The 56,597-nt window shown below is 68.3% G+C and carries 55 protein-coding genes and 2 pseudogenes (1 of these 57 running past the window's edge); 32 read left to right on the forward strand and 25 right to left on the reverse strand.

From position 1 onward, the window contains the following. A pseudogene (locus ACWCO2_RS12135) lies at positions 1-364 on the reverse strand (IS3 family transposase); the annotation flags it as partial. Positions 365-523: 159 nt separating this feature from the next. Here ACWCO2_RS12135 and ACWCO2_RS12140 point away from each other — a divergent pair. The 3 genes from ACWCO2_RS12140 (at position 524) to ACWCO2_RS12150 (ending at position 1,508) form a co-directional block, all read left to right on the forward strand. Continuing rightward, positions 524-667: a hypothetical protein gene (locus ACWCO2_RS12140; RefSeq protein WP_450127771.1), complete on the forward strand. Its 144-nt coding sequence runs from the start codon at positions 524-526 to the stop codon at positions 665-667. Positions 668-786: 119 nt separating this feature from the next. After that, positions 787-1,143, forward strand: a complete 357-nt coding sequence (locus tag ACWCO2_RS12145; protein ID WP_450127882.1) for a class I SAM-dependent methyltransferase — start codon at positions 787-789, stop codon at positions 1,141-1,143. Continuing rightward, positions 1,071-1,508, forward strand: a complete 438-nt coding sequence (locus tag ACWCO2_RS12150; RefSeq protein WP_450127772.1) for a methyltransferase domain-containing protein — start codon at positions 1,071-1,073, stop codon at positions 1,506-1,508. The genes ACWCO2_RS12145 and ACWCO2_RS12150 overlap by 73 nt, the downstream gene beginning before the upstream one ends. A 38-nt stretch (positions 1,509-1,546) precedes the next feature. On the opposite strand, the gene ACWCO2_RS12155 is transcribed toward ACWCO2_RS12150, so the two are convergent. Both ACWCO2_RS12155 and ACWCO2_RS12160 read right to left on the reverse strand, forming a co-directional pair. Continuing rightward, complete coding sequence (locus ACWCO2_RS12155) at positions 1,547-1,906, reverse strand: DoxX family protein (protein WP_450127773.1); 360 nt, start codon at positions 1,904-1,906, stop codon at positions 1,547-1,549. After that, on the reverse strand, positions 1,903-2,463 hold the full coding sequence (locus ACWCO2_RS12160; protein ID WP_450127774.1) for a TetR/AcrR family transcriptional regulator: 561 nt from the start codon (positions 2,461-2,463) through the stop codon (positions 1,903-1,905). Before ACWCO2_RS12160 ends, ACWCO2_RS12155 begins: the two co-directional genes overlap by 4 nt. A gap of 905 nt (positions 2,464-3,368) precedes the next feature. Here ACWCO2_RS12160 and ACWCO2_RS12165 point away from each other — a divergent pair. Further along, positions 3,369-4,601, forward strand: a complete 1,233-nt coding sequence (locus tag ACWCO2_RS12165) for an MFS transporter (protein WP_450127775.1) — start codon at positions 3,369-3,371, stop codon at positions 4,599-4,601. Between the two features lie 73 nt (positions 4,602-4,674). Here ACWCO2_RS12165 and ACWCO2_RS12170 read toward each other — a convergent pair whose 3' ends face one another. Then, positions 4,675-5,973, reverse strand: a complete 1,299-nt coding sequence (locus tag ACWCO2_RS12170) for an MFS transporter (RefSeq protein ID WP_450127776.1) — start codon at positions 5,971-5,973, stop codon at positions 4,675-4,677. After that, the gene (locus ACWCO2_RS12175; RefSeq protein WP_450127777.1) at positions 5,970-7,232 is read right to left on the reverse strand and encodes a M24 family metallopeptidase; all 1,263 of its coding nucleotides are present in this window, start codon (positions 7,230-7,232) and stop codon (positions 5,970-5,972) included. Before ACWCO2_RS12175 ends, ACWCO2_RS12170 begins: the two co-directional genes overlap by 4 nt. A gap of 94 nt (positions 7,233-7,326) precedes the next feature. Between ACWCO2_RS12175 and ACWCO2_RS12180 the strand changes: the two genes are divergently transcribed. After that, entirely contained in the window at positions 7,327-8,622 is a 1,296-nt protein-coding gene (locus tag ACWCO2_RS12180) for a LysR substrate-binding domain-containing protein (protein WP_450127778.1), read from the forward strand. Between the two features lie 28 nt (positions 8,623-8,650). Here the strand turns inward: ACWCO2_RS12180 and ACWCO2_RS12185 are convergent, their stop codons facing one another. Further along, the gene (locus ACWCO2_RS12185; RefSeq protein ID WP_450127779.1) at positions 8,651-9,742 is read right to left on the reverse strand and encodes a glycosyltransferase; all 1,092 of its coding nucleotides are present in this window, start codon (positions 9,740-9,742) and stop codon (positions 8,651-8,653) included. 220 nt (positions 9,743-9,962) lie between these two features. Between ACWCO2_RS12185 and ACWCO2_RS12190 the strand changes: the two genes are divergently transcribed. Beyond that, on the forward strand, positions 9,963-10,457 hold the full coding sequence (locus ACWCO2_RS12190; protein ID WP_450127780.1) for a hypothetical protein: 495 nt from the start codon (positions 9,963-9,965) through the stop codon (positions 10,455-10,457). 100 nt (positions 10,458-10,557) lie between these two features. On the opposite strand, the gene ACWCO2_RS12195 is transcribed toward ACWCO2_RS12190, so the two are convergent. Beyond that, positions 10,558-11,265 (reverse strand): FAD-dependent oxidoreductase, encoded by a 708-nt coding sequence (locus tag ACWCO2_RS12195; protein ID WP_450127781.1) that lies wholly within the window; start codon positions 11,263-11,265, stop codon positions 10,558-10,560. Between the two features lie 110 nt (positions 11,266-11,375). Between ACWCO2_RS12195 and ACWCO2_RS12200 the strand changes: the two genes are divergently transcribed. The 3 genes from ACWCO2_RS12200 (at position 11,376) to ACWCO2_RS12210 (ending at position 15,425) form a co-directional block, all read left to right on the forward strand. Then, positions 11,376-11,717, forward strand: a complete 342-nt coding sequence (locus tag ACWCO2_RS12200) for a hypothetical protein (protein WP_450127782.1) — start codon at positions 11,376-11,378, stop codon at positions 11,715-11,717. Positions 11,718-11,878: 161 nt separating this feature from the next. Then, complete coding sequence (locus tag ACWCO2_RS12205) at positions 11,879-13,867, forward strand: hypothetical protein (RefSeq protein WP_450127783.1); 1,989 nt, start codon at positions 11,879-11,881, stop codon at positions 13,865-13,867. 58 nt (positions 13,868-13,925) lie between these two features. Then, positions 13,926-15,425: an ABC transporter substrate-binding protein gene (locus ACWCO2_RS12210; RefSeq protein ID WP_450127784.1), complete on the forward strand. Its 1,500-nt coding sequence runs from the start codon at positions 13,926-13,928 to the stop codon at positions 15,423-15,425. A 184-nt stretch (positions 15,426-15,609) separates the two neighbouring features. On the opposite strand, the gene ACWCO2_RS12215 is transcribed toward ACWCO2_RS12210, so the two are convergent. From ACWCO2_RS12215 to ACWCO2_RS12225, 3 genes are all read right to left on the reverse strand, one after another. Continuing rightward, positions 15,610-19,449, reverse strand: coding sequence for an amino acid adenylation domain-containing protein (locus ACWCO2_RS12215; protein WP_450127785.1), 3,840 nt, complete (start codon positions 19,447-19,449; stop codon positions 15,610-15,612). Positions 19,450-19,930: 481 nt separating this feature from the next. Continuing rightward, positions 19,931-20,500, reverse strand: a complete 570-nt coding sequence (locus ACWCO2_RS12220) for a class F sortase (protein WP_450127786.1) — start codon at positions 20,498-20,500, stop codon at positions 19,931-19,933. 47 nt (positions 20,501-20,547) lie between these two features. Further along, positions 20,548-21,201, reverse strand: a complete 654-nt coding sequence (locus ACWCO2_RS12225) for a DUF4142 domain-containing protein (RefSeq protein ID WP_450127787.1) — start codon at positions 21,199-21,201, stop codon at positions 20,548-20,550. Positions 21,202-21,400: 199 nt separating this feature from the next. On the opposite strand from ACWCO2_RS12225, the gene ACWCO2_RS12230 reads away from it, so the two are divergent. Further along, positions 21,401-22,144: an STAS/SEC14 domain-containing protein gene (locus ACWCO2_RS12230; RefSeq protein ID WP_450127788.1), complete on the forward strand. Its 744-nt coding sequence runs from the start codon at positions 21,401-21,403 to the stop codon at positions 22,142-22,144. Positions 22,145-22,193: 49 nt separating this feature from the next. Here the strand turns inward: ACWCO2_RS12230 and ACWCO2_RS12235 are convergent, their stop codons facing one another. Further along, entirely contained in the window at positions 22,194-22,388 is a 195-nt protein-coding gene (locus tag ACWCO2_RS12235; RefSeq protein WP_450127789.1) for an alpha/beta fold hydrolase, read from the reverse strand. Between the two features lie 121 nt (positions 22,389-22,509). On the opposite strand from ACWCO2_RS12235, the pseudogene ACWCO2_RS12240 reads away from it, so the two are divergent. The 9 genes and pseudogenes from ACWCO2_RS12240 to ACWCO2_RS12280 all read left to right on the forward strand — a co-directional run. Further along, positions 22,510-22,674: pseudogene (locus ACWCO2_RS12240) on the forward strand (response regulator); the annotation flags it as partial. Positions 22,675-22,720: 46 nt separating this feature from the next. Further along, a complete protein-coding gene (locus ACWCO2_RS12245; protein ID WP_450127790.1) occupies positions 22,721-23,647 on the forward strand; it encodes a ketopantoate reductase C-terminal domain-containing protein in 927 nt (308 codons plus the stop codon). A 118-nt stretch (positions 23,648-23,765) separates the two neighbouring features. Beyond that, positions 23,766-24,635, forward strand: coding sequence for a universal stress protein (locus ACWCO2_RS12250; RefSeq protein ID WP_450127791.1), 870 nt, complete (start codon positions 23,766-23,768; stop codon positions 24,633-24,635). Between the two features lie 178 nt (positions 24,636-24,813). Next, positions 24,814-25,551, forward strand: a complete 738-nt coding sequence (locus tag ACWCO2_RS12255) for an acetate uptake transporter family protein (RefSeq protein ID WP_450127792.1) — start codon at positions 24,814-24,816, stop codon at positions 25,549-25,551. Between the two features lie 109 nt (positions 25,552-25,660). Continuing rightward, entirely contained in the window at positions 25,661-26,899 is a 1,239-nt protein-coding gene (locus tag ACWCO2_RS12260; RefSeq protein ID WP_450127793.1) for a site-2 protease family protein, read from the forward strand. Positions 26,900-26,905: 6 nt separating this feature from the next. Next, positions 26,906-27,340 (forward strand): DoxX family protein, encoded by a 435-nt coding sequence (locus ACWCO2_RS12265; protein ID WP_450127794.1) that lies wholly within the window; start codon positions 26,906-26,908, stop codon positions 27,338-27,340. A gap of 70 nt (positions 27,341-27,410) precedes the next feature. Then, complete coding sequence (locus ACWCO2_RS12270) at positions 27,411-27,626, forward strand: universal stress protein (protein WP_450127795.1); 216 nt, start codon at positions 27,411-27,413, stop codon at positions 27,624-27,626. Positions 27,627-27,756: 130 nt separating this feature from the next. Beyond that, positions 27,757-28,161 carry a universal stress protein gene (locus tag ACWCO2_RS12275; RefSeq protein ID WP_450127796.1) on the forward strand — a complete coding sequence of 135 codons (405 nt, stop codon included), beginning with the start codon at positions 27,757-27,759 and terminating at the stop codon, positions 28,159-28,161. Positions 28,162-28,213: 52 nt separating this feature from the next. Continuing rightward, positions 28,214-28,579, forward strand: a complete 366-nt coding sequence (locus ACWCO2_RS12280) for an RNA-binding S4 domain-containing protein (protein WP_450127797.1) — start codon at positions 28,214-28,216, stop codon at positions 28,577-28,579. Between the two features lie 87 nt (positions 28,580-28,666). On the opposite strand, the gene ACWCO2_RS12285 is transcribed toward ACWCO2_RS12280, so the two are convergent. After that, complete coding sequence (locus tag ACWCO2_RS12285) at positions 28,667-29,797, reverse strand: damage-control phosphatase ARMT1 family protein (RefSeq protein WP_450127798.1); 1,131 nt, start codon at positions 29,795-29,797, stop codon at positions 28,667-28,669. A 207-nt stretch (positions 29,798-30,004) separates the two neighbouring features. On the opposite strand from ACWCO2_RS12285, the gene ACWCO2_RS12290 reads away from it, so the two are divergent. Both ACWCO2_RS12290 and ACWCO2_RS12295 read left to right on the forward strand, forming a co-directional pair. Beyond that, positions 30,005-30,256: a hypothetical protein gene (locus ACWCO2_RS12290; RefSeq protein WP_450127799.1), complete on the forward strand. Its 252-nt coding sequence runs from the start codon at positions 30,005-30,007 to the stop codon at positions 30,254-30,256. A 71-nt stretch (positions 30,257-30,327) separates the two neighbouring features. Further along, entirely contained in the window at positions 30,328-31,077 is a 750-nt protein-coding gene (locus ACWCO2_RS12295; protein WP_450127800.1) for an enoyl-CoA hydratase-related protein, read from the forward strand. A gap of 3 nt (positions 31,078-31,080) precedes the next feature. Here ACWCO2_RS12295 and ACWCO2_RS12300 read toward each other — a convergent pair whose 3' ends face one another. Next, a complete protein-coding gene (locus ACWCO2_RS12300) occupies positions 31,081-31,551 on the reverse strand; it encodes a GbsR/MarR family transcriptional regulator (RefSeq protein ID WP_450127801.1) in 471 nt (156 codons plus the stop codon). Between the two features lie 122 nt (positions 31,552-31,673). Between ACWCO2_RS12300 and ACWCO2_RS12305 the strand changes: the two genes are divergently transcribed. Both ACWCO2_RS12305 and ACWCO2_RS12310 read left to right on the forward strand, forming a co-directional pair. Next, a complete protein-coding gene (locus ACWCO2_RS12305) occupies positions 31,674-32,159 on the forward strand; it encodes a DUF6653 family protein (protein WP_450127802.1) in 486 nt (161 codons plus the stop codon). A gap of 279 nt (positions 32,160-32,438) precedes the next feature. Further along, positions 32,439-33,032, forward strand: a complete 594-nt coding sequence (locus ACWCO2_RS12310; RefSeq protein ID WP_450127803.1) for a GrpB family protein — start codon at positions 32,439-32,441, stop codon at positions 33,030-33,032. A gap of 151 nt (positions 33,033-33,183) precedes the next feature. Here ACWCO2_RS12310 and ACWCO2_RS12315 read toward each other — a convergent pair whose 3' ends face one another. Further along, positions 33,184-33,480, reverse strand: a complete 297-nt coding sequence (locus tag ACWCO2_RS12315) for a LysR family transcriptional regulator (protein WP_450127804.1) — start codon at positions 33,478-33,480, stop codon at positions 33,184-33,186. A 129-nt stretch (positions 33,481-33,609) separates the two neighbouring features. On the opposite strand from ACWCO2_RS12315, the gene ACWCO2_RS12320 reads away from it, so the two are divergent. The 9 genes from ACWCO2_RS12320 (at position 33,610) to ACWCO2_RS12360 (ending at position 45,766) form a co-directional block, all read left to right on the forward strand. Next, entirely contained in the window at positions 33,610-35,007 is a 1,398-nt protein-coding gene (locus tag ACWCO2_RS12320) for an FAD-dependent oxidoreductase (RefSeq protein WP_450127805.1), read from the forward strand. A 23-nt stretch (positions 35,008-35,030) separates the two neighbouring features. Further along, positions 35,031-36,119, forward strand: coding sequence for an NAD-dependent epimerase/dehydratase family protein (locus ACWCO2_RS12325; RefSeq protein WP_450127806.1), 1,089 nt, complete (start codon positions 35,031-35,033; stop codon positions 36,117-36,119). Positions 36,120-36,191: 72 nt separating this feature from the next. Continuing rightward, a complete protein-coding gene (locus ACWCO2_RS12330; protein ID WP_450127807.1) occupies positions 36,192-36,506 on the forward strand; it encodes a hypothetical protein in 315 nt (104 codons plus the stop codon). A gap of 138 nt (positions 36,507-36,644) precedes the next feature. Then, positions 36,645-38,132: an FAD-dependent monooxygenase gene (locus ACWCO2_RS12335; protein WP_450127808.1), complete on the forward strand. Its 1,488-nt coding sequence runs from the start codon at positions 36,645-36,647 to the stop codon at positions 38,130-38,132. Positions 38,133-38,331: 199 nt separating this feature from the next. Next, positions 38,332-40,059: an NAD-dependent malic enzyme gene (locus ACWCO2_RS12340; RefSeq protein ID WP_450127809.1), complete on the forward strand. Its 1,728-nt coding sequence runs from the start codon at positions 38,332-38,334 to the stop codon at positions 40,057-40,059. 2 nt (positions 40,060-40,061) lie between these two features. Beyond that, positions 40,062-41,531, forward strand: a complete 1,470-nt coding sequence (gene fumC, locus ACWCO2_RS12345) for a class II fumarate hydratase (RefSeq protein ID WP_450127810.1) — start codon at positions 40,062-40,064, stop codon at positions 41,529-41,531. Between the two features lie 163 nt (positions 41,532-41,694). Continuing rightward, a complete protein-coding gene (locus tag ACWCO2_RS12350; RefSeq protein ID WP_450127811.1) occupies positions 41,695-42,447 on the forward strand; it encodes an HAD family hydrolase in 753 nt (250 codons plus the stop codon). Positions 42,448-42,455: 8 nt separating this feature from the next. Further along, positions 42,456-44,840, forward strand: coding sequence for a glycoside hydrolase family 65 protein (locus ACWCO2_RS12355; protein WP_450127812.1), 2,385 nt, complete (start codon positions 42,456-42,458; stop codon positions 44,838-44,840). An 8-nt stretch (positions 44,841-44,848) separates the two neighbouring features. Continuing rightward, positions 44,849-45,766 carry an NAD(P)H-binding protein gene (locus ACWCO2_RS12360; protein ID WP_450127813.1) on the forward strand — a complete coding sequence of 306 codons (918 nt, stop codon included), beginning with the start codon at positions 44,849-44,851 and terminating at the stop codon, positions 45,764-45,766. 137 nt (positions 45,767-45,903) lie between these two features. Here the strand turns inward: ACWCO2_RS12360 and ACWCO2_RS12365 are convergent, their stop codons facing one another. The 11 genes from ACWCO2_RS12365 to ACWCO2_RS12415 all read right to left on the reverse strand — a co-directional run. Next, positions 45,904-46,821, reverse strand: coding sequence for a Vgb family protein (locus tag ACWCO2_RS12365; protein WP_450127814.1), 918 nt, complete (start codon positions 46,819-46,821; stop codon positions 45,904-45,906). Between the two features lie 172 nt (positions 46,822-46,993). Further along, positions 46,994-47,893 (reverse strand): alpha/beta fold hydrolase, encoded by a 900-nt coding sequence (locus ACWCO2_RS12370; protein WP_450127815.1) that lies wholly within the window; start codon positions 47,891-47,893, stop codon positions 46,994-46,996. Positions 47,894-47,936: 43 nt separating this feature from the next. Next, on the reverse strand, positions 47,937-48,641 hold the full coding sequence (locus ACWCO2_RS12375) for an isochorismatase family protein (protein ID WP_450127816.1): 705 nt from the start codon (positions 48,639-48,641) through the stop codon (positions 47,937-47,939). Beyond that, entirely contained in the window at positions 48,631-49,314 is a 684-nt protein-coding gene (locus tag ACWCO2_RS12380; protein ID WP_450127817.1) for an SRPBCC family protein, read from the reverse strand. Before ACWCO2_RS12380 ends, ACWCO2_RS12375 begins: the two co-directional genes overlap by 11 nt. Next, positions 49,311-49,838 carry a (2Fe-2S)-binding protein gene (locus ACWCO2_RS12385; RefSeq protein WP_450127818.1) on the reverse strand — a complete coding sequence of 176 codons (528 nt, stop codon included), beginning with the start codon at positions 49,836-49,838 and terminating at the stop codon, positions 49,311-49,313. Before ACWCO2_RS12385 ends, ACWCO2_RS12380 begins: the two co-directional genes overlap by 4 nt. Beyond that, positions 49,835-52,282, reverse strand: coding sequence for a xanthine dehydrogenase family protein molybdopterin-binding subunit (locus ACWCO2_RS12390; protein ID WP_450127819.1), 2,448 nt, complete (start codon positions 52,280-52,282; stop codon positions 49,835-49,837). The genes ACWCO2_RS12385 and ACWCO2_RS12390 overlap by 4 nt, the downstream gene beginning before the upstream one ends. A 14-nt stretch (positions 52,283-52,296) precedes the next feature. Further along, positions 52,297-53,697, reverse strand: coding sequence for a zinc ribbon domain-containing protein (locus ACWCO2_RS12395; RefSeq protein WP_450127820.1), 1,401 nt, complete (start codon positions 53,695-53,697; stop codon positions 52,297-52,299). Continuing rightward, positions 53,694-53,969: a MerR family transcriptional regulator gene (locus tag ACWCO2_RS12400; protein WP_450127821.1), complete on the reverse strand. Its 276-nt coding sequence runs from the start codon at positions 53,967-53,969 to the stop codon at positions 53,694-53,696. Before ACWCO2_RS12400 ends, ACWCO2_RS12395 begins: the two co-directional genes overlap by 4 nt. Before the next feature lie 20 nt (positions 53,970-53,989). Then, positions 53,990-54,898: an FAD binding domain-containing protein gene (locus ACWCO2_RS12405; RefSeq protein ID WP_450127822.1), complete on the reverse strand. Its 909-nt coding sequence runs from the start codon at positions 54,896-54,898 to the stop codon at positions 53,990-53,992. A gap of 46 nt (positions 54,899-54,944) precedes the next feature. Continuing rightward, on the reverse strand, positions 54,945-56,354 hold the full coding sequence (locus tag ACWCO2_RS12410) for an MFS transporter (RefSeq protein WP_450127823.1): 1,410 nt from the start codon (positions 56,352-56,354) through the stop codon (positions 54,945-54,947). A 37-nt stretch (positions 56,355-56,391) separates the two neighbouring features. Continuing rightward, positions 56,392-56,597, reverse strand: the 3' end of a protein-coding gene (locus tag ACWCO2_RS12415; RefSeq protein ID WP_450127883.1) for an FAD-dependent monooxygenase. The gene runs 1,066 nt beyond the window's last position; the window shows 206 of its 1,272 coding nt (coding positions 1,067-1,272); its start codon lies off the right edge, out of view; its stop codon occupies positions 56,392-56,394.

Genomic DNA, 56,597 nt, shown 5'->3' on the forward strand with positions numbered 1-56,597 from the left:
GGAGATCCCCAGCACCCTGCACGTCACCGCGACCGGCACCCTGATCGAGGCGCCGGCCGCGGCCAGGTCACGGACGAGCGGGAACACTATTTTCCCGGCAGATTGCCCTGCGCCAGATACGCCGCCGCTTTACGCAGGACCTCGTTCTCCTGCTCCAACAACCGGTTGCGCTTGCGTAACTCCCGCAGCTCTGCAGACTCCTCACGAGTGGTCCCGGCGCGCTTACCGTCCTCGACGTCGGCGGCACGCAACCAGTTGGCCAGGCACGACTCGGAGATCCCGAAATCGGCGGCGACCTGCTTCAACGGAGCCTGGCCACGGCGACCATGTCATCACGGAACTCCTGGGGATAGGGCTTGGGCACGGTGGCATCCTTCCAGGCGAGGCCGACGCCTCACACATCAGGTGACAACCAAACCCTGGGCAGCCCCCATGCCCACAACCTGAACGTCGTCATGTCGGTGTCACCTGATGCGAAATGACACATGAATCAAAAAGCCGATCGACACAACGGTAAGTATCGATGGTGATCAAGATTGCGGCTGCCCAGTCGGTCAACGCCGAGCAGCTGAACGCCGCCGATTTACCAGATCGGCTGTCACGGCAGTTTGTGCATGATCGCGATGACCATCGCCATGGTGACAGGCGTTCGCCTAAACGCCCTTGATGCTCAGACCGCATGGAGTTTCGGCGGTCTCAGTTCCGATGCAGTAGGCGCCAGTTGGACCAGTTCGCCGTTGCTGCGTTGCGCTGCCGACTAAGGTTGGGGCAATGACTTCTGGATGGATGAACGAAGCCGCTATTCGGCGGTGGAGCGCTTCTGCTGGGCGTCAGGCGTTGGAGGCGACCGCTGCGGACAGGGACTTCGCCAAGCGGCATCTGATCAATCCCGTTCTGCTGCGGCTGCTGGGTGATGTTTCCGGGCAACGGGTTTTGGACGCGGGGTGCGGCAACGGGTACTTCAGCCGGATGCTCTCCGAGCGGGGAGCGCACGTCGTCGGGGTCGAACCGGCGGAGGGCTTTCCTTCGCCCGGGACAAGGAAGCCGAACTGGGCCAAGGCGTCACCTACGTGCAGGCGGACCTGGCTCGGCTTCCCCATCTCGGTGGGCCCTTCGACGCCGTGGTGTGCAGCATGGTCCTGATGGCGATTCCGGACTGGAAACCTGCACTGCGCGGCTGCGTGGAACACCTCCGTCCGGGCGGGCTGCTCGTGTTCACCGTGGTCCACCCGGCGTTCGAACAACTCTGGACCGCCTGGCGGGACCACGGTGAGTACCGCACGCGGCAGTACCTGGAGGAATACGAGATCCCCGGGCCGGACGCTCCCGACTCCCACCGGCCGATGTCGGCGTACCCCAACGAACTGGCCGAGCTCGACTGCCGCCTGCGCGCGGTCGTCGAACCCGGCCTGGACCCAGCGGTGGCCGCTCAGAGCGGTGTGCCCGGGATCGAGAGTTACGTCCACCTGCCGAACTTCCTGATCGTGTCGGCCGAAGCACCCAGCTGAGCGGGGATCGCTGCGGCCGACCAAACAGACGAGTTCGGCTACACCGCGTAGGAGAACACGAGGACTGCTGTCGAGAAAGCCAGCATTCCCAGGCAGTTGAGCCAGAATTCCTGCTTGAGGAACTGCGCGCGGACGTGGGCGTAGGCCGCGCAGAGGAAGTAGGCGATGACCGCTGCGTTCGTAGCGAAGGCGATGCCCGGGTACTTGAGGCCGACCAGCAGGCCGGCCGTTGCCAGGAGCTTGACCGCGATGAGGATCCACCACCAGTCTCGGGGGAGGTTGACTCCTTCGAGGCAGCGTTGGATGAAGACCGGTGGCTTCAGCGACATCAGCGCGTCGCCGAACAACACGAGCGCCAGGAGCGCGGTGGGCCACCAGATGTGGGGTAAACCGGTCATTTCTGCTCTCTTCCTCCGGTGATCACGAATCCGATCACCTCGCGCAGCTGGTCGATCGCGTCCGATTCCTGAAGGGTTCCGTGCGCGACGGTCATGAGAATGCCCAGGTACGCGAAGTAGACGACTCGCGCGCCGCGGCTGGATGCGCCTTCGTTCAGGCCCACGCCTGCAAGCGCCGTGGCGATCTCGTCGACCAGGGACTGCGCGAGGTTCCGGAAGATCTCCGACTCGTGCACTCCGCGCACGACGATCGCCGCGTACTCGCGCGAGAGTTCCTCGTCGAGCATGAAGTACCTGATGAAGGGCTCGATCAGGGACACGACCGCGTCCACCTGGGACATCGGCTCGACCGTGCCCGGCTCGTCCGTTCTCGCCTGGTGCACGGCGTCGATCCAGATGTCGAAGATCGCGACGAGGATCGCGTCCTTGTCGCCGACCGACATCACCGTCCCGGCGCTGACCCCGGCCTCGGCCGCGATCTGCCGGACCGTCGTGGCGCCGAACCCCTGGTCGCGGAACAAGCGCTCGGCGGCGGACAGCACCTTCTGCCGCGTCACCTCGCGCTTCTCCGCACGTGACTGAACATGTTCACTGAACACGTTCAGGACAGTAGCCCGCGATCTGCCCCACCCGCAACCAACCCCGCGAACACCCGGCCCCAGCGCCTGTGTTCAAGTGGCGTGCCGATACTGCTGGGCGTGACAGGCTCGCGCACGATCGTCACCGTGCGCGAACGGTTCGCCCACTGTCCGCATTCTGCGGCTCTCATTCCTCTGCGTCCTGCTGGCGACGCTGGGCGCCGTCTTCGCAGCGCACACCTTGGTCGGCGCGGCCGTCTGCGCAGCCGAACACCCCGCAGCCCGCGAGCGCGCTCAGCGAACCCTGCGAGCACAACGGCGACGGGGACCACCACGGCTACCCGGCCCACGGGCCGAGCGACACCCACTGCATGGCCTCAACTCGCGACGTCGTGTCCACGGTGGACATCGATTCGTCCACACCGGACATCGCCTCGGGCGGACACGTCTTCCCGCCAGCGTTCCACCAATCCGTTCCGCTCGTCGTCCAGTTGAGACCGGCTTCACCACTTCACGGACGTGACGTCCTGAACTCCACGTGCGTACTTCGGACCTGATCAGCCCTCGCACCCCTGACTGATCACGATCGGCGCACTGCTCTCACCTGCGATCGGCCTCCTTCTCGACGATCCGCGGTTCAGCGCGACCGATTCCGCTTGCCTTCAAAACCACGAGGAACGTGATGCACGGACTTCTCCCCCGCACCGGATTCAGCCCTCAACTCGGTGCGTCACCAGCAGTTCCACTCCCGCACACCAACGCCATCGACACCACCGTCGGCAGCACCCCGGTCCTGTGGATCGACCAGCCGTTCAACAGTCCCGGCACCGGGTTCTGGGCGAAGCTGGAAGGCCAGAACCCGGGCGGAAACCGTCCAGCTGCTCATGATCAACCAGTTCACGATCAACCTGGGCTTCTCCATGCTCATCCCCTACCTGGCCGCGCATCTGTCGGGCGGCCTCGGGCTGGCGACGTGGGTCGTGGGCCTCGTCCTGGGGGTCCGGAACTTCACGCAGCAAGGCATGTTCCTCATCGGCGGAACGCTCGCGGACCGGCTCGGGTACAAGCCGCTCATCATCGCGGGCTGCCTGTTGCGAACCGCGGGGTTCGCGCTGCTGGGAGTCGTGGATACCGTGCCAGCGCTCCTGCTCGCCTCCGCTGCCACGGGGTTTGCCGACGCCTTGTTCAACCCTGCTGTTCGCGCTTACCTGTCGCACGAAGCCGGAGAACGGCGGGTGGAAGCGTTCGCGCTGTTCAACATCTTCTACCAGTCGGGCATCCTGCTCGGGCCGCTGGTCGGCATGGCGCTGACCGGTATCGCGTTCCAAGCGACCTGCTTCACCGCCTCCGCGGTCTTCGCCGTGCTGACAGTGCTGCAGGTCCGAGCCCTTCCGCAGCGCAAGGCCGCTCGCGAAGCGACCGAGGATTCGGTGGTCGCGGACTGGAAAGCCGTGCTCGCCAACCGGTCGTTCGTCCTGTTCTCGATCGCGATGATCGGCACTCACGTACTGTCGTTCCAGGTCTACCTGGCACTCCCGCTGGAGGCGCGGCGGCTCGCGGGGGGCGGTCTAGCAGGGACAGCAACGGTTGCGTCGCTCTTCGCAGTGTCCGGGCTACTGGCCATCGCCGGGCAGATGCGCGTCACCTCCTGGTGCAAGCGGCGCTGGGGCCCGGAGCGTGTCTCGTCATCAGTCTGCTGGTCATGGGCGGCGTTCGTTCCACCACTGCTGACCGCTGCACTTCCAGACGCGACCGGTTCCACTTCAGTGGCCGAGATCGTGGTGCGCGCTGTGCCGCTCATCGTCTCTGCCGGGTTGATCGGGTTGACGCAGGTAATCGTCTTCCTGTTCGAGATGGACACCATCGTCACGTTGTCCGGCAACAAGATCGTGGCGACGCACTACGGCCTGTACAACACCGTGTGCGGCGTCGGAATCATGGTCGGCAACCTCGCGACCGGAAGCGTGCTCGACCTCGCCCGGTCAGCGGGACTGCCCGCGCTGCCCTGGGTCGTCATGTCCGGCATCGGCCTGTTATGCGCGGCCGGAATCGCCTCGCTCCACCGCGCTCGGCGCTTGACCCCGCCCAGCCTGGAACCGACGTCCGCAGCACGCTGACCAGTACGGACGTCACCACCGCGATCGCGCGGTGGTGACGTCCGCGCGCTCTGATCCACCGTGCCGCCGGCCGTCAGGTCAGCGGTTTGCGCGCCGTTTCCGAGCTCATCAGGATCGGCACGAGCGCCACCAGCGCGATCAGACCGAGGTAGAACGCCGGCATGTAGAGGTTTCCGGTCAGGTTCACCAAGAACGCCATCAGCAGCGGCGCCGTCCCCCCGAACACCGCGAACGACAGGTTGTAGCCGAGCGCAACACCGGTTCCGTGCACGCGCGCCGGGAACAGTGCGGGCAGCGTCGCGGTGGTGGTGCCGAGCACCGGAATGTGGCACACGGTCAGGATCAGCAGTCCGGCGAGTGCGCTCTGCCAGGTCGCCTGCCCGATCAACCAGAACGCCGGGATGCCGAGCACCACGTATCCGACGGCGGCCGAGGCGAGCATGGTCCGGCGGCCGAAGCGGTCGGAAAGCGCGTCGGCGAACGGGATTCCCAGCGTCAGCACCGCCCCAGCCACGAAGATCAGCGTCTGCCCGGTGGCGCTTGACAGGTGCAGGGTCTCCGTCAGGTAGGTCGGCATGTAGGTGAGCAGGATGTAGGTGCCGACGCAGGAGTAGATCACGATCCCGCCGCACAGCAGGACTTCCCGGCGGTGGCTGGCGAACGTTTCCTTGACCGGCGCTCGCGACTCGGCCACCTTCTCCACCAGAGCCGTGAAGTCCGGCGGATCGGTCAGCTTCTGCCGCAGGTACAAGCCGATGGCGCCAAGCGGGAGCGCGACCAGGAACGGCAGGCGCCAGCCCCAGGAGTGCAAGTCCGGAGTGGACAGTGCGTAGGTGAGGAACGTGGTGATCCCGGAAGCGAGCAGGAATCCGCCGATCGCCCCGAACTCCAGCCAACTCGCCCACAGACCACGCCGTTCGTCCGGCGCGTACTCGACCACGAAGGTGGACGCTCCCCCGTACTCACCGCCGACCGCGAAGCCCTGCACCAACCGGGCCAGGATCAGCGCGATGGGCGCGAACACCCCGATGGTGTCGTAGCCGGGCAGCAGGCCGATGGCGAAGGTCGCCGCCGCCATGGTGAGGATGGTGATCGACAGCGTGCGCTTGCGGCCGATGCGGTCGTTGAGCGGACCGAGCAGGAACGCGCCCAGCGGCCGGATGGCGAAGGCGATGGCGAAGACCACGAACGACGCGAGCAGCGACAGCGTCGAGTTCTCCGCCGGGAAGAACACGTCGCCGAGCACGGTGGCCAGGTAGCCGTAGGTCGCGTAGTCGTACCACTCGGTGGCGTTGCCGATCATCGCCGCGGTCACGGCTCGTCGTCGCAGCGCCGGGGTCACCCGGGCGTGCGTGCTGGCGTTGGTGGTCATGCGATCGCTCCCGTGAGATCGATGAGCTCGGCGGCACCGTGGGTGAGCGACCGCGCGCCGTCCCGGTCGACGACGAAGGTCTGGCTCAACCCGACGCAGGCGCGGCCGAAGCGGCGGAACGAGCCGGGGATGTGGAACACCATGCCCTCGCGCAGCGGCTCGTGATTGCTCGCGGTGATGTGGAAGGGCATCCCGTCCATCCAGTGCGGCTTGTGCGCGAGTCCGACGGGGTAGCCGAACAACTGGTGGAACACGACGTCGTCGGGCAGCGGACCGAGCGCCGCGGTGGCTTCGGCGGCGACGTGCGAGCAGGGGACGCCGGGACGCGCGCGTTCGAGGACCACGGCGACTGCGGTTTGAGCCAGCTCGGCGAGCAGCTGGCCCTCCGGCGAGAGGCGACCGCGGACGACGGTGCGCATCACCGGGGCGTGGTATCGGTGGTGGGTGCCGGCGAACTCCAGGAATGTCGGGCCGTCCGCCAGCGGGTGTCCCAGCCAGCTCGAATGCGGGATGCCCGCCCGGTTCCCGGTGACCACCACCGGTCCCCACGCTGACACCGAGTCGGCCGACTCGACCAACGCGGCAGCGACCGCAGCGGCGACCGAGGATTCCGTCGCATCAGCACGGCCTGCCTCGGCGACTGCGGCCCGAACGCCGGCTTCAGTCACCGAAGCGGCCTGCTCGACGCACCGGATCTCGGCAGGCGAAAGCACCAGCCGTTCGCGTTCGACCAGGTAGTCCGCGTCCACCACGGCGGCGCCACGATCGGCCAGCGTCCCGAGCGCCGACGGCGGTGTCGAGCCATGCGCGGTCTCGACGCCCACCCGGGCAGTGCCGGGCAACGCGGAGACGACGTGGTCGAGGACGCTGCGCAGGCCCTGCAGCGCGTCGGTGTAGCGGCTGAAATGCAGCTGGTCGACGCGGGAGCTGGCTATTGCGCGCCCGAGCTCGAGATCCGGGACGTACAGCGCGGTCGCAGTTTCGGTGACCACCAACGGCTGAGGTGCGGTCTCGGCGGTGTGGTACCCGCACAGGTATTCGACGCTGGACGGCCGGAACACGATCATTGCGTCCACGCCGAGCCGCGCCATCCGCCCTCGGACTTGTTCCAGGCGCGCGTCGTACTCGGCATCGTCGAACGGGCGGGGTTCAGCCGCACCGACGCGACCGATCGCCTCCGGGGTCAGCCACGGCGGCACCGCTGCCCCGTCCAGGCCGCTGAGGGCGCTCGGCCGCGCCGGATGTCGCTGATCGTCCATCGTCGCTCCCTCGCATCGGGTGAGGGAAGTTTCCGCGACGGCGTTCCTACACGTCCATTTGGGAAAACTGCATCAAATGCTTTAGCATCCCTTGGTGGAGCTGTCGTTGCGACGCCTGCGGATCCTGCACGAGTTCGCCCGACGCGGAACAATCACCGACGCCGCCGCCGCGTTGCACTACACGCCTTCCGCGGTCTCTCAACAGCTTTCAGCACTGCAGCGCGAGATCGGCCAGGTCCTGCTGGAACCGGCGGGAAGACGCCTGCAGCTCACCGACCTCGGGCACACGCTGGCCGAACACGCTGCCGAGATCCTGGCCGCCGAGCAACGAGCCCGGATTGCGCTGGAGCAGCAGCAGGAAGTGCTCACCGGCAAGCTGCAGGTAGGAGCGCTCGCCACGATCGCCGCGTCGCTCGTCCCACCGGCCATGGCGATCCTCGCGCGCCGGCATCCGCAGATCTCCGTGCGCACGCGCGAGGTTCGGCCGGAGGACGCGCTGATGTCCGTCCGCGACGGAGATCTCGACCTGGCGTTCGTGCTCGACTACCCGGACGCACCGATGCCGTGGGAGCTGAGCCTGGAGTCCACCGTCGTCGGCGTCGAACAGCACCACCTGATCGTGCCCAGCGGCTGGTTACCCGACGGACCGGTGGATCTCGCCGAGCTCGCCGGGTACGACTGGGGCGTCTCGGGCGGCGACACCGACTTCGGCCGCGCGCTGATGACTGTGTGCCGGCTGGCGGGCTTCGAACCCCACATCGCCCACCAGGTCGACGAGCAGGCCACCGCGATGGCGATGGTAGCCGGGCAACTCGGCGTCACCCTCGTCGGCGACCTCGGCCTCGCCCTGCTCCCCCGAGGTGCAGAGGTCCGCACGCTCCGCCAGCCCGTGCTGCGCCGAGTGGTGCTGGTCCGACGCCAAGCCATCCACCACCGACGACACCTGCAGCGACTAGGAGTCGCGGCGAGCCGTTCCCTGTCGGTGCCGGACCTTAGATTGCCGCTCATGGATGAGACCTCCAGAACTCGGCAGACTGCGCAGGCCTACATCGACGTCACCGAGCGACGCGACTGGCAGGCCCTCGCCGAGCTGCTCACCGACGACGTCGTGTACGAAATGCCCCAGACGCGCGAACGGATTCGCGGCAGGTCGAGGTTCCTCCAGTTCAACGCGGACTACCCCGGCGACTGGCACCTGCGAACCCGCCGCATCGTCGCCGACGGCCGCCACGCCGCGGTGTGGATCGACGCCCGGGTCGGTTCCGAGCGCATGGACGCCTGCGTGTGGCTCGAACTCAGCGAGCACGGTCTGATCAGCAGGATCACCGACTACTGGCCGGAGCAGTACGCTCCCCCACCAGGTCGCGAACACCTCGTGGAGCGCTGCTGATCCGGCCCGCGTTTCGGCCGACCAGTCCCTACTGGGGCCTGGTGATCTCCTCGATGACGTCGGCGGGGCTAGGACGAGCACCGTTCTCATTGGCGGCGGCCTGAGCCCGATCGCGGACGGTGTTGTGCTCCAACACCTCTTGCACCGCTGGGAAGATCTCGCCTGCGCTGTCGACGATGATCGCCGTTCCGGCAGCAGCGGCGCGAGCGGCGTTGATGGGCTGATCAGCGCCCTGCGGCCACAGCACCATGGGAAGGCCGTGCGCCAGCGCGCCGAGGACCGTCCCGGCACCACCCGCACCGACGACGAGATCCGCGCGGTCGAGGAGCTGACCGAGCGGCACGAACGGCACGTAGTGCACCTCGAAACCGTCAGGCGTCGAACTAGGTTCGGGGCCTTCAGCGTCCGGATTCCGCAGCGAGGAGCCGACCGTCGCGATCACGTTGATCTCGTGGCCCGCCATCGCTCCTACCGTCGTGGCGAGCGTGTCCGGGTCGGAGAAGATCGTGCCCAGGGTGACCAGCGCCGTGGGCTTGGACGGGTCCTCGAAGGCGGGCAGGTCGAATGCCATGTCGTGGGGCCGCCGGTGGGCTTGCGCGCGCAGCGGCAGCACCGGAACACCGCTGGACCACTCGGGATCCTGCAGCAGCGTCGGGCACGGATCGATGTAGCCCAGCGGCGCAACGGGGTTCAGCCCGTCCCGGTATCGCGAAGCCGCGACGCGCTCGATCTCGATGATCACGACTGGCGTCGCGGGGCCGAAACCCACCCGGTACCAGGGGATGCCGAGTTCAGCTGCGACCAGCGGGCCGATCGCGTCGAACGCCTCGGCCACGACCAGGTCGGGAGCCCACTCGCGGGCGAGATCGACCGTCGCATCCCCACCGAGGTCCACGCGGGAACCGCCGAAGATCTCCCCGATGAGTTCGGGGCTCGGGTGGAAGGGGTCCGCACCGGTTCGCCGGGCAGCGTCCTCGGAGAACTCCATCGGCATCACGCCGGCGGCCAGGAAATCCACCTCGGTGGCGAACTCCGGACCGACCTCGTCCTGCACTCCGCCGCTGGTCGCCAACGCCACGGCGTGCCCAGCTCCGACCGCAGCCTGCATTAGTGGTGCCAACGGAAGAACGTGTCCGTAGGCGGGGGTTGCACTGAAGAGAATCCGCACATTCCCAACCTACACAGCGAATTCCAGCGCTGGAGCCGGGTTGGGAACCGCAACGCCGGGCGACACATCACGCCGAGGTTGCTTGTTTGTGACGAACACCATGCCATGGCATCGCGGCACTGGGTGATCGCGTCTTCCGGACGACCGAGCAATCTTCACGAAGGAGACGAACGTGAGAATCCATCGCAGCGCTACCTGTCTCGCCGTCGCCGTCGCCGGAACCGCGATCCTCAGCGCGAGCGGTACCGCGGTCGCGGACGACGTGAACTACTGCTCTCCCGACGACCTCCGGGTTTCGGTGACCCAGAACAACTCCGAGGAGTTCGTCATCAACTTCGACGCGGCGAACCCGGACACCGACTGCGAGCTGCAGGGCTACCCCCAACCGATGTCGTTCCACTTCGTCGGCGACCAGCTGCCGATCGGCTTCGAGCACCCCGGCGTGCACTCACCACCGGTCCGCATCACGCTGGAAACCCCGGGCCAGGCGCGGATCACCCAGCTCGTGGGCACCGAGCCCGCCGAGTCGATCCCCTCGGCAGTGCTGTTCCCCCTGCCGACCGCCGACGCCGTGGACGTCCCCCCGCAGTACGTCGCCGCGCAGTGGCCGGAGAAAGCCGAGCTCAAGAGCACGGTGACCGTCTGGCCAGTACTTCCGGCGTCCTGACTCACGAGCCGCGCCTGGTTTCCACGTTGGGGCAACCGCGGCGCAGCTCGTCCACGATGGCCGCGTTCACGTCAGCCATCGCGGTGAGCACGAGGTCGGTTCACCGGGGGCGGCGGGAAGCGAGATCGTGGCGTTCGACCACGCTCTCGACGATGTGCTCAGCGATCGCGAGCGACGAAGTGGCGCCTGGGGACGGGGCGTTCCGCAAGTGCGTGACCGGACCGACGTGTTGGATCACGAAGTCGTCGACGAGATGACCATCGCGGTCGAGGGCCTGCGCACGAATCCCGCGGGGCATGCGCTTGAACCGGGCATCCTCGATGGCGGGCACGTAGCGCGCTGCGTCCTTGACGAACTTCTTCGCCGACACGACACCGTGGATCTCCCGCCGCGCACCGGCGAGGTTCGCCGAAGCGAAGCGCCAGAAACCGGGATCCCCGGCGATGGCAAACGCATCGCGGACGTCGATGCCCAGCCCCCAGTAGATCTCCCGGGAGAAGGAGAGGAAAGCGTTCGGGCCGACGGTCATCGCGCCGTCGACCCGCTTGGTGAGGTGCACGCCCAAGAACGGGTACTTCGGATCCGGCACGGGGTAGACGAGCCCGCGGGTGATGTCCCGGAATCCGGGTTCGAGGACCAGGTACTGCCCGAAGAAGGGCACGATCGACGGGGATTCGGCGGCTCCTGAGCGCCGGGCGAGCCGATCCGACTGCAATCCCGCGCACGCGATCACGTGGTCGAACCGCTCGTCCCCCCGGCTGGTGCGAACGCGCACGCCTCCGCCGGTTTCCTCTTCGACGCCGAGCACTTCGACTCCCAGGCGACCTCGGCGCGTACTCCAAGACCGAGGCCACCATCGACGGGACCTACAACGCCTCGCCCTACGCCCTGGCCGCGGCCAACAGGACGATGGACATCATGGCGAGCGAGGACGTGTTCGGCACGCTCTACGCGCGGGGAGAGCGAATGCGCGCCGGAATCGCGAAGGCGATCGGCGAAACCGGCGTCGAGGCCGTCGTCGCGGGGCTGGGGTCGGAGTGGTGCGTGTACTTCCGCGCCGAGCTGCCGACGAACTTCCGCGAGGCCATGCAGTCCGACGGCGAGCGCTACGCCCGCTACCACGCTTCGCTGCTGGCACAAGGGATTCTGGAACCGGCCTTCCCCACCGGCGACCGCCGCCTCAACGCGGCCACCAGCGAGGAAGACGTCGACCGGACCCTTGAATGCGTGCACGTGGCGCTAGCCGCGGCAGCGAGCTGACGCCAGCACACCGCGATCGCTCTCCTGCGGGAGCATCGCCGAGATGGAGCAGAGGACGCTGCTGCGACCTGGGAGTTTTCGGATTCCGTCCGCCGAGTGGATCTTTTCACGTAATGTGAACGTCTCCTCACGTAGGGGTTTCGATCGCGGAGGTGCGGGGGATGGCAGGTCCGGGGAGGTTGACCGACAGCGCCTCGTTGGCCCGGCGGTTGTTGTGGAACCGCCGAGTCGGGGAAACCGCAGGCTCGCAGCCGGTCGTCGTGCTGCTCGGCCCCACCGGATCCGGCAAGACCGAAGCCCTGAACTCGATTTCGCGGGATTGCGGCAGCGGTGTCGTGCACAACCAGCCGCTGGACTTCGCCCAGGACGAGCCGAAGACGGTCGAGGCGCTGGCCCAGATCGCCTTCGGCCTGTCCCGCCGCTGGCCCTCCCGCAAGCCGCCGCGGTTCACCCGTTTCGCGTTGGGCCTGATCGCCGTGCAGGCAACGTTGCCGAACGACCGCGAGCAGGCCAGGGACAAGCTCAACCGGGCCATCAAGGAGTTCGCCAAGAGCCCCACCGCGGAACGGACCGCGGAGATCATTCAGGCGCTGTCCGACGCCGCCGAACCGCTGCTCGATCCGCTGCTGGCGGCGACCGCCAACCTCCTGCCCACGCTGATCCGCTACGCGGGGCGCCGACCGCTGGCCAACGCCAAGCGCTGGCACGCCGGATTCCCCGAAGCCGAGGGCGCCGACCCGCTGGACGCCCTGATCCAGCTCAGCATCCGGGGCCGAGCCGATTCGGCGGAGATGACCAGTTGGCTCACCGCCGCGTTCCTGGCGGACGTGCGGGCGAGCCACGAGGTGATGGCCAAGCCCGAGCCCAAGAGCCCGTGCGAGTGCGTGAACCCGGCCGGTCAGGACCACTACCACAACTGGATCGTCCTGCTGGACAACGTCGATCACGGGGACGGATTCCAGTTCCTGGAGGACATCACCGCTGCCCGCGAGCGGCATCTGGGGCAGCGCGAGGAGCACGATCCGCTGCTGATCGTCGCCACCAGCGGCCGTTGGCACCCGGAGTGGGAGTCCGACTGGCACCCGCCGTGGAAGTCGTTGGAGAACAAGCCCGATGACGTGTCGGTGGTGTCGCGCTGCACGAACGTCGGGCACTGGCGCACCAATCCGGCCGAGATCCGACCGACCGCGGCCTACCTGCCGGTGCTTCTGGAGCCGCTGAAGATCGAGGAGACCGCCCGGATCCTCGACACCAGCGTCCGCTCCCCCGCGGCCAGGCTCGCTCAGCGCGCCAGCGGTGGGTTGCCGCGGGCCGTGCACACCATCGAGGAGCTGCTCGATGGTCGCCCGCTGGACCAAACTCGGCGGGACACGCTGTGGCCCGACGATCCCGCCGAGGCGGACTCGTTCCGGGAGCGCCTCGAAGACCTGCGGCTCTCGCACCACCTGCTGGACGTCGACATCGAGGAGTTCGTCACCGCCGCGGCGTGGGCGACCGCGCCGTGGCTGGTACCCGCAGAGTCGACCAGCCTGGTGTCGCAGCCGAAGATCGGGCGCATCCTCACCGAACTGCGAACCGCGTTGTGGGTGATCGCGCCGGAACGCCGCGGCGGCACCGAGGACCACACCGTGCTGCACCCGTGGATCGCACGAACCCTGCTGTCCGCGCTGGCCGCGCGCGAGGGCGAGCCGTCGTACGAGACGCAGTTCCGGGCGATGCTCGAGGACACCACCGTGCAACGCGATCCGGAGCGGAAGGCCTACTGCCTGCTGGCGCTGGGCGAGTTAGCCGAAGTCGTGACCATGCTGGAGGAGCGGTTCGACCGGATTCCGCACCAGGACTGGGTCGACCTGCTCACGCTGGTCTGCGGCGCGCCGGACAACAAGCCGCTGCAGCACGACCACGACGCGCTCTACCAAGCCCTGGTCCGCGAAGACCAGCGCGGCAAACCCGATGACCGGTCGACGGTACGCAACGTGCTGGCCCGTCTGGTCGCTGCGGCCTGGCTGCTGGCCAATCCGCTGGCCGGTCCGGACGACGAGCGCAAGAAGCTGGTGGCGCAGTGCTTCCGCGAGCTCGCACCGCTGTCCCGGCGTTCCGACGTCGCCGCCCTCTACGAAGCCGCCCGCCAAACCGAGCGGCTGTTCTGAGCACACCGACCGATTGGAACTGGCGATGCCCTCATCACCCCAGTCGACACCCGCTCCAGTGCGCCCTTGGCCGTGGTGGCGCCGCCACAAGATCATCTCGGCGCTGCTGGTGGTCGTGCTGGTGGCCGGAGGTTTGGCGTGGTGGCGTCCGTGGGAGCGCTGCGGCGCGGGCATGTCGAGCGCGGAAGACCAGTGCGTCGGGCTGAACCTGGACATGAACCCGTTCACCTCCGACCCGACGATGAACGCCCTGCAGCAGCGGATCGCCCAGCGCAATGCCGAGATCGCGGGCGATGACTACATCACCGTCGTGGTGCTCAACAACATGACGCCCGACCCCGACTCGGACAGCGCTGCGTTGCTGAACGTGCGGCACGGCGTCATGGGCGCGATCGCCGCGCAGGACCGGGTGAACACCACGTCGGTCGTGGGCTCGCAGCGGCCGCTGGTGAAACTGCTGCTGGCCAACTACGGAACGGACGCGCGTTGGCAGTCCGAAGCCGTGCAAGCGATCCTCGACCACCGCAACGAGCAGCACATCGTTGCGGTCATCGGCCTCGGGCAGAGCCTGGAGGGCACGCGCGCGGCCGCCAGCACGCTGTCGGCGAACAAGGTCGCCGTGATCAGCGCGCTCGCCAGCGCGGACAACATGAACCGGGACCCGATCACCAACGACTTCATCGAGCGCTTCTACCGGATCACGCCGACCAACGTCGACGCCGCGAACGCGGCCGTGTTGTACCTGCGCGACATCAACGCCCAGAAGGTGATGCTGGTCCGCGACAACAACAGCAGCGACATCTACTCGCGCACCCTCGGCGACTCGTTCAAGCAGGCCTACCAAGCGAGGTACGGGCATGACATGCCCAGCGAGGCGACCTTCACCTCGCCGTCCGAAGCGCCGGTGGACGTCACCCGCGACACCCTCCTGCAACCGCAGTTCGCCAACGTCTACGGGCGGATGTGCCTGGAGAAGCCGGACCTGATCTACTTCGCTGGCCGCGGCGCCGACCTCAAGGCCTTCCTCCGTGCTGTGGGCGAGGGCGGGTCCTGCAGCCTGCCCGAGGTCGACCTGCTGACCAGCGACGACGCGTCCAGCTTGCTGGGCAGGCAGTTGCCGGACATGCCGGGCACCAAGGTGAACGTCTTCTACACGAGCGTGGCGACCGCCGACATGTGGAAGAACACCGACCAGACCGACAACCAGACGAACTACCAGGCCTTCGCGAACGCCTTCGCATCCCAGGACCTCGACGACGATCTGCGGGACGGCTACGCGATGGCGCACCACGACGCGCTGCTGCTCGCCGTGGGTGCCGCGCGGCTGGTCAACAGGGTGCAGGAGAACAACATGTTGGTGGCCGATCTGATCAACAACGCCTACGCGTGCGGCCACCCGCTGCCCGGCGCGACCGGCAAGATCGCGTTCAGCCCGGACAGCCACGGCAACCCGATCGACAAGGCGCTGCCGATCATGCAGCTCAAACCCGATGGCAGCATCGAGCAGAAGAGTCTGACCTGGACCAACGGTCGGCCGTTCGACGAGTCCTGCCACTAACCCCGCTCAGGTCCGGTCGATCGTAGGTATTCAGCTAACTCGAAGGGGTGGACCGCGGCGGAGTTGGTTGGAATATGCCATCAACGTGCTTACCGTGAAGGCGCGCGAGTGACGTTCGCGACCGAGCTGCGGCGCTTGACCGACGTTCCCGTTGGCCGAGCGCCGCAGCTGTGCGTCACGGGTGTTACGGCGCGACCGCGGGTTCCCGTTGCAGGTGCTCGGCGATCAGTCCGCCGATGACCGCCATCGGTTCGGCCTGGAGGATCGCGTTGTGGGTGCACTCGACGTCGTGGGAGATCACCCCACCCGTGATCTGCGGGCTCCACGCCTCGCCGTGAGCCAGCTGGTCGGCCCGCGTCGCCCGGAAGTACAGCAGGTCCCCGTCGAAGACGGACTCGGTGTAGGTCGGCAGCAGCGCGGCGGAGTTGAGCAGGACGGTGGTCAGCGCCGTGATCTGCTCCTCCCCCAGCGCCGGGTGGTCCTGGGCGTCCGGCGGCAGGCCCGCCGCCTCGAGCAGCAGCGATCGGACGTCCTCGCGTCCGAATTCGACTCGCTGCACCTGCGGGTCGACCGGCCGTGCATCGAGCAGGGCGAGCAAGGCCACGCGCTGGCCGTCGGCCTGCAAGCGAGCGGCGATGGCGTGCGCCAGTGCGCCTCCGAGCGACCAGCCCAGCAGGTGGTACGGCCCGGCCGGCTGCACCGAGCGGACCTGGCCCACGTAGCCGTCGACCATTTCGCGGAACGTCGACGGCAGCTCCTCGGTCCGGGTCAGCCCGATCGACTGCAGGCCGTAGACCGGCACGTCCTCGGGCAGGTGGCGCGGCAGGCCGGCGTAGCACCAGCTCAGACCGCCCACCGGGTGCACGCAGAACAGCGGCGGTCGGGTGCCGTTGGCGCGCAGCGGGAGAATCGTCTCGAAGGCGTTCGACGACGTCTCCTGCTCCAGCAGATCGACCAGTTCGACCACCGTCGGAGCCTCGTACACCGCGCCGAGGGGAACCTCGGTGTTCAGGTCAGCGCGGAGCCGCGTGACGAGTTCAGCGACTCGCAGCGATTGGCCGCCCAGTTCGAAGAAGTCGTCGTCGATGGTGACTTCCTCGACGCCGAGCACTTCGGCGAACAGCGCGCACAGCTGTTCCTCGCGCTGAGTACGAGCGGCACGACCGGCGCGAGCTTCGAGCGCGGGAAGGGCGGAGTGGTCGAGCTTGCCGTGGACCGTCAGCGGGAGCTCGGGGAGCAGGACGAACGACGACGGAACCATCGAGGTGGGCAGGCGTTTCGCCGTCCAGGAACGGAGTTCCACCGCATCAACCGGTGCTGGATGCGACACCACGTAAGCGACCAGCTCGGGCTCGGCGGAGGTCGTCGCCGCCACCACTGCCTCGGCGACCTGGGGATGCGCGGTGAGCACCGCCTCGATCTCGCCGGGCTCGATGCGGACGCCTCGGATCTTGAGCTGGTCGTCGGTGCGGCCGAGATACTCGAGCATGCCGTCCTCGGTCCACCGGGCCAGGTCGCCGGTGCGGTACATGCGCGCGCCCGGCTGGCCGAACGGGTCGGGCAGGAAGTGCTGCGCGGTCAGGTCTTCCCGGTTCAGGTACTCGCGGGCGACCTGCGCACCGCCCAGGTACAGCTCACCGGGCACCCCTGGCGGCTGGGGCTGCATCGCCTTGTCGAGCACGTAGGCGCGGACGTTGTGGCCCGGACGGCCGATGAGTGGCCGATCGCCGTCGATGCGGCAGTACACCGAGTCCACTGTGGATTCCGTTGGGCCGTAGTAGTTCCAGGCCGTGATGCCGGGACAATCGCGCAGCGTCGACCACAGCGCCGGGTCGATCGCTTCGCCACCGACCATGAGCAGCCACGGGAACTTCTCCGGCCCCGACAACAATCCTTCGGGCAGCAGCCGACGAAGGAAGGACGGGGTCAGATCGACGAAGTCGATGCGGTGCTGGGCGAAGTAGCGCACGAGCGCGGCCGGGTCGAGGCGCACCTCGTCGTCGATGAAGTGGACTTCCTGGCCCGCAGCGAGGAAAAGCACGCTCTCCCAAGCGGTGTCGAAGGAGAACGACGCGGTCACCGCCGCGCGCAGCCGCCGTCCTGCCGGTTCGATCAGCTCGCGCCGGTGGTCGTGGAAGAGGTTGGCGAGCTGGCGGTGTTCGACGACCACGCCCTTCGGCCCGCCGGTCGAACCCGAGGTGAAGCTGATGTAGGCCGCGTGCTCCGGCCGGTGGGTGCCGATCGGATCGGTGTCGGGCTGCCCGGCTCCGACCTCGTCGAGCACCAGGAGCGGATGCTCGGACGGCAACGTCGCACCGATCGCCGCGGTGGTGAGCAAGTGGCTCGGCTGAGTTTCCTCGAGCAGCGCCTGGATTCGGGCAGGCGGATGGCTCGGGTCGAGCGGCACGCAGGTCGCACCTGCCTTGAGCACCGCCATCACCGCGATCAGGTAGTCAGCGGTGCGCGGCAGGGCCAGCGCGATACGCGTTTCCAGACCGGCGCCGCGTTCGATCAGCAGGTGCGCCAACTGGTTGGCGCGAATGTTGAGCTCGGCAGCAGACAGCCTCGTCTCACCGCAGACCAGCGCAGTGGCATCGGGATCCGCGCGGACCTGGGCTTCGAACAGTTCCGGCAACGTCGCGTCCGGAGTGTCGTGCTCGGTGTCGTTCCAAGTGTTGAGGACCAGTTCCCGCTCGTCCTCGGACAGCAGGCCGATCGCACCCACCTGCTGCTCGGGATCGGTGTTCGCCAAAACATGCAGCAGCTCGAGGAAGCGGCGGAGGTGCGCCGCCGTGGTCGCGCCGTCGTACTTGCTCGGGTCCGCGTTGAAGTCGATCCGCAACGACCCGTCGGCAGGCCGGTCGTAGACGTTGACGCCGAGGCCGGTGACCGGACCGTTCGAGAGGTTGCGCAGCACGGCCGGATGGCGTCCGAACTGGAGCTGCGCGTCGTGGGTCATGATGTTCATGCCCCAGTCCTCGAGGTATCCGCCGCGGTGGTGCGCGATCCCCAGGTCACGCACCAGGTGCGCCGAGGAGTAGCGCTGGTGGCGCAGCAAGCCCTTCGCGCTGTTCGCGGTGGTGCGGATCAGTTCGGCCACCGTCGTCGACGGCGTCATCCAGGTGCGCAGCGGCAGCACGTTGGCCACCATCGACGGCACGCTGCGGGCGAGGCCGCCCGACCGGCCGTTCACCGTCAGGTCCAGCATGACCTCGTCATTTCCGGCCAGCCGGTGCACGTACAGCGCCAGCGCGGACATCGCGACCGACGGCAGGCTGGTGCGTGCCTTCCGGGCCAGCGCCCGCAGACCCTCGGTGTCCTCCGGGGTGACGTAACCGGTCTCGCGGAGGAAGGTGTGCGGCACGATGGACGCCAGTCGGCGCGAACGGTCCGCCTTGGGCCAGTCAGCCAGGTGTTCCGCCCAGTACCGCCGATCGCAGGCGTACCGCTCCGATTCCTCGTACTCCGCCTCATCGGACAGGATCTGCGCCAGCGAACCGAACTGGCACGGCGGGAACGGCTGCCCTTCCTCGGCCGCCGTGTAGAGCTCGGCGACGCGCTGGATGAACAGCGCGAAGCCGAACCCGTCCAAGATGATGTGGTGCATCGCCAAGTAGACGGTGAACCGCTCCTGCCTGGTCCGCAGCACTGCGAACGAGAACAGCGGTGATCTGCGCAGCTCCACCGGTGTGCCGAGCTCGGCTCGCATCCACTCCTCGGCGGCCGCCTCCGGATCGGCGGCGCCGCGCAGATCCACTTGCGGCAGCGACCAGTCCAGCATCGGTTCGATCGTCTGCCACATCCGGCCGCGCCCGTCACCGTCGAACCGGGCTCGCAGTGCATCGGTCTCGCTGACGGCCTGGCGCAACGCGACCTCGAGCAGCTCAACGTCCAGCGGACCGTCGATCTCCACCGCTTCCGCGGCGCGGTAAAGGGGGTTGGTCGGATCGAATTCCTGAGCGAACCACACGCCCGCCTGGGCAGCTGTCAGCTTAAGCGTTCCACGGTCGGTCTCCTTGGACATGGCACGCTGCGTACCACGCGAAGAGCAAGCTCCAACTGAGCCGAACCCGGCACGTACGAGTGACGACTAAGTCACACCCGCGCACCTTCGGTCATCGCAGCACAAACCTCCGATTCTGCCGGAATGATTCGGCCGGTAGTGGGCGTGGCGTACCGATCAGCCGACTGCGGGGGCGCTCTCCAGCGTTCTCCATCCTTCGCCGCCGTAGCGATGCGGAAAACCCAGCCGGGACAACTGAATTCACCGGCCGGGCTTCCCACCTAGTTGATCGAGAGCACGACCTTGCCCCGACCGTGGCCGGATTCGACCTCGACGTGCGCCTCCGGGTCCGCGATGGCGACCACGGTGGAGTCGGGGGCTGGAGGTACGCCTGGGCGTGCAGGTCCGAGACGCGGCCGGAGGTACCAGTTCGCGCAGGAATCCGGCTGGGAGTTCCCACGCCTCGCGACTGTCCGGATACAACGCCGTTGAAGCGAGGTGGCTACGCCGGGACGGCGTACGCGACGATGTTGTCCTCGTACTGCCGGATGCCGTCGTCGAACCGCCCGCCGCAAGTGATCAGGACCAGGCGGGAACGGCCGGTGCGCTCGAACACGTCCGGCGGCAAGAAGTCCTTCGGGTAGCTGCGCAGCGCCGCGATCCGGTACCGGGTGGTGCGACTGGCGGAGATGACCTCGACGACATCGCCCGGCTCGAGTTCAGCCACCTTGAAGAACGCACCCGGACCGGCACTGCGGGTGTCGACGTGCCCGGCCAAGACCACTGTGCCGGCCCGGGATCCCGGTGCAGCACCAGCACTCCACCAGCCGACGACAGCTGGCGACTCGGGCACGTTCAACTGCTGGTCCGGCCCCAACAACACCGGCTGCACCGGCGCGTCGACGCCCACCGACGGCAACCGCATCCGCTGCGGCACCTCGCCCTCCGGTACCGGCTCCAGCACTTCCCGCGTCTCAACGGGATCGGATGGCGAATGCGCGGGTGGCACCGTTCCTGAGTGCGGCAGCGAGGGCCCGGACAACGAGTACCCCAGCCCTGCTGCCGCAGTCACGAGTCCGAGCGCGAGCAGCACTCCAGGTGTCCAACGACGCCAAGAACTCACCTGAACCGCCGGCGCAGCAACACCACACCAGCGCCCAAGGCGATCGCCAAGCCACCAGCCATCAGCCCCAAGCCGATGGTGCTGGACTGAACTCGTTCGGCCAGGCCACCGGTCCCCGTGTTCGCGCCCTTCGGCGGAGCTTCAACGGTCTTGGCCGCTTCCTGCGCGTGGTTCAGGTGTTTGAGGACCACCGGGAGGAAGTCCTTCGCATAGGCCTGCACGTCCGCATCCCCACCGGAGCCAATCTCGGAACGCGTCTGCGCAGCCGCCTCTTCGTGCCCCGAGATCTGCGCCTGCAGGTAGGTGGTGTCGAAAGCGCCGCCCGCCGCGCCCTCCAACTCGTGCCCCTTGCTCTGCTGCTGCGCATTCGGCGACGACGGAAGCGTCACGCCCTTCCGACTCGCCCACTCCTCCAGCTTGCTCTTCGCCTGCTGATGATCAGCGAGCGTCTCCTGCGCCAGCGACCGCACCTCCGGTGTGGTGGCCTTCTTCAGCGCGAGCTCGCCGATCGTGATCTCCGCCAGGTTCACCTGCGCGACCTGCGCCATGAACGAACTGTCCTGCTCGGACAACGCACCCGACGACTGCATCTGCGCCGCCGGAAGCGGAACCGCTTGCGCCGCAACGCCGGGCGCGGCCAACACCGTCATCGCGACCGCACCACCAACAGCAGCCACAGCGCACTTTCTCATCCCGATCACGTCCCCCCCCAGTAAAGAAGCATTTCCAAGCCGGATACCCCACACCCCACCGCGAAAACCCCTGCGCCCGACATCAGTCTGGAGGGCGGAGGGCCGTTAGCTGGGTGGGGTGATGTGGCGAATACTCGGGTGGCGAGGGGGTGTCGAGATGCTCGAGAAGATCGCTGACGTGCCTGCTGGGATCGATGCGGTCAAGGCCGTGGGCAAGCTGTCGAAGGAGGACTACGAGACGGTCCTCGAACCGCTCTTCGACGCCGCGCGCCGGGAGAACCGGCGCATGCGGCTGCTGTACCAGGTCGGCCCGGAGTTCCAGGGCATCACCGCGGGCGCGGCGTGGGAGGACGCGAAGGTCGGGTGGGGATACATCCGGCTGCTCGAAGGCTGCGCGGTCGTGACCGACATCCGGTGGATCGCCGAATCGACCCGTCTGGCGAGCTTCCTGCTGCCCTGCCCGGTGCGGATCTTCGGCAACGACGACCGGGACGCGGCCGTCGAGTGGTTGACCTCGCTCCCCGAGGGGCCAGGCGTGTCGCACCGCATCATCCCCGAGTCCGGAGTGCTCGTGGTCGACGTCGAAGAACCGCTCCGCGCACCCGACTTCGAGGCCCTGGCGCACACCGCCGACGCCTGGCTCGACCAGCACCGCGACCTGCCCGGCCTGGTCATCCACGTTCGGGAATTCCCCGGCTGGGAGAACATCAAGGGCTTGCTGCAGCACATGCGCTTCGTCCGCGACCACCACCGCAGCGTCAAGCGCGTGGCGCTGGTCGCCGACAGCAAGCTCGCCGGGCTCGCCCCGCACCTGGTGAACCACTTCGTGCAAGCGGAAGTGACCAGCTTCGGCTACGACGACCTCGACGCCGCCATCGCCTGGGCAGCCGGTCCGGCCTGAGTCGATCCGTCGGCGGTGATGCCGACAGATCGACGTTGTTCGGGGTTGCCTAGCGCACCGTGTCCCGGGCCTGGGCGAAGAACGCCGTCAGCTGGTCGACCACGAACTCCGGCTGCTCCTCGGGGATGTAGTGCCCGCTGCCGGGGACTGCGACGACGCGCACGTCGGCGCCCTTGTCTGCCATCTGCTCCCGCAGCAGCGCATAGGTGTCCTCCGCGGCCAGGGTCAGGATCGGAGTCGTCACCGGCGGTTAGGTCGCGACGTCCTGGCGCATCGCCTGGTACCAGCGGTTACCCGCACGGATGGCCTGGGGCGAGTCGTAGGCGTGGGCCGGTGGGTGCGACGCGACTGCTGGCTGGTCCGGGATGATCCTGGAACCGGCGGCGGACATCGAGGTGGTCGGCGAGGCGGGCGACGGAGGCGAGGCGATCACCGCCGCCGCGAAGCACCGTCCGGGCGTGGTGTTGATGGACGTCTGGATGCCGGGCGTGGACGGGCTGACCGCGCTCCGGGAACTGCGGCGTTCCCCGAACGCGCTTCGGGTGATCATGCTGGCCACGTTCGACCTCGACGACTGTGCACACCGCGCTGCGCGGTGGCGCGACAGGGTTCCTGTGCAAGGGCCGCGCGGTCGAAGTGTCGTTGCCGCGCAACAACTTCCCGCTGCTCCCCGCGCCGGATTACCTCTTCCTCCCCGGAGGGATCGGCATCACGCCCATCCTGCCGAGGCTGACGGCGGCGGTCGAGGCGGGAGCCTCGGCGACGTTGGTTTACGCAGGCCGGTCGCTGGCCACCATGCCGTTCGCCGACGAACTGCGCGTTGCCCACGGCGAGCGGGTGCGCATCCACGCCACCGAGGAGCGCGGCAGGCCGGACTTCGCCGCGCTGGCGGCCGAGCTCAGCCCTCGAGCGCTGGTGTACTGCTGCGGTCCCACGCCGATGCTCACCGCAACCGCGCTCGCCGACGACGCGATGGCGGATCTGATCGACCGGCACCGGACGGCGATGTTGGCGCTGAGCCGGGAAGTGTGCGGTGTCGCCGAAGTGCTCGGGATTCGGGTCGAGTCGTTCGATGCCTTCGACGTCAAGGCATCCGGCCCGGATGCGGACGCCAGCACGAGCGACGCCGCCTGCGACGACCTGACCGCGTGGCTGCGCGCTCAGTCCAGGGACCGCAGCGGGATCTGGCGGGACATCGCCGTGCGCCGACGGCCAACGGAGGTCACGGCCGAGTACGACGATCTCTTCGTCGAAGCCGCGGCGAAAGGTCTTCAGGCGCCGGTGCTCCGAGCAGTGACCGCCGGGTTGCGTGCGCCCGGCAGTTGGGCACCGACCTGCGCGAAACCGCAGTCGGCGGCGCCAGCGACGGAAACCTCGTCCTCGACGCCGGGATCCCGGTCCTGGACGGCCTCGGAGCAGTGGGCGCCGGAGCCCACGCCCGCGACGAACACGCCACCGCCAGCGGCATGGTCGAACGCTCAGCCCTGGCCGCAGGGGTGCTAGCGGCCTTCGCTTGAGCCGACGCCCCGTTGCCAGCCGATATCCGAGGGGATCGGCTGGCAACGCTGGGCCTGCGAGCCCGGCGTCGAGCCGACATCCTGGGGCGCGGGGGGTGGCGGATATGCGTGGTTCGCGCTCGGCCGAGGTCGTCGCTGGGTTCGACGGTTCTGCTGGATCGCAGCGGGCAGCGAGGTGGGCCGCGCTCGAAGCAGCCACCAGGAAGCAGCAGTTGCTGCTGGTGCACGCGATCGCCGTTCCGCTGGAGCAGTTCACCCGGATCCGTCTCCCCAGCGAAGTCGTCGGGCCCCAGCACAACGCCGCGGAGCAGGCGTTGGAGGACATGGCTGCCGAATGCCGGCGTCGGTTTCCCGAGCTGGGCGTGCGGACCGTGGTGCGCATAGGGGTTCTGGCCACCGTGCTGCGGGATGTCGCCGCCCACGCCAGCGTCATCGTGCTCGGCTCGCCCGAGTTGAGCCGCACCCGTCGCGTGCTGCTCGGTTCGACCGCTGCCGAAGTCGTGCGCACCGCTACCGCACCCGTGATGGTGCTGCGCGACGAACGCGATGGTGAACGAGCCGAAGCACCGGTGTTCGAACGGATCGTCGTCGGCGTGGACGGGTCTGAGTGCAGCTCGCGGGCAACCGGATTCGCCTACGACTTCGCCGACCGCCACGGCGCCGAGCTGACGGCGGTCCTGGCCTGCACCTCCCCCGACCTGGGGCGTGAGCTCGAGCCCGGAGTTGTCGACGACTGCCGCCGGGAGCTGTCCGAAGCGCTGGCGGGCTGGCGCGAGCACTACCCGGACGTCCGCGTGAAAGAGCAGGTGACGACGTCCGAACGTCCAGCTGAAGCGCTCCTCTCCGCCGCCGTCGACGCGGACCTGCTCGTCGTTGGCACGCGCGGACGCGGCGCCATCCGCTCCACGCTGTTCGGCTCGGTCAGCCACACCGCGGTGCACTACGCACCGTGCCCCGTCGCCGTCGTTCGCTGAACCGGTTTCGAGGACTTTCGCCTCCTCGACCCGCGGAGAACCCCGGAGAGATCCTGGGTTGGCTTGATGCGCGCAGCAATGCTGTCCATCAGCGTCCTCCCGAGGCTGCGCGACTCGACATGGGCAGCGTTCCCCGGCGCGTGTTCGTCCGCTGGGCTCGACCGGTTGGAGGCTCGTGATGTCGCAGAAATCCACTCAGGACACGGCGCGAACGGACGAGCCGAACGACGTCGTGGAGACGAGCGCTCGCCAGCAGGAACACACCCAGATCTCGCTGTCCCCCGTGGCACCACCATCGATACTCGGGCTGTACGGCTTCGCCGCGGCCGCCTTCATGGTGTCGGCCAACCTCGCCGGCTGGTTCGGCAACAGCGGCTCCCCCCTGGTGCTCTTCCCGTTCGCGATGGCGGTGGGTGGATTCGCGCAGTTCCTGGCCACGACGTGGTCCTTCCGCGCCCGCGACGGGTTGGCCACCGCCATGCACGGCGTGTGGGGCTCGTTCTGGATCGGCTACGGCATCTACATGACCCTGGTCCTCGCAGGGCTGCCCGCGCCCGCTGCCTCACCGGTCGCCCAGGTGGCCTTCGGCTACTGGTTCGTCGTCCTCGCCGCCATCACCTGGGCCGGAGCGGCAGCCGCCACCGCGCACAACGCAGCGCTGACCGGTTTCCTGACCACGCTCGCGGCCGGATCCACGCTGTTGGCGATCGGCTTCGTCGCCTCGCTGCCCGCTCTGGTGCTGATCGGTGCGGTCCTGCTGGCCGTCTCCGCGCTCTGCGCCTACTACACAGCCACCGCACTGCTGCTGCAGAGCAGCCTCGGCCGCCCCGTCCTCCCGCTGGGCACGAGAACCCGCCCCTCCGCACCGATCGACCACGAGGTGGCCGCAGAACCCGGCGTCCAGCACGGCCAATGAGCAGCCTTGGTGGACGGCGTCCTCCGGTCGGATAGTGGAAGTCGACGGGGTTCCGGTTCGCCGGGCCGTCCGGGCTCGGCCATCACTCCGCGGGTGGGAAGTGGCTCAGATGAAGGAAACGATTCCGGTGGGGCGCTACGCCGGGGTGCGGATCGGACTGCACTGGAGCGTCATCGGCATCCTCGCGCTGGTGGCCATCAGCCTCGGCGGTTATGTGCTCCCGGCCGACCTGCCCGGGCACTCACCGGTCGTCTACGCGGTCATCGGCATCGCCGCGGCGGTGCTGCTGGTCTGCTCGGTTCTGGTGCACGAACTCGCGCATTCAGTCGTCGCCCGGCGCAACGGCGTTGCAGTGGAGGGCATCACCTTGTGGCTGCTGGGCGGGGTGGCTCGGCTGCGGGGCGAGGCGCGCACGGCCGGGGCCGACTTCCGGATCGCGGCCGTCGGCCCGGCCGCCAGCGTGGTGCTCGCGCTGGTGTTCGGCGCGGGCAGTTGGCTGGCCGTCGAGTTCGACGCCGATGAGCTGATCACGGCCGTGCTCGGCTACCTGGCGGTGCTCAACGCCGTGCTGGCGGTGTTCAACCTGATCCCCGCGGCCCCGCTGGACGGCGGCCGGATCCTGCGGGCGGTGCTGTGGGCCTGGCGCGGCGACCGGTTCCGGGCAGCGGTGTGGTCGGCATGGGCTGGACGCGGATTCGGGTTCCTGCTGATCGCCGCCGGTGTCGTCGAGGTACTGGCGCGCAGCACCGCTGGTCTCTGGTGGGTGCTGATAGGGCTGTTCGTGGTCAACATGGCCTCCGCCGAGGAACGGCAGGCGCGCATCGGTCTCGCGCTGGCCGGGATCAACGTCGGGAACGTGATGTCCACCCCGGTCGAAACCGTGGCGGCCGGGCAGTCGGTGGAGCAGTTCTTCCGCGACTCCGCCGTCACGCACCGGCACTCCACGTTCCCGGTGCTCGACGAGCGCGGTCAGCTGAGGGGGCTCGTGACGCTCCACGACCTCCGTTCCGTCCCGGTGCAAGCCCGCAGCGGAACCGCGCTGCGCCAGGTGGCCCATCCCGTGGCGGAGATCGCGACGGCCGAGCCAGGAGAGCCCTTGGCTCTCGTGCTGTCTCGCGTGAGCGAGGTCGGCCGCGGCCGGATCCTCGTCAGCGAGCACGGCAAACTCCGCGGCATCGTCTCGCCCTCCGACATCACCCGCGTGCTAGCCGACCACAGCCTCACCGCCACCCTGCCCACGGGCGCCGACCTCAGCTGGGAACCGGACACGAGACCACCACCGCCGAACTGGTGGTTCCCGGGGCAGCAACGGTCCACGCCACCAGCCCGAACGCCCGAAAACGGGTGAGGAACCATGAGCATTCGAATGCGCGTGATGGGCACGACCGCCCCGGCAGCGGTGGTGCTGATCCGGATCGTGGTGGGCGGGATCTTCCTGTCCGAAGGCATCCAGAAGTTCCTGTTCCCGGCCAAGCTGGGCCCCGGGCGCTTCGCGGCCCAGACCCCGCTTCCAGCCCCGGCGGTGTGGGCCTACCTCGATGGCGCTTTCGAGATCGGCTGCGGAATCCTGATCATCATCGGCCTGCTGACCAGGCTGGCGACCCTGCCCATGATCGTCAACATGATCGGCGCCGAGGTCTTCACCAAGGTGCCCGTGCTGCTCCACCAGGGGTTCTGGCAGTACGCCAGCGACGCCCGCGCCGAACTCAGCCAGCTGTTCGGGCTCGTCTTCCTGCTCATCGTCGGCGCAGGCACCTGGTCGCTGGACGCACGCCTGACCTCCCGCTGAGTGCTACTCCTGCGGCAGATGCGGGTACCCGGAATGCTCGTGCTGCGAATGTGAGGCTGAGGACTTCGCCATGTCTGCTGTTGTGGTGGGTGTCGACGGTTCGGACAGTTCCGCTCGCGCGGCCGAGTGGGCGGCGGAGGAAGCCGATCGCCGGCACGCCCCACTGCACATCGTGATCGCCAACGACGACCCGATGCGCGCCGAGGAGGCCGTGCAGCGGCCGCCGAAGTCGGGACCGCCCGGCCGGTCGAGGTGCTGGTACGCCAGAGCTCGGAAGCTCATCTGATGGTCCTGGGCGCCCGCGGACTGGGCGGTTTCACCGGTGCGCTGCTGGGCGCGGTCAGCCTCGGCGTCGCCGCCCGCGCGTCCTGCCGCGCAAGGACGTCCCGGCGACCTCGGGCCCGGTGGTGGTCGGCGTGGACAGTTCGGAGTACAGCCGGGTCGCACTGGAGTTCGCGTTCGACGCCGCAGCCCGGTTCGGTGCTGATCTCGTCGTGTTCCAAGCCTGGTACGAGGAGAGCCTGCTCTACACGCCGCTGGAACCGAGCTACCGCGACGAGGTGGAGAGCAAGATCCGCCGGTCGTTGAACGAAGCGACCGCAGATCTGCGGGAGAAGCACCCGGAGGTCGTGGTCCACGAGGTCACGCAACGCGGCCACCCGGTCGCCAGGTTGACCGAGGCCGCCCGCGATGCGCGCCTGCTCGTCGTGGGCAACCGAGGCATCGGCGGATTCCGCGGCCTGTTCCTCGGCTCGGTGGCAGCAGGCGTGCTGCACCACGCTCCGTGCCCGGTGGCCATCGTCCGCAACGCAGATTCATGAACAACAGCCGGTCGGCGGACCACCTCGGGGTGACGTGCCATCATGTAGTGCTGTGGAATCCACCCGTGTCGACCGCTGGTTGTGGGCCGTCCGTCTGACCAAGACCCGGCCGGACGCCGCTGCGGCCTGCCGCGGCGGGCACGTGCGCGTCAACGACCGCCCAGCCAAGCCCGCGACCACCGTGTCCCCCGGCGACGAAGTCCGGGCGCGCGTCGGTGACCGGACCAAGACCGTCGAGGTGGTTCGGGTGATCCTGCGCCGCGTCGGCGCGGCCGACGCCGCCACCTGCTACATCGACCGGACCCCGGCCCCGCCGCCGGAGTCCGCAGCGCCGGTGGCCCGCCGCGAACGCGGCGCCGGACGCCCGACGAAGCGAGACCGCCGGATGATGGACAAGTTCCGCACCAACGGCAACTGACCGATCAGGCGGGCTGTGATCTGGGGCGCCCAATTTTAGGGAAATTTGGACTCCTCGAAACCTCAGTTCCGCCAAGCGAAAGCGCGATCAGGCGGGCCGGGCGGTCTGGATGAGCGCGTGGGAGCCACTGGTCCGCCAGGTTCCCTCCCCCAGCTGCGCGACGGTCGCGTCGTCGAGGCCGACCACTACCTCGGACTTCAGGACCCGCAACGCGGCCACCGGACTCGGGAAGTACGACACCGCATCGTCGAACGGCGTGGTGGCGGGCCAGTACTGGTCGCCGACCAGGCGCCGGTAGTTCAGGTCGCCCTTCAGGATGGTGACCTCAGCGGAGGCGAGTTCCTCCCGCAGGTCATCCGGCATCGCGCGGTAGTCCAGCGGTGCGCAGAAGAACGGGTGCGCACGCACCTCGATCCGTCCGCCCCGCACGCCCTCCCAGACCCGCTGCCCGATCGCACTGACCTCACCGGGGAGTTCGATCAGATGCCGCAGGACGCCGAGCACATCGGCGGGCGTCGCGTCGGAGACGTAGTACGGGGTCGGCTTGACGTGCAGGACGACGCGGTCCGCGCGACGGGTCGTCAGCAGGTGGTCGATCAGCGCCAGGTCAGCGGCGAGCTCACCAGCGGAGTTGTCGGCCACCAGGTGGACCGGACCGGTCGTGTCGAACAACGACCAGAACTCCTGGCTGTCGCCGCTCACCAACCCCGCAGCCCCGGAGATCCCGGTCGACAGCTGAAACGCTAGGTCAGCCTGGTTGCCCCACACCGCAGCCTGCACCACGGTGGCGTCGCGCTCGTCCGGCGCCAGTCCGGGGAGGGCGTCGAAGGCTTTGAGCGTCTCGGTGTCCGCAGCGCTGCGGAGCTCGGCAGTCTTCATCGGCGCGAAGGGATCGACACCGCACCACGGCCCGGGCGCGAAGTACCCGACGGCGTCGAGCAGCCTGCGGAAGAAGTAGCTCTCCGCCCACAGGAACGGAGTCTCTTCCCACGGCCTACTGACCCACTCGGAGGTCCAATCCGTCCATCGGTCGTGGTCAGGCGCCTCGGCGTTGAGCGACGCGACAGCTCCGGTCGTCGTCTCGCACAGCAGTTCCGCCAGCTTGCTCCGCACATCGGCGCCGTAGGGCGTCGCGGCGCACAGCTGCTCGATCATCGCGGGGTGCCGCTCGTGAAAGACCTTCCATGCGAACGAACCAGGCTCGCCAATCGTGATCATCGGCGCTTCGAACCCCACAACTGCTCCCGTCTAGTCCGCGGTCGGGTCACTCCGAAGCGTACGGAACCCCAACACGCCAGCTCAGTGCACTACTCAGGCCATGTGCATGGGCATGATTGAGTAGTTCACCTCGCCCGTGGAGATGGTGTCGGCCATCACAGTGGATGGCAGGCCACCAGACATCCACCGACGAATCGGAGTGTGACCATGTCCCATTCCCACGACGCTCCGCTCGCGTCCTGCCTCCTGGACGAACTGGACCGCCGCGCCAAGCTCGCCGAGCTCTGCATGAACCACGCGCTCGAACAGCAGCGCTGGGACCTGGTGCAGCGGCACCGCCGCGAAGCACTCGTCGTCCAAACCGAGATCAACCGCCGCCTGGACGCCCTCGAGGACTCCCCCGGCCACGTCGGAACCCGCCTGGGCGAACTGACCGACGACGCGGTCGGCTTCTGCTGAGCAACGGAGAAACTCGCACCGGCACTTAGAATCCCGGCTTGAATGCAAGCGCCGAGCTGAGGAGTGACATCGTGGCGGTGCGGGTGGAGCGGAAGGGCGCGGTCCAAGTCCTCACGATGGACCGGCCCGAGCGACGAAACGCCTTCGACGGCGCGATGACCCAGGCCCTGGACACCGCGCTGAACGAGTTCGAAGACGACGACTCGGTTCTGGCCGCGGTCCTCACCGGCGGCCCGGACTTCTTCTCCGCAGGAACCGACATCCGTGTCTGGGCCGGCGAACCCACCGAACGCGGTGGCCCGTACGGCATCGCCAAACGCCAACTGCGCAAACCGCTGATCGCCGCGGTCGAGGGTGCCGCGGCCGGCGGCGGGTTCGAGATCGCACTGGCCACCACGATGATCGTCGCCTCGCGAACGGCGTACTTCTCGTTCCCGGAAGTTGGCCTCGGCCTGATCGCCGAATGCGGGGGCCTGTTCCGAGCCCCACGAGCCCTCCCCCTGAACATAGCCAGGGAACTGCTCCTCACCGGAGAACCCCTCGCAGCCCAACGCGCATACGACCTGGGCCTGGTCAACCGCCTGACCGAACCAGGAGCAGCCCTCCCCGAGGCCCTCTCAATCGCCGAGCGGATCGCCGCCCAAGCCCCGATCGCAGTCCAGGAAACCCTGCGCGCGGTAGAAGCTGCCTACCCAGCGGATGACGAAAACCTCTGGCTCGAAACATCCACCGCCAAAGAACGAGCCCGAGCATCAGCCGACGCAACCGAAGGCGTCACCGCCTTCCTGGCAAAGCGACCCCCACACTGGACCGCCACCTGATCGTCAGCCGTGCTCGGCGGCGTACTTCTCGCGCCAGGTGTCGATGAGCGGGACCAGCTGCTCGGTCATGTAGGCGTAGAAGTCCCTCATCTCGTGCAGTCGCCGCGCCGTGGGCCCCTCCTCGCCCGTCGCATCGAGGCCTTCCTGAGCCGAAGCGGCCATGACCTGCAAAATCGCGTTCTGCTGTGACATCAGGCCCGCCCAAGCGCCGCGCCGGAAGCGGTAGTGATCGCGACGGCTGCCCGGAGCAGGAACCCGTTCGATCAGGCCGAGCGGGATCAGCTGCTTGACCGCGGCGGACACCGCTCCTGAGCTGATGGCCAACTGATCGCGCAGGTCAGCGGCGGTCATGGAGTCCTGCTCGGTGTAGAGCAACGCGGTCATCACCCGAGCGGTCGTCTTCTGCATGCCGCCCTGCGACAGGGTCAGCGCCAGCTTCTCGGCGGCGTCTCGCAATCGCTGCTCGGTATCCACGCACCAGAGACTATCAACGAATCCCCAACGTTCAGACCGTTCACAAATTTCTGAACATTCTATACGGTCATGGCAGTGGAGATGCGCACCGCATGTCCCGTCGTCGAAGGAGACGCACAGCCATGAGCGCGAGCAACGTGGTGGCAAAAGCCCACGGCATGACCGATGAGACGTGGAAGCGGCACGCCAACCCGTGGAGCGGGTGGACCCGCTTCGCCGCGATCCCCGTCTTCGAGCTGGCGGTCTGGAGCCGCGACTGGATGGGCTGGTGGTCACTCGCCGGCGTGGGCGCAGTCCTGGTCTGGCTGCTGTGGCTAAACGTCCGCCTCTTCGGCCCAGTCGAACCGAACAACTGGGCAGCCCGAGGCATCTACGGCGAAAAGCTCCACCTCGAAGGAAAAGTCCCAGCAGCGCACCGAATCGTGCTTCGCCTCCTGATAACGGCCGGCCTGATCGGCTTCGCCCTCATCGCCTGGGGCCTCATCACCCTCGACATCTGGCCGCTGGTCCTCGGCACCACCGTGCTCATCCTCTGCCAGCTGTGGCGAATCGACCGCTACGGCCTGCTTTTCGAACAACACCAGAACTCAACCCAGCAGAACCACTGACCCCCTCGGCGTAGTCCGGGGAAACGTCATCCACAACGTTTCCCCGGACTACGCTTCCCGGTGATGCCGCGGGCCGTGATGGTCGCTGGGCCTCCTGCGGTGGTGAGGATCTTTCCGCCACCGCTGGTGACCTTCTCGCCGTCGAAGACGATCCGGTCGCGCTGCCATGGATCATCAACGCCCTGACCCGATTCCGCGCTGCACTCGAATCACTCCGCCAGTTAGACGCCCGGCGTGTGGTTCAAAGCCGCTGAGCCGGGACGTTGGTAGCGTCGCCGCATGCCGCCTGCCGTCGTCGTCGACCACGATCCAGCTTGGCCGGCCCGAGCGCAGCAGCTCCTCGGCGGGGTGCGGTCGGCGTTCGCGTCTCTCACCGGGGCCGAGCACTTCGTCTACGAGCACATCGGCTCCACCGCGGTACCGGGCCTTGCCGCCAAGCCGATCGTGGACTTGCAGGTGCGGATGCCGTCCTTGCCGGATCTGGCGGAACTCGCCGACGTCCTTGCACCGACGCCCTTCGTCCCTGCTCACGGCGCACGGCAAGATTCCCCGGGCGTTTATCGGGACACTCCGAGGCCAGGCGATCGCACTGATGCCGCGCTCTACGAGAAGCGGCTCTTCCACGCTCCCACCGAAGCCGCCATCCTCCACATCCGGCGAACCGATTCTCCGTTCGCGGCGTTCGTCGTTGAGTTTCGCGATTGGCTGCGACACCACCCCGACCAGGCAAGTCGCTACGAACAGATCAAGCGCGCCCTGGCCGAGCACCATGCGGACGCGCCGGACTACGACGACTACACACGGGCGAAGTCCGCGTTCCTCAACGAGATCCAGCCGCAGATGCGCGACTGGGCGCGGAACCGAACCACCTGACCGGCCAGGTCAGCTTCGGTCGAGGGCTGCGACGAGTCCGGCGAGGTCCTTGCGGTGGGAGTTCGCGGGCCACGCTGCCCAGGTGCGGCGGACCAGTGGGTGGCCGGCGAGGGGTAACCAGGCCAATGAGTCCGGGATCGGCCAGGCCCAGTCAGGCGGCGCTAGGGCGAACGCTCCGCCCGCCGTCACCGCGGCGAACTTCACCCACGTGCTTCGTGAGCGCCGCGACCGCTTGGTCGTGCCGGGCGAGCACGGCTCGCGCCTCGGCCAGGAGCGTCATGCCGGCTTCGGTGGGCTGCACGCCGGTGCTGCGGCGTACCAGCAGCTGGATGCCGAGCTGCCGCTCCAGCGCGGTCACCGTCTGCGACAGCGCGGGCTGGCTGATGTGCAGCTTCCGGGCCGCTGCGGACAGGCTGCCTTCCTCCACCACGGCGACGAACGCACGCATTTCCCGCAGCTCCACTCGACCATCACACCACGGCGCTCTAAGCAGCGCTTATAGCCGTTCCCGCAAAGACGTCTGGCCGAACGCCGGGAAAACCGCCACCGTGGGAGTTGTCGACGGAGGGGGACCGCGATGAACGACACCGACCGGCTGACTGCGTCGCACACCAACTCGAAACGGCACGCGGACGTGCTCGTGATCGGTTTCGGCAAGGGCGGCAAGGTCGTCGCCGCGAAGCTCGGCGAGCTGGGCAAGCGAGTCGTGCTGGTGGAACGGTCCGAGCACATGTACGGCGGCACCTGCCCGAACGTGGGTTGCGTGCCGACGAAGGCGCTGGTGCACCATTCCCGCAAGCGCCGTCGCGACGACCTCCCACAGGAGTGGTACGAGCGGTCGGTCAACACCGTGCAGGAGCTGACCGCGTTCTTCCGCGCTGAGAACTACAACGCTCTCGACACCACCGTGACCGTGGTGACCGGCAAGGCTGTGCTCCTCGATCCGCACACCGCCGCAGTCGGCGACCTGACGATCACCGCCGACACGATCCTGATCAACACCGGCTCCGAGCCGATCATCCCGGACGTCCCCGGTCTGCGGCTGAGCAAGTACCTGCGGACCAGCACGGAGCTGATCGAGTCGACCGCGCTGCCGACCCGGCTGGTCATCGTCGGTGGCGGGTACCTCGGCATCGAGTTCGCCTCGATCTACCGCCAGTTCGGCTCGCAGGTGACGCTGCTCGAGGCCGCACCGAAGATCCTGGGGCGCGAGGACGACGACATCGCCGCTGCCGCCGCGGAAATCCTGGGCGACGAAGGGATCGAGATCGTGCCCGGCGTGAACGTCGTCGAGGTCATCGACGACAACACCGCCGCGACTGTCGTCTACGAGGTGAACGGTGAGCGGCGCGAAGCGCAGGCCGACGCGATTCTCGCTGCTGCAGGGCGAAAACCAGCGACCGATGAGCTCGGGTTGGAGGCCGCCGGCGTGCGGGTCACCGATCGCGGTGCGGTCGAGGTCGACGAGCACCTCCGGAGCAGCCAGCCGCACATCTTCGCGCTCGGCGACGTCAACGGCGGACCGCAGTTCACCTACATCTCCTTGGACGACAGCAGGATCGTGCTCGACCAGCTCATCGGCGACGGCAAGCGCAGCAAGACCGACCGGGTCGCCGTGCCGCACACGCTGTTCATGACTCCGCCGCTGGCCACCGTCGGGCTGACCGAGCGGGAAGCTCGCGCCGCCGGTCGAAACGTGACGATCGCCAAGCAGCCGGTGTCGGAGATCGTGGCCATGCCACGCGCTTACGCCGTGGAGGAGACCCGCGGACTGATGAAGTTCGTGCTCGACGCCGAGACCGAGGAAATCCTGGGCGCAGCTCTGCTCAGCGTCGACGCCCAGGAGCTGATCAACACGGTCGCGCTCGCCATCCGGCACGGGCTGAAGGCGGCTGACCTGCGGGACGCGATCTACACGCACCCGAGCTCAACCGAGGCGTTCAACGACGTGCTCGGCGCGCTCACCGAGGAATGACCTGCGCGGGAAAGGGTTTTCACATGCCGAACAAGGTGCTGGTCATCGGCGCGAGTGGTCTGCTCGGGGTCGCCGCGATCGAGAAATTCCGCACCGCGGGCTGGGACGTCGTCGGGGCCTCCCGGCGCACGCCCCAGCTGCCCAGCGGTCGGAACATCGAGTTCCTACCGGTCGATCTGCGCGACGCCGAAGCCACCCGCGCCGCCTTCGAACCGCTTACCGACGTCACGCACATCGCCTACACCGCTCTGCACGAGAAGCCCGAACTCGTCGAGGGCTGGTCCAGCGAGGACCAGATCGCGACGAACAACGCCATGCTCCACAACGTGGTGGAACCGATCGCGTGCAGTGCCAACAACTTCCAGCACATCAGCATCCTGCAGGGCACGAAGGTCTACGGCGTCCACCTGCACCCGATCCCGATCCCCGCCCGCGAGCGCGACGCCCACCGCGACCACGACAACTTCTTCTTCGACCACGAGGACTACGTGCGGAAGATGGGCGCCGAGCACGGCTTCGCCTACACCGCGCTGCGACCGCAACTGGTTACCGGCGCCACCCCGGGCGCGTTGAACGTGCTGCCCGCGATCGGTGCTTACGCGGCGATCCGCCGGGAGAAGGGCGAGCCGTTCGGGTTTCCCGGCGGCCCGTCGTTCGTCTGGGAAGCCGCCGATGCCGACCTCGTGGCGGACGCGATGGTCTGGGCCGCCCGCTCGCCGCTAGCTGCCAATGAGGCGTTCAACATCACCAACGGCGACGTGTTCGAGTGGCGCAACGTGTGGTCCGGGCTGGCCGAAACCCTCGGCGTCGAGGCCGGGCCGGACGCGCCGACCAGCGTGACCGACTACCTCGCGGACAACGCCGAGGTCTGGGACCGGATCGTCGCCAAGCACGGGCTGCGATCCGCCGATCTCCACAAGTTCGTCGGCCACGGCGACCAGCACGCAGACTTCGCATTCGCCTACGGCGCAGCAGAAGGGCCGCGCGCGTTCGTGAGCACCATCAAGCTGCGCCAGGCCGGGTTCGACAAGGTGGTGGACACCGAGGACGCCTTCCGCAACGCCTTGCAATCGCTGATCGACCGCAAGTTCCTCCCACCCGCGAAGAGTTGATGCGCAAGGGTTTTCGATGAACACCGCGTACCTGATCATCGGAGCCGACGACGGAGTGAGGGGGCGAGAACGGTGAGCGCGCCACGCCACGAGCCCGACCGCGGGTTCGAGCAACGCGGGCCGATGTTCTGGCTCCCGCCGGGCGGCTTCGACAACGGTGTGCCCGCTTCGGCATGGGCTGAGCTCGCCGACATCGGCGCGAACCAGCTCGCCGACGTGCTGTTCACCCTCGCCGAAGCGCGCATCGCCGGCTACGTCGCGCACCCAGCAGGGCGGCGCGCCACCGGGAAGTACCGGTTGTGGGTCGACACCCTGCAGTACCGCCATGCCGAAGACCTGCTGATGGACGTGTTCCGCGCGCACGACCACCGCGAGAACGGCGCCTGACCTCACACCCCGCATCAGCGCTCCGGCCGCCGCACCCTCGCTGTTCGACCATCTCCGGGAATGGGTTTTTCCTTTTACCACCAGGGAATTCACCGCCTCGCCGAGCATCACCTCCCAGCCGGGGCGACACTCGGAGACGTGGCTAGCGGCTCTGCTGACGGACACGGGACGCCGATCAAGGACGTTCTGCTGATCGGGGCTGGCCCGACCGGACTCATGCTCGCGAGTGATCTCGCCGAATCCGGCGTCGACGTCGCTGTGCTGGAGCGGCGCGAGCACGAATCCAACCTGAGCCGCGCCTTCGGCGTCCACGCGCGAACGCTGGAGCAGCTCGATGCCCGGGGCCTGGCCGATGAACTCATCAGCACCGGCACGCCGATCGCGGAAATGCGTCCCTTCAGCCGCATCCGCATCGACTTCTCCAAGCTCCGAACGCGCTTCCCCTTCATCCTCATAACCCCCCAGTGGCAAGTCGAGCGCCTCCTGCTGCGCCGCGCCCAGAACGTGGGCGCGGAGATCCGACGCGGGGTTCAGGCCACGGGGGTGCGGCAGGACCCGGCTGGCGTGCACGTCGACGTGCGCTTGCCGGACGGCACGGTGGACACACTTCGGGCCCGCTACGTGGTCGCCACCGACGGAGCGGGCAGCATCGTCCGGCAGAACCTGGGGATGCCGTTTCCCGGTAGACCGGTGGTCACGTCCGTGTTGCTGGCCGATGTGCTCCTCGAGCGTCCGCCGGGCGAAGTCCTGCACTTCGCTTCGAACGAACACGGTTTCACCTTCGTCGCCCCCTTCGGGGATGGCTGGTACCGGATCATCGGCTGGGACCGGCAGGCACAGCTGCCCGACGACGCCCCGGTCACGTTGGACGAGGTTCGGGAGATCACGGCGCTTACAGTCGGCGACGACCTCGGGATGCACGACGCGCGTTGGCTTTCCCGCTTCCACAGCGACGAACGACAGGTACCCCGCTACCGGCAGGGGCGGGTGTTCCTCGCAGGCGACGCCGCGCACATCCACTCGCCCATGGGCGGCATGGGCCTGAACACCGGGATGCAGGACGCCGTCAACCTCAGCTGGAAGCTGGCAGCCGTGGTGCAGGGCTGGGCTGACGACCCGTTGCTGGACAGCTACCACGTGGAGCGCCATCCGGTGGGGCGGATGGTGCTGCAGGTGAGCCACGCACTCCTCACCGCCGTGATCACCCGGTCACTGCTCGTTCGCACCTTGCGGGCTGCGGTGGCCGCCGTGGCGCATCAGCTGGGCGTGGTGGAGGCGCATGCGGCACGCAGCATTTCCGGCATCGGGATCGCTTACCGCGCCCCTTGGTGCTCTCATCCGCTCGCCGGGCGCCGAGTACCGGACCTCCGTCTGGCAGGCGAACCAGCTCGGCTGTACGAGGCGTTGCGCCAACGCAAGTTCGTGCTGGTGGGCCGGGACGCTGCTGTTGTTGCCGAGCCGTGGACGGATCGAGTGGTGGCGACTTCCCCAGCCGGCGATCTGCGCTTCACCCTTCTGGTCCGACCCGACGGCTACGCTGCGTGGGCGGCCGAAAGCCCCAGCGTCGATGAGGTGCGCCAGATCCTGAAACTCTGGCTGGGCGAACCAGGCCCCCACCAGGCATGAAGGGACCGCGCTTCGGTCAGCCGTCCGACTGACCAAGACCCGGCCGGACGCCGCCGTGGCGGGCACGTGCGTTCGAGCGCTTGTGCACGGGGGCCTTTCGTCCCCTTGGCCAGCCGGGGGCCGACTGGTTTCCCTGGATACGTGTCCCAGCTGGTGAGCCTGCCCGCTGGAAGTCGCGCACGAGAAGGGGATGCGGATCATGTCGGCGAGGTCGGGCCAGGAGACGGTCGAGGCGCGGATCCCGCAGCAGGTGTCAGGTGGTGGTGTCGTCACGACGGCGCGAGGCCTGGACGTCCTGCGGAACCCGTTGCTGAACAAGGGGACTGCTTTCACGCGGGGTGAGCGGGACAGCCTGGGATTGCACGGACTGCTGCCCTCGGCTGTCACCACGATCGAGGAGCAGGTTCAGCGGGTTTACCAGCAGTACCGCGCTCAGTCGAGCGACCTGCTCAAGAACGTGTACCTCACGGCGCTGCACGACCGGAACGAGGTGCTGTTCTACCGGCTGCTCAGCGAGCACCTGAGGGAAATGCTGCCCATCGTCTACGACCCGACCGTGGGTGAGGCGATCAAGCAGTACAGCCACGAGTACCGCCGCCCGCGCGGGGTGTACCTGTCCATCGACGACGTCGACGGGATTCCCCGGGCGTTGGCGAACTCCGGGTCGAGCGCCGAGGAAGTCGATCTGATCGTGGCCTCGGACGCCGAGGAGATCCTGGGCATCGGCGACTGGGGCGTGGGCGGCATCGACATCGCCGTGGGCAAACTGGCGGTGTACACGGCCGCCGCGGGAATCGACCCGGCTCGGGTCATCGCCGTTTCCCTGGATGCGGGCACCGACAACCAGCAGCTGCTCGACGATCCGTACTACGTGGGCAACCGGCACCAGCGGGTGCGGGGGCAGCGGTACGACGACTTCATCGACGCCTATGTCTCGGCCGCTACGCGGATGTTCCCCCAGGCGTTGCTGCACTGGGAGGACTTCGGCCCGGCGAACGGCCGCCGCATCCTGGAGAAGTACACCGACCGCATCTGCACGTTCAACGACGACATGCAGGGCACCGGCGCGATTGCGCTGGCAGGCCTGCTCGGGGCGCTCGAAGTGACGCGAGCGCCGATGCGCGACCAACGGGTCGTCATTTTCGGGGCTGGCACGGCAGGTATCGGCATCGCCGACCAGGTACGGGACGCGATGGTGAGCGACGGCCTCGACCGCGAGGCGGCGACCCGCCAGGTCTGGGCGGTGGATCGCCAGGGCTTGCTCACCGACGACATGTCCGACCTGCGGGATTTCCAGGTGCCCTACGCCCGGCCAGGTTCGGAGGTGGCCCAGTGGCGGCGCGACGACGGCGGGGTCGGGCTCGCCGAGGTTGTCGCCCGCGTGCGGCCGACGATGCTGGTCGGTACCTCAACCGCGCACGGCGCGTTCACCGAGGACATCGTCCGGGAGATGGCCGCGCACGTGCAGCGGCCCATCATCTTCCCGCTGTCCAACCCCACCGAACGCATCGAGGCAATGCCTGCCGACCTGATCCGCTGGAGTGACGGCAACGCCTTGGTCTGCACGGGAATCCCGGTCCAGCCTGTCACCCACGGCGGGACCACCTACGCCATCGGGCAGGCCAACAACGCCTTGCTGTACCCGGGGCTCGGACTCGGCGCGGTCGTCGCGAAGGCCCGGCGGGTCTCGGACGGCATGCTCCACGCGGCGGCCGAGGCGGTCGCCGGGATGGTCGACGCGCACACCCCCGGGGCGTCGCTGCTGCCCCAGGTGGACGACCTCCGCGAGGTCTCGGCCACCGTCGCCGCAGCCGTCGCCGACCAGGCCGCCGAGGAAGGCCTGGCCCGGGTCGAGCTGCACGACCCGCCCCGCCAGGTGCGCGAAGCGATGTGGCAACCCGTCTACCGCCCGGTACGAGGAGGCTGACCATGCCCGCCGAGCAGCAGCGCGCACCGCGGATCCACGACGTCCCGATCGGGATCGATGCCACCGGAACCCGGACCGAAACCGACTCGCTCGGTGAGGTCGAGGTACCTGCCGACCACTACTGGGGCGCGCAGACGCAGCGGTCGCTCATCCACTTCGACATCGGTGACGACCGCATGCCCAAGCCCGTCTACCACGCCTACGGCCACGTCAAGAAGGCCGCAGCCGCGGTCAACGCTCGCACGGGCCGTCTGGTGCCCTGGAAGGCCGAGCTGATCAGCCGGGTCGCCAACGAGGTCGTCGCCGGCGACCTCGATGCCGAGTTCCCGCTGTACGTGTGGCAGACCGGGTCGGGAACCCAGTCGAACATGAACGTCAACGAGGTGATCTCCAACCGGGCGATCCAGCTGCTCGGCGGTCGGCTGGGAAGCAAGGACCCGGTCCACCCCAACGACGACGTGAACATGGGCCAGTCCTCCAACGACACCTTCCCCACGGCCATGCACATCGCGGCGGTGCAGGCGATCGACACCGCGCTGCTGCCAGCCGTCCAGCGCCTGCGCGACGCCGCCGAGCGCAAGAGCGAGCAGTGGGCCGACGCGGTCAAGATCGGCCGCACCCACCTGGAAGACGCCACACCGCTGACGGTCGGCCAGGAGTGGTCCGGTTACGTCGGCCAACTCGACGACGCCGTCGATCACCTCCGCACCACCCGGTCCGGGCTGCACCGACTGGCGATCGGCGGGACCGCTGTGGGCACCGGGCTCAACGCGCCGCCCGCGTTCGGCGACGAGGTCGCCGCCGAACTCGCCGAGCTGACCGGCCATCCCTTCGTCAGCGCCCCCAACAAGTTCGCGGCCCAGGGATCGCTGGATGTACTCGTGCGCACCTCAGCGGCGGTGCGCACGTTGGCGACCGCGTTGTACAAGTTCGCCAACGACATGCGGTGGCTCGGCTCGGGCCCCCGCACCGGCCTGGGCGAACTGACCTTCCCGTCCAACGAACCCGGCTCCTCGATCATGCCTGGCAAGGTCAACCCGACCCAGGCCGAAGCCATGCTGATGGTGTGCATCCAGGTCATCGGCAACGACACCGCGGTGTCCATGGCCGGCGCGGAGGGAAACTTCGAGCTCAACGCCTTCCGGCCGATCGTCATCAGCAACCTGCTGCACTCCACCAGGATCCTGGCGGACATGTGCGACCACTTCCGCGAATACCTCGTCGAAGGTGCCCAGCTCAACAACGACCAGCTGGCGAAGAACATCGACAACTCACTCATGATGGTCACCGCGCTGAGCCCGGTCATCGGCTACGACGAGGCGTCCCGGATCGCCCACCACGCACTCGACGAGAACCTCACCCTCAAGGCCGCCGCGCTCGAATCCGGCGTCAGCGAGAAGCTCTACGACGAAGTGGTCGTCCCCGAGCAACTCGCCCACCCCGGCACGGCCAAGCGCCGTTCTTCGACCTGAGAACCTGTTTTTGAACTCGCTTTTTCGTGGCGGTGCGGGTAGCGGAACCTCAGCGTCCGCCTGGTCTGCGGGTGCCCTGACTTATGCATGCCCCGTACCTGGCAGACCACGGCCACGCGGCGGTCGACGTTTGGAGTCCTGCGTGCTTGGAAAACTTTCGAGCATGGGCCAATCCGGGCAGAGCCGCGTGGCACCAGAGCGGATCGCGGCCTGCCTCTTCGACCTCGACGGCGTGCTCACCAGCACCGCCGCGCAGCACATGGCGGCGTGGAAGCAAACGTTCGACGCGTTCCTGCAGGAGCAGGAGGGCACGCGCTTCTCGCCGTTCACCGAGGACGACTACCTGGAGCACGTGGACGGGCGGCCGCGGGCGGACGGTGTGCGGCAGTTCCTCGCTTCCCGCGGCATCTCCGTGCCCGAGGGGAATCACGACGACCCGCCGACCGCGGAAACGATCCACGGTCTGGGCAACCGGAAGAACCAGGCGCTGCAAACGATCATCCGAGAACGCGGGGTGACTCCGTATCCGGGCTCGGTGCGCTACTTGGAGGCGGCGCGGGACGCAGGGCTGTCCATCGGCGTGGTGACCTCCTCGGAGAACGGTGCATCGGTGCTGGATGCGGCGGGTTTGAGCCGCTTCGTGCAAGCGCGTGTCGACGGTCTGGTAATCACCGAGCAGCACCTGCGCGGCAAGCCCGAACCGGATTCCTTCCTGGCCGGGGCCCGGGCGCTCGGCGTCGCACCGGCCGAGGCTGCGGTCTTCGAGGACGCGCTGGCCGGCGTGCAGGCCGGGCGGGCCGGCGGGTTCGGGTGGGTCGTTGGCGTGGACCGCACTCACCACGCGGACGAGTTGCGGGCGCACGGCGCCGATGTCGTGGTGTCGGACCTCGCCGACCTCCTGGTCGCGGACCGCTGAAGCACAAGGTGGTGGACGACGTGAGGACTCCTCGACTACCGGGTTACGAAGTGGCCCCGTGGGAGCTGCGGTGGCGGTGGCTGGACCTGGACGCCCTGCGCCGCACCGAATCCACCTTCGCCCTGTCCAACGGCCACATCGGATTCCGCGGCTCGTTCGAGGAAGGCGAGCCGCGCGGCCTTCCCGGCACCTACCTGAACGGCTTCCACGAGCGACGACCGCTGCCCTACGCCGAGGCCGGGTACGGCTACCCGGAGGACGGGCAGACCGTGGTCAACGTGACGGACGGCAAGATCATCCGCTTGCTGGTCGAGGACGAACCGGTGGACATGCGCTACGGCTCGGCCCCGCACCACGAGCGCGCCCTCGACTTCCGCTCGGGGACGCTGCACCGCAACACCGAGTGGGTCTCCCCCACCGGTCGGCGCGTGCGCATCACCTCGGAGCGACTGGTCTCGTTCACCCAGCGCGCCATCGCCGCGATCCACTACGAGGTCGAGCCGCTGGACGGGAAGGTGCCGCTCGTGGTGCAGTCCGAGTTGCTGGCCAACGAACCGATCGAGCAGGAGGTCGACGATCCGCGCGTGACCTCCGTGCTGGAGAACGCGCTGGTCCCGGAATACGCCGTGGGAGAGGGAAACCGCGCCGTGCTGGGCCACCAAACCCGCCGGTCCGGCCTGCGCATGGCAGCGGCGATGGACCACGCGGTGTCCGCGCCCGGTCCGGTGTGGACGGAGAACCGGACGGAGGGCGACCTTGCTCGGCTGACCGCGGCCACCGAGGTGCCCCCGGGGCAGAAGCTCTCGCTGACCAAGTACGTCGCGTACGGCTGGTCCAGCCAGCGGTCCCCGCAGGCTCTGCGGTCCCAGGTGGAGGCCGCGCTGGCAGGCGCCCGGCAGAGCGGCTGGCAAGGCCTGCTCGACGAGCAACGCGCCTTCCTGGACGACTTCTGGGACGCCTCGGACGTGGAGATCGACGGCGACGCCGAACTGCAGCAGGCGGTCCGGTTCGCACTGTTCCACGTGCTGCAGGCCGGTGCCCGCGGGGAGACCAGGGCGATCCCGGCGAAGGGGCTCACCGGCCCCGGCTACGACGGGCACGCGTTCTGGGACACCGAGTCGTTCGTGCTGCCGCTGCTGACCTACACCGTCCCGGATGCCGCCCGGAACGCGCTGCAATGGCGTCACTCCACATTGGACAAGGCGCGGAACCGGGCTGATCAGCTCGGCCAGGCAGGCGCCGCGTTCCCGTGGCGATCGATCAACGGCGAGGAGTGCTCCGGCTACTGGCCGGCCGGTACGGCCGCGTTCCACATCAACGCCGACGTCGCCGACGCCACCGCCCGCTACCTGGCGGCCACCGGGGACGAGGAGTTCGAGGCATCCGCCGGGCTGGAGCTGCTGGTGGAGACGGCACGGCTGTGGACGTCGTTGGGACACCACGACGCGCACGGCCGGTTCCGCATCGACGGGGTCACCGGCCCCGACGAGTACACGGCCGTGGTCGACAACAACATCTACACCAACCTGATGGCGCAGCGGAACCTGCGCGAGGCGGCCACCCACTGCGAGCTGCACCCGGAACTGGCCGGCGCGCTAGACGTGGACGAGGAGGAAACGGCCCGCTGGCGGGACGCGGCCGACCGGGTCGTGGTGCCCTACGACGACGCGCTCGAGGTGCACTCGCAGTCCGAGGGTTTCACCAAGCACGCCCACTGGGACTTCGCGGGCACGCCCCGGGAGAACTATCCGCTGCTGCTGCACTACCCGTACTTCGACCTCTACCGCAAGCAGGTCGTCAAGCAAGCGGACCTGGTGCTGGCCATGTTCATGCGCGGCGACGCCTTCAGCCCGGAGGAGAAGGCCAGGAACGTCGCGTACTACGAGCCGCTGACCGTGCGGGACTCGTCGCTGTCCTCATCAGTGCAGGCGGTGCTCTGCGCCGAGGTGGGCCACCTCGAACTGGCCTACGACTACTTCGCCGAGGCGGCCCTGGCGGATCTGCACGACATCTACCACAACGTGCGCCAGGGCCTGCACATCGCTGCGCTGGCCGGTGCGTGGATCGCGGCGGTCGCCGGGTTCGGCGGGATGCGGGACCACGGCGGCGAACTGAGCTTCGCGCCCCGGCTACCGCCCGCGCTGAGCCGCATTTCGTTCCGGATGTGCTTCGCCGGCAGCCGGATCTGCGTCACCGTCCACCGCGACGAAGCGACCTACGCGCTGCGCCACGGCGAACCGGTGCAGACCTCGCACCACGGCCGTCCGATCCTGCTCACCCGAGGCCAGGAGATCACCATGCCGATACCACCGCCGCCGGAGAACCCACGTCCCCACCAGCCCGCGGGGCGCGCGCCGACCCGCCGTCGGCTCCGCTCGAGCCCCGGTGGTTGAGCTCTTCGATGACCACCGAACCCACGTATCTGATCACCGGCGCCGGCGGTGGAGTCGGCGGGGTGAGCCGGCTGGTCGTGGAACGCCTTCTCGCCGACCGGCGAGAAGTTCGCGCGATGGTCCACCACGACGATGACCGAGCTGAAGCACTGCGCTCGCTCGGTGCCGATGTCGTCGTCGGCGATCTCACCGATCCCGTGCACGTCGCCGCAGCGATCGACGGTATCGACCGCATGTTCTTCAGCATGAGCGTCTCGCCGGACTACCTCGAAGCGACCGCCGTCGTCTGCGCGGCGATTCGGGAAGCACCCGGCCTCGAAGTGCTGGTCAACATGTCGCAGATGACCGTCTCCCAGATGACGGCGACGAGCACCGAGGAATCCCGCCAGCAGCGCCTGCACTGGCTGGCCGAACACGTCGTCAACTGGTCCGCGGTCCCGGCCGTGCACGTCAGACCCACGGTGCTGCTTGAGAACCCGCTGTTCGCCGTGCTCGCCGCGAAGTCGATCCGCGACCGCGACGTGCTGGAACTGCCCTTCGGGACCGGCCGCACCTCCCCCATCGCCGCCAGCGATGTCGCCGACGTGATCACGACCGTTCTGCTCTCACCACAACGCCACATCGGCGCGGCATACGACCTGACCGGCCCCGAAACCTTGGACATCGACGAACTAGCCCGCGAGTACTCACACGCGCTAGGCCGTCCCATCACCGCTGCGCACGTGTCCTACGACGAGTGGTTCGACCAGCTGATGAGCGCAGACCTGAATCCTCACGTGCGCCAGCACATCGCCACGATGGCGAAGCTGCACCGCGACGGCCGCTACGACCGCTCCACCACCGACGTCGAGCAGATCACGGGCAGACCAGCCCTAACAGTGCAGCAATACGTCCAAGAACACCGCGAAGCGCTCACCGGACAGTGAGGATTCGTCTGGCTCCGAACGGACACTGCGCCAACTGTCGCCTTTGGACTGACCAGACATCATGTGTCCGAGTCGTTTTCGCAGTGCCATCTGGACCTCGCGGGCAAGTCCGATCACGCCGATGAGCTGACCGCGCTTCAGTCCGTTGGTTCGCCAGTCAGCGGCGTCAGGCGGGCGATGTATCCCGTTTCGAGTGCGACCCACAGTGCTCCGTCGGGGCCTGAGGCGATGCCGTGGGGTTCCGAGGCCGGGGTGGGCAAGGCGCAGGTCTCGATGTGCCCTTCCGGGCTGATGCGGCCGACGCGGCCCGAGCCCCACTCGGTGAACCAGCAAGCCCCGTCGGGACCCGCGGTGATGGCGTGCGGTCGGGCGGTCCGGTCGGGCAGCGGGAACTCGGTGATCCCGCCGTCCGTCGTGATGCGACCGATCTGACCAGCGCCGATCTCGACGAACCACAGCGCACCGTCGCCGCCGGGGGTGATGCCGACCGGGCCCGCGTCGGCGGTGGGCAGCGGATGCGCGGTGACCTCTCCCCCGGTGGTGATCCGGCCGATGGCGTTCGCCTGGTTCATCGTGAACCACAGCGCGCCGTCCGGACCGGCGGTGATCATCGATGGGAAACTCCCCGCCGTCGGCAGGTCGAACTCGGTGACCGCTCCGCCGATGGTGATGCGACCGATCTTGTCGCTGTTCATCTCGGTGAACCACAGCGCCCCATCAGGCCCCGCCGTGATGCCGAACGGCCCCGCATCGGGCGTGGGGATGCCGAAGTGCGCGATCGCACCGCCGGTCGTGATGCGGCCGATCCGATGCCCCTGCCACTCGGTGAACCACACCGCTCCGTCCGGACCGGTCGCCATGAGCGACGGACCTCCCGAGGGCGGGGCCAGCTGGTAGGAGGTGCACTCACCGCTGGGCCCGATCCGCCCAATCCGCCCTCGATGCACCTCGGTGAACCACAGCGCGCAGTCGGGCCCCGCAGTGATCCCGTACGGTCCCGAGTCGGACCCGCGGACTGCGTGCTCCGCGATCGATACCGCCAGACTTCCCGTCACGAAGCCGCTCCCTGGTCCCTCGACGAACGATCTCGGTTCGAGCCTACGAGTGCGAGGAAACGCTTTTTCGGAGTGCTTCGGCTCCCGCTCTGGCGGTGCCCGACTGATCGCGTGCCCGGGCAGGCGGAGGCGGTTCCTCCCGGAAACCGCCTCCGCGCTCACGAGCGAGGGATCAGCTCAACTTTCGCAGTGCGTCGCGTACTGCGGCGAGACCGGCTTCGGGTTCGTCCCAGAAGACCATGTGCCCGGCTCCGGGAACCTCGACGAGTTCGGCGGAGGGATTGGTCTCCGCCGCTTCCTGCGCGCCAGCGGCGGTGACGACCGGGCTGTCGGCTCCGTGGACGAGGACCGAGGGAGCGGGAACATCGGGCCAGAAGGCGAAGAAGGCCTCGGATTCGAACCCGGCGTGGGTAGCTGCGAGAGCGGTCCGCGAGCAGGAGGACAGCCAGCGGGCGCGCAACTCCTGCTCCCTGCGGGGCCAGCGGGGCCAGGACTGCGCCACCTCGTCGGCGTCGGTGCCGCGGCGGGCTTGGTCGAGTTGGCGGAGGAAGGCTTCGAGGGTCGTGGGGTAGGGATCCCGGCCCGGGCCGCTCATCGGAGGGTCGACCAGAACGGTCCCCCGCAGTTCGTGACGGCCGGTGGTCGCGGCGATCGCCGCGATCCGCGCGCCCATGGAGTGTCCGAGCAGGATCGGGCGTTCCAGCTGCAGCTCTGACACGACCGCCTCGACGTCCGCGGCATAGCTGGCGAGGTCGTAACCGCGCAACGCACCGTCCGATTCGGGCGGGTTGTCGGAGAGCCCGCGGCCCCGGACGTCGAGCACGAGGGGACGCACGAGGTCGGTCAGGCCCTGCGCCACGAAGTCCATCGTGATGGCGGGGCTGGTGATGCCGGGCAAGATCAGCACCGGTACGCCGTCGGTCGGCCCGTAGTCGAGCAGGTGCAGCCGGAGCGATCCCGAACGCACCCATCGGCTTACCGCGGGGATGTCACCGAGATCGGCCAATGCCGGCTGGCTCACGGTGCGGGCGGTCGGTGGTTCGGTCGGGATCGACGGGACGGAAGTGGTCACGAGTGGCCTTTCTGTGTCAGCGTGTCGGCTCAGCGGTCGCGCGCTACCCGGCCGCTGTGGTGAGCGCGGCGGTATCGCGCCCGGGCAGGCGGTCGAAGTACGCCAGGGCGTCGTAGAGGCCGACGACATCGGCGTACTTGGCTTGCAGGTCGAACAAGGCGGCATCGTGCGGGCCCTGCGCCCGGTCGCCGCAGGCTTCTCGCACGACGAGGGTGTTGAAGCCGCACTGCACGCCATCGACCGCGGTGGCGCGGACGCAGCCGGAGGTGGTGGCGCCGCAGACCAGCAGAGTGTCGGTGCCCAGGCTGGTCAGCAGGGTGGCCAGGCCAGTTCCGTGGAATGCGGAGGCGCCCTTCTTCAGGACGAGGTGGTCGCTGATGTGCTGTTCGAGTCGGGGATCGAGAGCGACCTCTTCGCTTCCTTCCCGCAGAGCGCGCATGCCCGGTGCTTTGCGGAGCCAGGCGATGGAGTCGCCGTCGGCCTCGGCGGGCGTGTAGCTGATCGCGGTGTAGATCACCGGCACGTCGCGCTGCCGGGCCGTGGCCGCGAGGACGGCCGCCGCGGTCACCTCTCGGGTGAGGTCGGATCCGGAGGCGAATCCGGGTTCGGTGAAGCCGCGGGTCAGGTCGACCACGACCAGTGCCGGGCGGCTGCCGCGGGGAACAGCGGCACCGAACCCGGCCCGGTCGTAGGTGGCGTCGGCCTCGGCCCCGTGCAGGCCGGTGGATCGGTCGTCATCAGCGGGCACGCTGCAACTCCTTGATCAGTTTGTCCTGGGTGCGGATCCGGCCGAGCAGCCAGCCCTGGAAGAACCCGAGGGCTGCAGCGGCCGCCAGCGCGGCGTACCGCCGGGTCTCGGGAGGAAGCAGCATCGCCAGCCCGTCGAGGGCATCGCCGCTGTCGTTCGCAGCCGGGGCGGGCGCGACGCCGTTGCTGGCCGGGGTTCCGGGTGCCGGTTCCGCGACTGCGGTGCTCGGCCCCTGCTGCAGTTGGACGGCGAGATTGCGGGCGAACTGGTCGAGCAGCCGGTTGGACACGGTGCTGATCGCGCTCTTGCCGAACTGGGCGAGCTTTCCGCGCACGGACAGGTCGGTGTGCAGCTTGAGCGTCGCTCCCCCGGGAGCTCCGACCACGGTCAGGGTGACATCGGCCTCGGCGTCGCCGTTGCCGTGGCTGTCCGCTCCCCGCGCGAGCAAGCGTAGTCGGCGATCGGCGGCGGCGACCTCGCTGAACCGGACCGTGCCGGAGTACGCGGCGCTGATCGGGCCGACCTTGAACTTGACGCGGCCGCGGTAGGTGTCGCCGTCGCGCCCGTCGAGGGTCGCGCCGGGCAGGCAGCCCGCCACCCGCTCGACGTCGTTGATCAGGGCGAACACGGCATCCGGGTCGGCCGGGACTTCGAGTTGGTTTTCCAGGATCACGGTGTCGCTTCCTTCTCGGCGGAGGTGCTGGCCGGGCAAATGTCCGAAGTGGACCGTCGGCACGCAGCGGTCGCGGCGATCGCGTCGACGATCGTCTGGTAGCCCGTGCAGCGGCACAGGTTCGCCGAGACCGCCTCGCGGATCTCCTCGCGGTCGGGGTCCGGCTGCTGGGCGAGGAAGCCCTCGGCGAGCATGAGGAACCCGGGTGTGCAGAACCCGCACTGCAGTCCGTGGTGGTCGCGGAAAGCGCGCTGCAGGTCGGAGAGCTCGCCGTCGTCGGCCAGCGACTCGACCGTGCGGATGTCGCAGTTCTCGGCTTGCACGGCGAACATCAGGCAGGCCCGCACCGGTTCGCCGTCGACCAGGACGGTGCAGGCCCCGCACACCCCGTGCTCGCATCCGGCGTGTGTGCCGGTGAGACCGAGGTCGTGGCGCAGGGCGTCGAGCAGGGTCTTCCGCGGTTCGACCAGGGCTTCGTGCGCTGCACCGTTGACGTTCAGCCCGATCAGGTGTCGCTCGCTCATGACAGGGTGGTCGCCTCCTCTCGGCTGGACAACTGCGGGGAGCGGGCCGCGTCCAGCGCGGCCAGCACGGTCTGCGGGTGCACGGGAGTCGTGTCTAGTTCGACCCCGGTGTGGCGCAGTGCGTCGTTGATCGCGTTCAGCACAGCGGCCGGAGCACCGATCGTGCCGCCCTCGCCAGCACCTTTGGCACCGTTCTCGGTGAACGCGCAAGGGGTTTCGAGGTGGGTGACGGTGATGTCCGGGATTTCCGTCGCGGTCGGGACGAGGTAGTCGATGAAGCTGGCCGCCGAGGGCTCGCCGTTGTCGGCGTAGGTGACTTCCTCGAACAGCGCTCCGGCGATGCCCTGGGCGATCCCGCCGCGGCACTGACCGTCGACGACCTGCGGGTGGATCACCACGCCGCAGTCCTCCACGCAGGCGTAGCGCAGGATCTTGGGCTGACCGGTGCCCGGATCGGCCTCGACGACCACGGCGTGGGTGGCGTTGGAGAACGTGCCGTCACCGGCGACATCGAAGCTCGCGGTCGCCGTCAACGTCGGTTCGACGCCCTTGGGCAACAGGTGGCTGCGCAGATAGGCCACGTCCGCGATGTCCTCAAAGGACACTCGCGTAGCGGGATCGTCGATCTGGACGACTCCCCCGTCGCCGTCCAGGCGCACGTTGTCCGGACGGGTCTTGAGCAAGTGCGCGGCGATGGTGCACAGGAGCTCGCCGAGACGTCTGGCCGCGACGGACACCGCGGAGCCGCCGATGGTCACCGACCGCGAGGCGAAGGTTCCCCATCCGTAGGCGATGCGCTCGGTGTCGCCCTGCCGCAGCTTGACCTTGTCGAGGTCCAGTCCCAGCCGGTCGGCCACGATCTGGGCGAGGGTCGTCTCGTGCGACTGCCCGTGGTTCATCGTGCCGCTGGTGACCACCACTGATCCCGTGGTGTCCATCCGGATCTCGGAGATGTCGAATCCGGGAACCACCTGCATCTTGCGCTTGGCGAAAGCATCGGAACCGTAACCGGTCCGCTCGGAGAAGCAGCAGTAGCCGATGCCGATGTGCCGTCCCTCAGCAGCGGCCCGCTCCCGGAACTCGTACCAGCCCTCATCGCGGAGGGTGGCCTCGGCGAGGTCGAGCGATTCCCGGTAGGTGCCGGGATCGTAGGTGACGTCGTTGACGCCGGTGTAGGGGAACTCGGTGATCACGTTGCGCCGGCGGATCTCGACCGGGTCGATGCCCAGTTCGCGCGCGGCACGCTCCATCACGCGTTCCATCGCCATGACGTACTGCGGACGGCTGACCCCGCGGTAGGGCGCGGTCGGCGCCTTGTTGCTGGTGATGGCGCGGCCGCGGACCCGGTAGGCGGGCACCTGGTAGACACCCGGCATCTCGGCGGAGGCCATCAGCGGTTCGATACCGGCGGTGAACGGGTAGCAGGAATAAGCGCCCATGTCGCAGACGACGTCGACGTCCAGGGCGGTGATCCGGCCCTCGGCGTCGAACGCCGCGCGGGTGCGGTAGCGCTGCTCGCGGGCCAGGAACGCTGCGGTCAGCGCCTCCCTGCGGTCTTCGATCCACTTCACCGGCCGATCCAGCTTCCGGGCCGCCGCCGCGACCGCGATCTCCTCGCGGCCGACCACGCACTTCTGGCCGAATCCGCCGCCCATGTCGGGGACGGTGACCCGCACGGCGCGCTCCGGCATGCGCAGCGAGCGGGCCAGCACCGTGCGCACCTGGTGCGGGACCTGGGTGCAGGTCTGAACCAGCAGCTGGTCGTCGCGGTCGTCCCAGGAGGCGACCACACCGCGGGTTTCCAGCGGCAGTGCGTTCTGGCGCCCGCTGCGCGTGATGACCTCGACCACGCATCCCGGTCCGGATTCAGCGGCCTCGAACGCGGTGTCGACACCGGGCGTGTCGAACATCGACACGTCGAGGAGGACGTTTCCGGGCGCTTCCTCGTGCACGAGCGGTGCGTCCGCGGCGAACGCGGTCTCCTCCGAAACAACCGCGTCGAAGGGCTCGTAGGTCGCCACCGCGGCTTCGATGCCGTCTTCCACGCTGTACGGGTCGCGAGCGATGACCACGGCCACCGGTTCACCGACGAAACGCACCTTCTCCCTGGCGAGGATGGGCATCGCGGTGGGCGCGAACTCCTCCGGCGGGCGATCGAGCAGCGCCACGATGTCGCCGAGGTCGAGGTCCTCAGCGGTGTAGGCGGCGACGACACCCTCGACCTCGCGGACCGCGGACAGGTCGATGCCGAGGATCCGGCCGTGCGCGACGGTGGAGCGGACGAAACCCGCGTGCAGCATCCCGCTCAGCTGGACGTCGTCGATGAACCGCCCCCGACCGCGCAGCAAGCGGGGGTCCTCGCGCCGGGGGACGGCTGCCCCGACCCAGCGATTCCCGTCGGACTGCGGAGATCCATGCCGGACACCGGTATCGCGTGCAGTCATCGCGTCACTGCTTCCTATTCCTTGAGCATTGCTGCTGGGATCGGATAATTCGCTCTCCGCGCTGGTGCGCTGGAGTCCTGGACCGGCAGTCTGGTCCGGAGGCGGTCACGTTCCTGGATGAGCTCTTTCACCCGGTCAAACGGGGTCCAGATGGTGATGGCGGGATCACCGTCTCGTTCCAGGATGTTGATCGCAGCCGCGTGGTCTGCTTGCCACAGCTCCCCACACCGGGTGCAGTGAAGCCTGTCCCCGCAACGCCGACCAATGATCTGGCAGCAGGGGACGACTTGTGAGCTGTAAGCCGCGTTGACCAGCGTCAGCGCAGAACCTCTGCGCTCCGCCACGCTACTCAGCGCCTCTGCCGTAACGCCTTTGGTCCAGGCGGCGAGGCGACGGTTAGTGTTCTTTCCCAGCTTGCGCCGGGAGACGAAAGACCGGGTCAGATCCTCGGTTACTACATGGGAGGCTTTGTCGACCACCGCATGAACAGCAGTGAACGTCACCGACCGCACACATGACTTGAACCGGGACCTGCGCCGGTTTCTCTTGGCATGGCCAAGGTTGTTTCGCACGATGCGGTCAGCCTTCGCCAGATTACCGGATTTCCGGGCCTTCTCGGCCACCGAGCGGATCTTCGCCCGGCGAGCGTTCTTGACCTTGATGAAGTCAGACTCGGCGCGAAGAAGCGCACCTAGCTCCTGCCCGTGATGGACACCATCGGAATCGGTGAGCACTTCGGTGTAGCCCTTATCCACACCCAGTTTTCCCGCGCCGCATGGCCTGGTCTCGAGCAGGTCAGGGGCGTCGATGGCGTAGTGCACCTCGACATAGCCGGCACGCAGGATCAGCCGAAGCGTCCCGGACGGGGCAAAGGGCGTATTCAGCGGAATCGCGATCTTCTGCCTGCGTTCCAGGCCAGGGATGTCGATCCACACGTCACCGCCGGACATGGTCCAGGTGTTGTACTGGTCGGACCGGACCACGATCTGATTCGCTGTGCAGCTCACGCCGTGCTTGACGTGCTGCCGCATCTGGCGAGCCAGAAAAGAATCGTCTTGCCACCGGCCGCGTTTCAGTGCCATGTACGCCTTCTTACGCTGGGACTCTTCCCGGTAACGGCGGTGCACCGCTTTACGGACCTTGACCTTTCCCGCTTCGCGATACGCGGCGATGTCGGCTACCGCGTCCCGCACGGTCTCTTTCCACGCGTTGGCGAGCACACCGAAGCTATCCGCGGTGCCGTCAGCCATCCACGCATCGCGGATCTTGCGGTCTTTGACACCGTCCCGCAACGGTGACCCGTATCGGGCCCACACCATGGCCCGTACGCGTCCCAGACGCCTCGCTTGCTCTTCGAGCGCCGCGTACTTCCCTGCGTTGAGGTTCTTGGAGTAGGCGATGCGGGTGACCTTCACCGGCCACCACCGGTCAGCTCGTCCATCGCGCTCACTCGCGAGGCGAGGCCGTCTTTCTGACCGGGCGAGGACACGCGGCAGTACACGACCGTAACCCGGTCGCCGCGAGCTGCGATTCCGAGTGCAGCGCGTACATCGCCCTCGGCGAAGTACCACTGCCCAGTCACGGTCCGCTTCGGAGCGATGCGCCCTTCGTTCCCCCAGCGACGGACCGTCGATGATGACCGACCGACCCGCCGAGCGAACTCGGAAATCCGGCAAACACTCCCCATACAGACAAGAGTAGTCCACTCTAGACAGATAAACAGTCACTAGTCGACGCCTCCCACGCCTCGTGCAGGGCCTGGGCGACGAGCGTCCGGGTGAGCCGACGGCGGTAGGCGCTGGTACCGGCCGCGTCGTCGGGTGGATCGATGGCCGTGGCGGCCGCCTCGCCGCACGCGGCGAACAGATCCGGCCCGGGGACGCCGCCGGCCAGGACGGCCTCGGCCTCGGGAACCCGGATGGGCGCCGGGGCCACGCCACCGAGGACGACCCGACCGCCGGTCAGCGGACCCGCTTCGGCGGTGGGGTCAGCGTCGAGCACGACCGCCGCGTCGACGGTCGCGAAATCCCCGTGGCGGCGGGCGAACTCGGTGAGTGCGGCCCGAGGTGCCGGGCGGGTGAAGCGCACTTCCACGACGACTTCGTCGGGTTCGACGGCCGTGGCGTAGAACCCGTAGAACATCTCCGCGGCTGGGATCTCCCGTCGTCCGTTCGGGCCTTCGGCGACGATCATCGCGTCGAGCAGCAGGGCGAGCAGGCACCACTCGGCGGTGGCGTCTCCGTGCACGATGCTGCCCGCGACGGTGCCACGGGAGCGGATCGGCAGGTGGCCCACCCACCGCATGGCCCGGGAGATCACGTCGAACTCCGGGCCCAAGGCCCGACCGGAGGTCTCGACCGCACGATGGGTGCTCAGCGCCCCGATCCGGAGTTCTGAGCCGTCGCGCCGGATCGAACTCATCGCCGGATCGCGGCGCAACGGCCCCAGGTCGACCAGGACCGTCGGCCGGGCGAGCCGGAAGTTCATCATCGGAATCAAGCTCTGGCCGCCGGCGATGAGCTTCGGCTCCTGGCCCGCCGCGGCGAGTTCGCCGAGCAGGCCGACGGCATCGGCGACGTCATGCGCCCGGTAGTAGCTGAACGCAGCGGGCTTCACGCGGTCAACCTCCTCGTCCGTTGTTCGACACCTGCGGATCTCGCTTTCAGCGCGCGGAAGTCTCCGTCGTCGCAGTGGTTTTCACAACCGCCTGCTCGGCGCCGGGATCGGTGATGCGGTCGAGTTCGCGACCTCGGGTCTCCGGTGCCGCGACCATCATGAACACGACCGCGACCAGCACGAGCGCGCCGAGCACTGTGAAGGTCAGCGGCAGGCCCAGCACCGGCCACAGCACGCTGCCGAACAGCAGCGGGGCGAAGCCGGTGACGGCGCGGCTCGACGACGACGCCCAGCCGAAGCCCGAGGCGCGCAGCTCCGTCGGGTAGAGCTCGGAGACGTAGGCGTACATGACCGGGATGACCACCAGGGCGAACAGACCGAAGGCACCGATCGCCACGACCGCCAAGGAAGGCGTTCCCAGGAGCAACGAAAACACCACCAGCATCACCGACATGATCGGCCCCGCGGTCGCGATGACCCGCTTGCGGCCCACCCTGTCGACGACGAGCACCGCCAGTGCGACACCGACGATGCCCACCGCGTTCATCAGCGCGGTCGAAGCGAAGGCCGCGATCTCGCCGAAGCCCTCCGCCTTCAGAATCGACGGCATCCAGCTCAGCGCGGCGTAGTAGACCAGCATCACGCTGGTGAACAACACCCACGAAACCGCCGTGATCCGCGGGTTGAAGGCCCAAACCCGGCGCAGCTGGTCGAACGCCGCCGCCATCGCCCCACCGCGGGTGTCCTCCACGACCGCCGCCGGAATCACGTAGGGCTCCGGCGTCGCACCGGTGCGACGGACGAGATCGTCGATGACCGCGCGAGCTTCCTCCTCACGGCCCTTGCGGACCAGGTACAGCGGAGACTCCGGAACACCGCGTCGCACCCAGATCAGCAGCAGCGCCGGCAGGATCATCAGCACCAGCATCCAGCGCCAGTTCCCATGCACCGGGACGAGCAACGTCGCCGAGACACCCGCCAGCGTGGTCCCCACCGGCCACCAGCCGTCCATCGCCGACAGCACCCGCCCGCGTTGGCGGCGGGGCGAGAATTCGCTGACGATCGCGTAGTCGACCGGAATGCACCCTCCGAGCCCGACTCCGGCGAGGAAGCGCAGGAGCAGGAAGATCTCCAGGCTCGGCGAGAGCGCCCCGACCGCGGAGAACAGCGCGAAGAGCAGCAACGTGATGCTGAAAGCCCGCTTGCGGCCGATGCGATCGGCCACCGTCCCCCAGGCCACCGCCCCGACCGCCATGCCGATCAGGTTGGCGGTGGCCACCAGTCCCTTCTGGCCCGGCGACAGCCCGAACTCGGTCCCCACCAGCGGGGTGAGGAAGCCGTTCAGCGCGACGTCCCAGGCATCGAACATGTAGCCCAGTCCGCCGATCAGGAAGATCTTGCCTTGCACACTCCATCTCCAGGGCAGGTCCTGGACGACTTGGTCTCCGGTACGCATGAGTCACTCCGTTGTGATGTCGCGTCGGCGTCGCGCGTCAGCGTGCGAACTGGTATTGGATGGATTCGGTGTCCGGATCCGTGAGCGGGCTGCCATTCCAAAGCCAGTCGTAGGAAACGTCTGACTCACCGTCGAAGCGACGCAGCTTCTCGTCGCGCTCACACTGCTCCGGGCCATCGGGCAGGTGGTAGAAGCTCATGTTCTGCAGGGACGCGTCCTGAACCATGCCCGCGTGCTTCGCCC

It is taken from the genome of Saccharopolyspora sp. NPDC002376, assembly GCF_053593195.1.

Excerpts from the sequence above, each read along its gene's own strand:
- ACWCO2_RS12140 (WP_450127771.1), top strand. The coding sequence starts at position 524 with ATGGTGATCAAGATTGCGGCTGCCCAGTCGGTCAACGCCGAGCAGCTG.
- ACWCO2_RS12145 (WP_450127882.1), top strand. The coding sequence starts at position 787 with ATGAACGAAGCCGCTATTCGGCGGTGGAGCGCTTCTGCTGGGCGTCAG.
- ACWCO2_RS12155 (WP_450127773.1), bottom strand. The coding sequence starts at position 1,906 with ATGACCGGTTTACCCCACATCTGGTGGCCCACCGCGCTCCTGGCGCTC.
- ACWCO2_RS12165 (WP_450127775.1), top strand. The coding sequence starts at position 3,369 with ATGATCAACCAGTTCACGATCAACCTGGGCTTCTCCATGCTCATCCCC.
- ACWCO2_RS12170 (WP_450127776.1), bottom strand. The coding sequence starts at position 5,973 with ATGACCACCAACGCCAGCACGCACGCCCGGGTGACCCCGGCGCTGCGA.
- ACWCO2_RS12175 (WP_450127777.1), bottom strand. The coding sequence starts at position 7,232 with ATGGACGATCAGCGACATCCGGCGCGGCCGAGCGCCCTCAGCGGCCTG.
- ACWCO2_RS12200 (WP_450127782.1), top strand. The coding sequence starts at position 11,376 with ATGGCGAGCGAGGACGTGTTCGGCACGCTCTACGCGCGGGGAGAGCGA.
- ACWCO2_RS12205 (WP_450127783.1), top strand. The coding sequence starts at position 11,879 with ATGGCAGGTCCGGGGAGGTTGACCGACAGCGCCTCGTTGGCCCGGCGG.
- ACWCO2_RS12215 (WP_450127785.1), bottom strand. The coding sequence starts at position 19,449 with ATGTCCAAGGAGACCGACCGTGGAACGCTTAAGCTGACAGCTGCCCAG.
- ACWCO2_RS12225 (WP_450127787.1), bottom strand. The coding sequence starts at position 21,201 with ATGACGGTGTTGGCCGCGCCCGGCGTTGCGGCGCAAGCGGTTCCGCTT.
- ACWCO2_RS12230 (WP_450127788.1), top strand. The coding sequence starts at position 21,401 with ATGCTCGAGAAGATCGCTGACGTGCCTGCTGGGATCGATGCGGTCAAG.
- ACWCO2_RS12250 (WP_450127791.1), top strand. The coding sequence starts at position 23,766 with ATGCGTGGTTCGCGCTCGGCCGAGGTCGTCGCTGGGTTCGACGGTTCT.
- ACWCO2_RS12255 (WP_450127792.1), top strand. The coding sequence starts at position 24,814 with ATGTCGCAGAAATCCACTCAGGACACGGCGCGAACGGACGAGCCGAAC.
- ACWCO2_RS12260 (WP_450127793.1), top strand. The coding sequence starts at position 25,661 with ATGAAGGAAACGATTCCGGTGGGGCGCTACGCCGGGGTGCGGATCGGA.
- ACWCO2_RS12265 (WP_450127794.1), top strand. The coding sequence starts at position 26,906 with ATGAGCATTCGAATGCGCGTGATGGGCACGACCGCCCCGGCAGCGGTG.
- ACWCO2_RS12270 (WP_450127795.1), top strand. The coding sequence starts at position 27,411 with ATGTCTGCTGTTGTGGTGGGTGTCGACGGTTCGGACAGTTCCGCTCGC.
- ACWCO2_RS12285 (WP_450127798.1), bottom strand. The coding sequence starts at position 29,797 with ATGATCACGATTGGCGAGCCTGGTTCGTTCGCATGGAAGGTCTTTCAC.
- ACWCO2_RS12290 (WP_450127799.1), top strand. The coding sequence starts at position 30,005 with ATGTCCCATTCCCACGACGCTCCGCTCGCGTCCTGCCTCCTGGACGAA.
- ACWCO2_RS12305 (WP_450127802.1), top strand. The coding sequence starts at position 31,674 with ATGAGCGCGAGCAACGTGGTGGCAAAAGCCCACGGCATGACCGATGAG.
- ACWCO2_RS12310 (WP_450127803.1), top strand. The coding sequence starts at position 32,439 with ATGCCGCCTGCCGTCGTCGTCGACCACGATCCAGCTTGGCCGGCCCGA.
- ACWCO2_RS12315 (WP_450127804.1), bottom strand. The coding sequence starts at position 33,480 with ATGCGTGCGTTCGTCGCCGTGGTGGAGGAAGGCAGCCTGTCCGCAGCG.
- ACWCO2_RS12320 (WP_450127805.1), top strand. The coding sequence starts at position 33,610 with ATGAACGACACCGACCGGCTGACTGCGTCGCACACCAACTCGAAACGG.
- ACWCO2_RS12325 (WP_450127806.1), top strand. The coding sequence starts at position 35,031 with ATGCCGAACAAGGTGCTGGTCATCGGCGCGAGTGGTCTGCTCGGGGTC.
- ACWCO2_RS12340 (WP_450127809.1), top strand. The coding sequence starts at position 38,332 with ATGTCGGCGAGGTCGGGCCAGGAGACGGTCGAGGCGCGGATCCCGCAG.
- fumC (WP_450127810.1), top strand. The coding sequence starts at position 40,062 with ATGCCCGCCGAGCAGCAGCGCGCACCGCGGATCCACGACGTCCCGATC.
- ACWCO2_RS12350 (WP_450127811.1), top strand. The coding sequence starts at position 41,695 with ATGGGCCAATCCGGGCAGAGCCGCGTGGCACCAGAGCGGATCGCGGCC.
- ACWCO2_RS12360 (WP_450127813.1), top strand. The coding sequence starts at position 44,849 with ATGACCACCGAACCCACGTATCTGATCACCGGCGCCGGCGGTGGAGTC.
- ACWCO2_RS12385 (WP_450127818.1), bottom strand. The coding sequence starts at position 49,838 with ATGAGCGAGCGACACCTGATCGGGCTGAACGTCAACGGTGCAGCGCAC.
- ACWCO2_RS12390 (WP_450127819.1), bottom strand. The coding sequence starts at position 52,282 with ATGACTGCACGCGATACCGGTGTCCGGCATGGATCTCCGCAGTCCGAC.
- ACWCO2_RS12400 (WP_450127821.1), bottom strand. The coding sequence starts at position 53,969 with ATGGGGAGTGTTTGCCGGATTTCCGAGTTCGCTCGGCGGGTCGGTCGG.
- ACWCO2_RS12410 (WP_450127823.1), bottom strand. The coding sequence starts at position 56,354 with ATGCGTACCGGAGACCAAGTCGTCCAGGACCTGCCCTGGAGATGGAGT.